The 56692-nt window shown below is 73.0% G+C and carries 50 protein-coding genes and 1 tRNA gene (1 of these 51 cut by a window edge); 24 read left to right on the plus strand and 27 right to left on the minus strand.

Features of this window, described 5'->3' with window-relative positions:
* Positions 1 to 56: 56 nt before the first annotated feature.
* The gene (locus OTB16_RS22205; RefSeq protein WP_267722491.1) at positions 57 to 1460 is read left to right on the plus strand and encodes a pyridoxal phosphate-dependent decarboxylase family protein; all 1404 of its coding nucleotides are present in this window, start codon (positions 57 to 59) and stop codon (positions 1458 to 1460) included.
* Positions 1457 to 2866 (plus strand): lysine N(6)-hydroxylase/L-ornithine N(5)-oxygenase family protein, encoded by a 1410-nt coding sequence (locus OTB16_RS22210; RefSeq protein ID WP_267722241.1) that lies wholly within the window; start codon positions 1457 to 1459, stop codon positions 2864 to 2866. The genes OTB16_RS22205 and OTB16_RS22210 overlap by 4 nt, the downstream gene beginning before the upstream one ends.
* A gap of 114 nt (positions 2867 to 2980) precedes the next feature.
* Here OTB16_RS22210 and OTB16_RS22215 read toward each other — a convergent pair whose 3' ends face one another.
* Positions 2981 to 4771, minus strand: coding sequence for a bifunctional metallophosphatase/5'-nucleotidase (locus OTB16_RS22215; RefSeq protein WP_267722243.1), 1791 nt, complete (start codon positions 4769 to 4771; stop codon positions 2981 to 2983).
* A 128-nt stretch (positions 4772 to 4899) separates the two neighbouring features.
* Here OTB16_RS22215 and OTB16_RS22220 point away from each other — a divergent pair, with 128 nt between their 5' ends.
* The gene (locus OTB16_RS22220) at positions 4900 to 5604 is read left to right on the plus strand and encodes an SIMPL domain-containing protein (RefSeq protein WP_267722244.1); all 705 of its coding nucleotides are present in this window, start codon (positions 4900 to 4902) and stop codon (positions 5602 to 5604) included.
* Between the two features lie 146 nt (positions 5605 to 5750).
* Positions 5751 to 7178, plus strand: a complete 1428-nt coding sequence (gene pyk, locus OTB16_RS22225) for a pyruvate kinase (RefSeq protein WP_267722246.1) — start codon at positions 5751 to 5753, stop codon at positions 7176 to 7178.
* A 96-nt stretch (positions 7179 to 7274) separates the two neighbouring features.
* Here the strand turns inward: pyk and OTB16_RS22230 are convergent, their stop codons facing one another.
* The 4 genes from OTB16_RS22230 to OTB16_RS22245 form a co-directional block, all read right to left on the minus strand.
* The gene (locus tag OTB16_RS22230) at positions 7275 to 7526 is read right to left on the minus strand and encodes an EF-hand domain-containing protein (protein ID WP_267722249.1); all 252 of its coding nucleotides are present in this window, start codon (positions 7524 to 7526) and stop codon (positions 7275 to 7277) included.
* A gap of 172 nt (positions 7527 to 7698) precedes the next feature.
* Positions 7699 to 8202 carry an FBP domain-containing protein gene (locus tag OTB16_RS22235; protein WP_267722251.1) on the minus strand — a complete coding sequence of 168 codons (504 nt, stop codon included), beginning with the start codon at positions 8200 to 8202 and terminating at the stop codon, positions 7699 to 7701.
* A gap of 52 nt (positions 8203 to 8254) precedes the next feature.
* Positions 8255 to 9019: a helix-turn-helix domain-containing protein gene (locus tag OTB16_RS22240; protein WP_267722252.1), complete on the minus strand. Its 765-nt coding sequence runs from the start codon at positions 9017 to 9019 to the stop codon at positions 8255 to 8257.
* 111 nt (positions 9020 to 9130) lie between these two features.
* Positions 9131 to 9203, minus strand: a tRNA-Leu gene (locus OTB16_RS22245).
* Between the two features lie 100 nt (positions 9204 to 9303).
* Between OTB16_RS22245 and OTB16_RS22250 the strand changes: the two genes are divergently transcribed.
* Positions 9304 to 9957, plus strand: a complete 654-nt coding sequence (locus tag OTB16_RS22250) for an ANTAR domain-containing response regulator (protein ID WP_267722254.1) — start codon at positions 9304 to 9306, stop codon at positions 9955 to 9957.
* Positions 9958 to 10058: 101 nt separating this feature from the next.
* On the opposite strand, the gene OTB16_RS22255 is transcribed toward OTB16_RS22250, so the two are convergent.
* The 6 genes from OTB16_RS22255 to OTB16_RS22280 all read right to left on the minus strand — a co-directional run bounded on the left by OTB16_RS22255 (position 10059) and on the right by OTB16_RS22280 (position 16449).
* The gene (locus OTB16_RS22255) at positions 10059 to 10775 is read right to left on the minus strand and encodes an ABC transporter ATP-binding protein (protein WP_267722255.1); all 717 of its coding nucleotides are present in this window, start codon (positions 10773 to 10775) and stop codon (positions 10059 to 10061) included.
* Entirely contained in the window at positions 10772 to 11740 is a 969-nt protein-coding gene (locus OTB16_RS22260) for an ABC transporter ATP-binding protein (protein ID WP_267722256.1), read from the minus strand. Before OTB16_RS22260 ends, OTB16_RS22255 begins: the two co-directional genes overlap by 4 nt.
* Before the next feature lie 3 nt (positions 11741 to 11743).
* Positions 11744 to 13564 (minus strand): branched-chain amino acid ABC transporter permease, encoded by a 1821-nt coding sequence (locus tag OTB16_RS22265; protein ID WP_383909887.1) that lies wholly within the window; start codon positions 13562 to 13564, stop codon positions 11744 to 11746.
* A 5-nt stretch (positions 13565 to 13569) separates the two neighbouring features.
* On the minus strand, positions 13570 to 14499 hold the full coding sequence (locus OTB16_RS22270; RefSeq protein WP_267722258.1) for a branched-chain amino acid ABC transporter permease: 930 nt from the start codon (positions 14497 to 14499) through the stop codon (positions 13570 to 13572).
* Between the two features lie 116 nt (positions 14500 to 14615).
* Positions 14616 to 15848, minus strand: a complete 1233-nt coding sequence (locus OTB16_RS22275; protein WP_267722260.1) for a branched-chain amino acid ABC transporter substrate-binding protein — start codon at positions 15846 to 15848, stop codon at positions 14616 to 14618.
* 301 nt (positions 15849 to 16149) lie between these two features.
* Positions 16150 to 16449, minus strand: coding sequence for a hypothetical protein (locus OTB16_RS22280; protein ID WP_267722261.1), 300 nt, complete (start codon positions 16447 to 16449; stop codon positions 16150 to 16152).
* Positions 16450 to 16480: 31 nt separating this feature from the next.
* Between OTB16_RS22280 and OTB16_RS22285 the strand changes: the two genes are divergently transcribed.
* Positions 16481 to 16609 carry a hypothetical protein gene (locus OTB16_RS22285; RefSeq protein WP_267722263.1) on the plus strand — a complete coding sequence of 43 codons (129 nt, stop codon included), beginning with the start codon at positions 16481 to 16483 and terminating at the stop codon, positions 16607 to 16609.
* Positions 16610 to 16804: 195 nt separating this feature from the next.
* Here OTB16_RS22285 and OTB16_RS22290 read toward each other — a convergent pair whose 3' ends face one another.
* Genes OTB16_RS22290 through OTB16_RS22300 form a run of 3 tightly spaced genes read right to left on the minus strand, consistent with a single transcriptional unit; the run spans position 16805 to position 20086 of the window.
* The gene (locus OTB16_RS22290) at positions 16805 to 17245 is read right to left on the minus strand and encodes a hypothetical protein (RefSeq protein WP_267722265.1); all 441 of its coding nucleotides are present in this window, start codon (positions 17243 to 17245) and stop codon (positions 16805 to 16807) included.
* 39 nt (positions 17246 to 17284) lie between these two features.
* Positions 17285 to 17761: a PaaI family thioesterase gene (locus OTB16_RS22295; protein ID WP_267722266.1), complete on the minus strand. Its 477-nt coding sequence runs from the start codon at positions 17759 to 17761 to the stop codon at positions 17285 to 17287.
* A gap of 54 nt (positions 17762 to 17815) precedes the next feature.
* Entirely contained in the window at positions 17816 to 20086 is a 2271-nt protein-coding gene (locus tag OTB16_RS22300) for an FdhF/YdeP family oxidoreductase (protein ID WP_267722267.1), read from the minus strand.
* Positions 20087 to 20191: 105 nt separating this feature from the next.
* Here OTB16_RS22300 and polA point away from each other — a divergent pair, with 105 nt between their 5' ends.
* On the plus strand, positions 20192 to 22912 hold the full coding sequence (gene polA, locus OTB16_RS22305) for a DNA polymerase I (RefSeq protein WP_267722268.1): 2721 nt from the start codon (positions 20192 to 20194) through the stop codon (positions 22910 to 22912).
* A 97-nt stretch (positions 22913 to 23009) separates the two neighbouring features.
* On the opposite strand, the gene OTB16_RS22310 is transcribed toward polA, so the two are convergent.
* Positions 23010 to 23873: a DUF4184 family protein gene (locus OTB16_RS22310; RefSeq protein WP_267722269.1), complete on the minus strand. Its 864-nt coding sequence runs from the start codon at positions 23871 to 23873 to the stop codon at positions 23010 to 23012.
* A 336-nt stretch (positions 23874 to 24209) separates the two neighbouring features.
* On the opposite strand from OTB16_RS22310, the gene OTB16_RS22315 reads away from it, so the two are divergent.
* From OTB16_RS22315 to pgfA, 3 genes are all read left to right on the plus strand, one after another.
* Positions 24210 to 25601, plus strand: a complete 1392-nt coding sequence (locus tag OTB16_RS22315) for a lytic transglycosylase domain-containing protein (protein ID WP_267722270.1) — start codon at positions 24210 to 24212, stop codon at positions 25599 to 25601.
* Between the two features lie 336 nt (positions 25602 to 25937).
* Complete coding sequence (locus tag OTB16_RS22320; protein ID WP_267722271.1) at positions 25938 to 26078, plus strand: SPW_0924 family protein; 141 nt, start codon at positions 25938 to 25940, stop codon at positions 26076 to 26078.
* 14 nt (positions 26079 to 26092) lie between these two features.
* Positions 26093 to 27112: a cell envelope lipid trafficking protein PgfA gene (gene pgfA, locus OTB16_RS22325; RefSeq protein WP_267722273.1), complete on the plus strand. Its 1020-nt coding sequence runs from the start codon at positions 26093 to 26095 to the stop codon at positions 27110 to 27112.
* Here the strand turns inward: pgfA and OTB16_RS22330 are convergent.
* Positions 27102 to 29816 (minus strand): ATP-dependent RNA helicase, encoded by a 2715-nt coding sequence (locus tag OTB16_RS22330; protein ID WP_267722274.1) that lies wholly within the window; start codon positions 29814 to 29816, stop codon positions 27102 to 27104. The genes pgfA and OTB16_RS22330 overlap by 11 nt on opposite strands.
* A 2-nt stretch (positions 29817 to 29818) precedes the next feature.
* The gene (locus OTB16_RS22335) at positions 29819 to 30679 is read right to left on the minus strand and encodes a class I SAM-dependent methyltransferase (protein ID WP_267722275.1); all 861 of its coding nucleotides are present in this window, start codon (positions 30677 to 30679) and stop codon (positions 29819 to 29821) included.
* 351 nt (positions 30680 to 31030) lie between these two features.
* On the opposite strand from OTB16_RS22335, the gene rpsA reads away from it, so the two are divergent.
* The 4 genes from rpsA (at position 31031) to OTB16_RS22355 (ending at position 34926) form a co-directional block, all read left to right on the plus strand.
* On the plus strand, positions 31031 to 32542 hold the full coding sequence (gene rpsA / locus OTB16_RS22340; RefSeq protein WP_267722276.1) for a 30S ribosomal protein S1: 1512 nt from the start codon (positions 31031 to 31033) through the stop codon (positions 32540 to 32542).
* A gap of 242 nt (positions 32543 to 32784) precedes the next feature.
* Positions 32785 to 33723, plus strand: coding sequence for a PAC2 family protein (locus OTB16_RS22345; protein WP_267722278.1), 939 nt, complete (start codon positions 32785 to 32787; stop codon positions 33721 to 33723).
* Positions 33724 to 33828: 105 nt separating this feature from the next.
* The gene (gene coaE / locus OTB16_RS22350) at positions 33829 to 34446 is read left to right on the plus strand and encodes a dephospho-CoA kinase (protein ID WP_267722279.1); all 618 of its coding nucleotides are present in this window, start codon (positions 33829 to 33831) and stop codon (positions 34444 to 34446) included.
* 69 nt (positions 34447 to 34515) lie between these two features.
* On the plus strand, positions 34516 to 34926 hold the full coding sequence (locus OTB16_RS22355) for a tetratricopeptide repeat protein (protein WP_267722281.1): 411 nt from the start codon (positions 34516 to 34518) through the stop codon (positions 34924 to 34926).
* 62 nt (positions 34927 to 34988) lie between these two features.
* Here OTB16_RS22355 and OTB16_RS22360 read toward each other — a convergent pair whose 3' ends face one another.
* Entirely contained in the window at positions 34989 to 35258 is a 270-nt protein-coding gene (locus OTB16_RS22360; RefSeq protein ID WP_267722282.1) for a DUF6343 family protein, read from the minus strand.
* Between the two features lie 80 nt (positions 35259 to 35338).
* The gene (locus OTB16_RS22365) at positions 35339 to 35959 is read right to left on the minus strand and encodes a hypothetical protein (protein ID WP_267722284.1); all 621 of its coding nucleotides are present in this window, start codon (positions 35957 to 35959) and stop codon (positions 35339 to 35341) included.
* Positions 35960 to 36155: 196 nt separating this feature from the next.
* Between OTB16_RS22365 and OTB16_RS22370 the strand changes: the two genes are divergently transcribed.
* The 3 genes from OTB16_RS22370 to OTB16_RS22380 all read left to right on the plus strand — a co-directional run bounded on the left by OTB16_RS22370 (position 36156) and on the right by OTB16_RS22380 (position 42095).
* Positions 36156 to 37685 carry a helix-turn-helix domain-containing protein gene (locus OTB16_RS22370; RefSeq protein ID WP_267722285.1) on the plus strand — a complete coding sequence of 510 codons (1530 nt, stop codon included), beginning with the start codon at positions 36156 to 36158 and terminating at the stop codon, positions 37683 to 37685.
* A gap of 406 nt (positions 37686 to 38091) precedes the next feature.
* Positions 38092 to 40893, plus strand: coding sequence for a DEAD/DEAH box helicase (locus tag OTB16_RS22375; protein ID WP_267722493.1), 2802 nt, complete (start codon positions 38092 to 38094; stop codon positions 40891 to 40893).
* Positions 40890 to 42095 (plus strand): SWIM zinc finger family protein, encoded by a 1206-nt coding sequence (locus tag OTB16_RS22380; protein WP_267722286.1) that lies wholly within the window; start codon positions 40890 to 40892, stop codon positions 42093 to 42095. The genes OTB16_RS22375 and OTB16_RS22380 overlap by 4 nt, the downstream gene beginning before the upstream one ends.
* Here the strand turns inward: OTB16_RS22380 and OTB16_RS22385 are convergent.
* Positions 42076 to 42624 carry an HAD domain-containing protein gene (locus OTB16_RS22385; RefSeq protein ID WP_267722287.1) on the minus strand — a complete coding sequence of 183 codons (549 nt, stop codon included), beginning with the start codon at positions 42622 to 42624 and terminating at the stop codon, positions 42076 to 42078. The genes OTB16_RS22380 and OTB16_RS22385 overlap by 20 nt on opposite strands.
* A gap of 126 nt (positions 42625 to 42750) precedes the next feature.
* Between OTB16_RS22385 and OTB16_RS22390 the strand changes: the two genes are divergently transcribed.
* On the plus strand, positions 42751 to 43470 hold the full coding sequence (locus tag OTB16_RS22390; protein WP_267722288.1) for a chaplin: 720 nt from the start codon (positions 42751 to 42753) through the stop codon (positions 43468 to 43470).
* Here the strand turns inward: OTB16_RS22390 and OTB16_RS22395 are convergent.
* Positions 43463 to 44122 (minus strand): DUF2293 domain-containing protein, encoded by a 660-nt coding sequence (locus OTB16_RS22395; protein ID WP_267722289.1) that lies wholly within the window; start codon positions 44120 to 44122, stop codon positions 43463 to 43465. The two genes, OTB16_RS22390 and OTB16_RS22395, sit on opposite strands and share 8 nt — an antisense overlap.
* 140 nt (positions 44123 to 44262) lie before the next feature.
* Here OTB16_RS22395 and OTB16_RS22400 point away from each other — a divergent pair, with 140 nt between their 5' ends.
* Positions 44263 to 44637 (plus strand): cupin domain-containing protein, encoded by a 375-nt coding sequence (locus OTB16_RS22400; protein ID WP_324290265.1) that lies wholly within the window; start codon positions 44263 to 44265, stop codon positions 44635 to 44637.
* A 196-nt stretch (positions 44638 to 44833) separates the two neighbouring features.
* Here OTB16_RS22400 and OTB16_RS22405 read toward each other — a convergent pair whose 3' ends face one another.
* A complete protein-coding gene (locus tag OTB16_RS22405; RefSeq protein WP_267722290.1) occupies positions 44834 to 46279 on the minus strand; it encodes a WGR domain-containing protein in 1446 nt (481 codons plus the stop codon).
* Positions 46280 to 46369: 90 nt separating this feature from the next.
* Here OTB16_RS22405 and OTB16_RS22410 point away from each other — a divergent pair, with 90 nt between their 5' ends.
* On the plus strand, positions 46370 to 47041 hold the full coding sequence (locus OTB16_RS22410; RefSeq protein ID WP_267722291.1) for a nucleoside/nucleotide kinase family protein: 672 nt from the start codon (positions 46370 to 46372) through the stop codon (positions 47039 to 47041).
* 24 nt (positions 47042 to 47065) lie between these two features.
* Here the strand turns inward: OTB16_RS22410 and OTB16_RS22415 are convergent, their stop codons facing one another.
* Positions 47066 to 48040 carry a carbohydrate kinase family protein gene (locus OTB16_RS22415; protein WP_267722292.1) on the minus strand — a complete coding sequence of 325 codons (975 nt, stop codon included), beginning with the start codon at positions 48038 to 48040 and terminating at the stop codon, positions 47066 to 47068.
* Positions 48037 to 48969, minus strand: a complete 933-nt coding sequence (locus OTB16_RS22420) for a pseudouridine-5'-phosphate glycosidase (protein WP_267722293.1) — start codon at positions 48967 to 48969, stop codon at positions 48037 to 48039. The genes OTB16_RS22415 and OTB16_RS22420 overlap by 4 nt, the downstream gene beginning before the upstream one ends.
* 179 nt (positions 48970 to 49148) lie before the next feature.
* Here OTB16_RS22420 and OTB16_RS22425 point away from each other — a divergent pair, with 179 nt between their 5' ends.
* Positions 49149 to 49571, plus strand: a complete 423-nt coding sequence (locus OTB16_RS22425) for a cupin domain-containing protein (RefSeq protein WP_267722295.1) — start codon at positions 49149 to 49151, stop codon at positions 49569 to 49571.
* Here OTB16_RS22425 and OTB16_RS22430 read toward each other — a convergent pair.
* The 3 genes from OTB16_RS22430 to OTB16_RS22440 form a co-directional block, all read right to left on the minus strand.
* Positions 49561 to 50916: an MFS transporter gene (locus OTB16_RS22430; protein WP_267722494.1), complete on the minus strand. Its 1356-nt coding sequence runs from the start codon at positions 50914 to 50916 to the stop codon at positions 49561 to 49563. The two genes, OTB16_RS22425 and OTB16_RS22430, sit on opposite strands and share 11 nt — an antisense overlap.
* A gap of 106 nt (positions 50917 to 51022) precedes the next feature.
* Positions 51023 to 51586 carry a methylated-DNA--[protein]-cysteine S-methyltransferase gene (locus tag OTB16_RS22435; protein WP_267722496.1) on the minus strand — a complete coding sequence of 188 codons (564 nt, stop codon included), beginning with the start codon at positions 51584 to 51586 and terminating at the stop codon, positions 51023 to 51025.
* Between the two features lie 110 nt (positions 51587 to 51696).
* Entirely contained in the window at positions 51697 to 52620 is a 924-nt protein-coding gene (locus OTB16_RS22440; protein WP_267722296.1) for a glycerophosphodiester phosphodiesterase, read from the minus strand.
* Positions 52621 to 52955: 335 nt separating this feature from the next.
* On the opposite strand from OTB16_RS22440, the gene uvrB reads away from it, so the two are divergent.
* From uvrB to OTB16_RS22455, 3 genes are all read left to right on the plus strand, one after another.
* Entirely contained in the window at positions 52956 to 55118 is a 2163-nt protein-coding gene (gene uvrB / locus OTB16_RS22445; RefSeq protein WP_267722298.1) for an excinuclease ABC subunit UvrB, read from the plus strand.
* A gap of 88 nt (positions 55119 to 55206) precedes the next feature.
* Positions 55207 to 55785, plus strand: coding sequence for a TerD family protein (locus OTB16_RS22450; RefSeq protein ID WP_267722299.1), 579 nt, complete (start codon positions 55207 to 55209; stop codon positions 55783 to 55785).
* Positions 55786 to 55828: 43 nt separating this feature from the next.
* Positions 55829 to 56692: the start of a TerD family protein gene (locus tag OTB16_RS22455; protein ID WP_267722300.1), read on the plus strand. 1107 nt of this gene lie beyond the right edge of the window; 864 of the gene's 1971 nt are visible here — the first part of the coding sequence; it begins with the start codon at positions 55829 to 55831; its stop codon lies beyond the right edge, outside the window.

Raw genomic sequence — 56692 nt, forward strand, 5'->3', positions numbered from 1 at the left:
CGCCCCGCCCCGGCGGCCGCGGCCCCCACCCCGCCCAGCCCCCGGAGGGACACCGCATGACGGCGCTGCCCGGCACCCGCACCCCGCCGCCCCCGCCCCCGCTCGCCGGCGGCCACCGCGGCCCGGACGCGCTGCGGCCCCTGCTCGACACCGTCCTCGACGCCCTGCGCACCGGCGCCGCCGAACGCCGGGGACCCCTCCCCGCCGGCGGGCCCGACATCACCACCGCCCGCGTCCGGGCCGCCCTGGGCGACGTGCTCCCCGCGCACGGAACCGGCGACCACGAAGCGCTGCGGACCCTCGTACACGCCGTCGCCGCAGGCGCCGCCGACCCCGCCGACCCCCTCTGCGCGGCCCACCTCCACTGCCCGCCGCTCGCCGTCGCGGCCGCCGCCGACCTCGCCGCCTGCGCGCTCAACCCCTCCCTCGACTCCTGGGACCAGGCCCCCGCCGCCTCCGCAGTCGAAGCCCTCCTCACCCGCGCCCTCGCCGCCGAGTTCCATCCCCGCGCCCCCCACCCCGACGCCCTCGTCACCACCGGCGGCACCGAGTCCAACCAGCTGGCCCTCCTCCTCGCCCGCGAACGCCACGGCCCGGCCGTCACCGTCCTGCACGGCGCCAACGCCCACCACTCCGTGCCCCGCGCCGCCTGGCTGCTCGGCCTCCCGCCCGCCGTGTCCGTACCGACCCCCACCGGCACCCTCCACCCCGCCGACCTCGCCGAGGCCCTCGCCGCCACCACCGGCCCCGTCCTCGTCACCGCCACCGCCGGAACCACCGACGCCGGCCTCATCGACCCCCTCACCGAGATCGCCGACCTCTGCGACCGCCGCGGCGCCGAACTCCACATCGACGCCGCCTACGGCGGACTCCTCGCCCTCAGCCCCCGCCACCGCCCCAAACTCGCCGGCCTCGACCGCGCCCGGTCCCTCACCGTCGACCTCCACAAACTCGGCTGGCAGCCCGTCGCCGCCGGACTCCTCACCGTCCCCGACGCCGCCCTCCTCGCCCCCCTCGCCCACCAGGCCGACTACCTCAACGCCACCGACGACACCGAGGCCGGCCTCCCCGACCTCCTCGGCCGCTCCCTGCGCACCACCCGCCGCCCCGACGCCCTGAAGATCGCGGCCACCCTCCGCTCCCTCGGCCGCGACGGCCTCGTCCACCTCATCGACCGCACCTGCGCACTCGCCGAGGACCTCGCGCGACTCCTCGACGCCCACCCCGGCTTCGAACTCCACGCCCCGCCCACCATCAGCACCGTCCTCTTCCGCCCCGCCCGCGCCGACGACGAGCAGCTCGCCGACCTGCGCCGCACCCTCCTCCACGAAGGCCGCGCCGTCCTCGGCCGCGCCCGCGCCGACGGCCGCCTCTGGCTCAAGGCCACCCTGCTCAACCCCCACACCACGGCGCGGGACCTGGACACCCTCGTCGCCCTCCTGGAAGGCAGCACCCGATGACCGCCCACCTCGATGCGCCCCACGACCTCGTCGGAATCGGCATCGGCCCGTTCAACCTGTCCCTCGCGGCCCTGGCCCACGGCCTGCCACAGCAGGGAGCCGGCGAACTCGCCACCGCCTTCTACGACCAGCGCCGCGACTTCCGCTGGCACCCCGGCCTCCTCATCGACGGCGCCACCCTCCAGGTCCCCTTCCTCGCCGACCTGGTCACCCTCGCCGACCCGGCCAGCCCGTGGAGCTTCCTGAACTACCTCAAGCACAAGGAACGACTCTTCCCCTTCTACTTCGCCGAGCGGTTCCACATCCAGCGCGCCGAATACGACGCCTACTGCCGCTGGGTCGCCGGCCGCCTCCCCGGACTCCACTTCGGCCACCAGGTCGACGCCGTCCGCTGGAACCCCGAACGCGACCTCTTCGAAGTCGACTTCACCCAGGTCGACGCCGACGGCGAAGCCGAAGCCCTCGGCCGCACCCACACCCGCAACCTCGCCCTCGGCATCGGCACCGCCCCGTTCGTCCCCGAACCCCTGCGCCCCCTCGCCGAAGCCCCCACGGTCCCGGTCATCCACTCCGCCGACTACCTCGACAACCGCGAGCGCATCCTCGCCGCCGGCCACGTCACCGTCATCGGATCCGGCCAGTCCGGCGCCGAAGTCTTCCTCGACCTGCTCCGCGCCCGCCCCACCGGCCGCGAACGCCTCACCTGGCTCGCCCGCACCCCCTCCTTCGCGCCCATGGAGTACTCCAAGCTCGGCCTGGAGCACTTCACCCCCGACTACACCCGCTACTTCCACGCCCTGCCCGAACCGGTCCGCGACCGCCTCGTCCCCGCCCAATGGCAGCTCCACAAGGGCATCGACGCCGACACCATCGCCGCCATCCACGAGGAGCTCTACCGCCGCACCCTGCACGGCGGCTGGCCCGACGCCGTCCTCACCCCCGGAGTCAGCGTCCGCACCGCCGGCCGCGTCGCCACCACCAAGGTCGAACTCCACCTCGAACACCTCGAACAGGGCACCCGCTCCCGCCTCACCACCGACGCCGTCGTCCTCGCCACCGGCTACCGCGAACGCCCCCTCGGCAGCCTCCTCGCCGGCCTCGACCCGTACCTGCGCAAGGACGCCTCCGGCCGCCCCCGCATCGACGACCGCCACCGCATGGTCCTGGACCCCAGCGTCACCGGCAGCGTCTTCGTCCAGAACGGCGACCGCCACACCCACGGAGTCGGAGCCCCCGACCTCGGGCTCGCCGCCTGGCGCAGCGCCGCCATCCTCAACACCCTCACCGGCAAGGAGCCCTACCCCCAACCGGTGCGCACCGCCTTCACCACCTTCGGCCTCGACCAGCGCGAACACACCCGCCCCCGGCCCGCCGGAGAACTGCTCCCGCTCGTCGAACACCCGTAAACGGCCCGCCCCACCGCCCGGCGGCCACCGAGCACGCCCCGCGACCGGACCACCCCGGACACGCCGAAGGGCCGGGTCCCCGCCGAAGCGGGCCCGGCCCCCCGAGACATACGGTCAGGCCTGGAAGACGGGCACCCCCGCCCGCGTCAGCCGCCAGTCCACGGAGGCGAACGCCGACGGATCCACCGTCCCCTTCGCCTTCACCCACTGGATGATCGTGTTGCGGATCTCGTCCGAGTCCGCCCACACCTGCTTCGCCCGCGGCACGTGCGGGAAGTTCCCGCCCCCCGACGCCCGGTAGTTGTTCACCGCCAACACGAACCGTGCCGCCGGATCCACCGGCACACCCCCGAACGACAGCCCCGTGATCCGCGAACCGGCCGGCTGCGCGATGTCGATGTCGTACGTGAACCCGTACACCGCGTCGTAGTTGTAGTCCGGAATCCCGTCGGCGTTCGTCAGCTTCGCCGGGTCCACCACGTCACCCGGCGCGGTCCGCACGAAGTACCGCGCCGAATACTCCAGGTAGTCCTTCAGCTGCGCACCGGTCAGCAGCCGCGCCTCCAGCGTGTTCTCGAACGGGTACAGGCCCGCCGCGTCCCTCAGCGTCACCTGCCCGGCCGGGATCGCCGCCGTCCGGGAGAAGCACGAGGCCTGTGACAGCACCGGCAGCGCCGCCCACTCCGTACCCGCCAGCGCGGCCTTGACCGTCTCCGCCTGGACGTGGTTGATCAGGTCGATGATCGCCACGTCCTTGACCGGCCCCTCCGCCGAGGCCATCGCCTGCGTGGACGTGCCGATCACCTGGTTCACGTACGCGACGACCTTGCGGTGCTCGTCCGACAGCAGCCCGGTGATCTTCCGGTCCTCGGCGGCCTCGTTGGAGTTCAGCACCCTCGCCGCGACCTTCGCCACCGACCAGCGGCCCTTCTCCCACGTCAGCTCGAAGTCGAACAGCGTCAGCCGCTGACCCCACTTCAGCGGCTCCGACAGCACCACGTCCTTGCCGGTCGCCCGGTTCTTCACCCGGTACTCCGGGATCTCCGTGTGCGCGTGCCCCACCAGGATCGCGTCGATCCCCGGCACCTGCTCCGCCACCAGCCCCGCGGCGTTCTCCACGTACGGCAGCTGGTCCCCGTACGAGGACGTCCCGCTCGACCCGGAGTGCGCCGAGACGATCACCACGTCGGCGCCCATCGAGCGCAGCTTCGGCACGTACTTCGCCGCCTGCTCCTCCAGCCCCGGGAAGGTCATCTTCCCCTGCACGTTGGCCTTGTCCCATATCGCGATCCCCGGGTTCGTCAGCCCCAGCACCGCCACCTTCACGTCCCGGCCGTGCGGCGTCCGCAACCGGTGCATGCTGTACGGCGGGAACGCCGGCCGCAGGGTCTTCGCGTCCAGCGCGTTCGCCCCGAGCAGCGGGAAGTCACACTGCTCCTCGAACTTCCGCAGCACCGGAATGCCGTAGTTGAACTCGTGGTTGCCCAGCGCGGCGGCGTCATAGCCGATCGCGTTCATCGCCTGGGCCATCGGGTGCACCGGGCCCCGCCGCGCCGTGATCGGGTCGACCTTCGCGTAGTAGTACGACAGCTGGGTGCCCTGGATCGTGTCACCCGCGTCGATCAGCAGCGTGTTGCACCGGCCCTTCTCCTCCCGGACCCGGTTCACCAGGGTGGAGATCTTCGCCAGGCCGACGTCGTTGTGCGCCTTGTCGTCGAACTCCTTGTCCGTGAAGTAGTCCCAGTTGAAGACGTTCCCGTGCAGATCGGTCGTGCCCATCACGGTGAACGCGTAGGTCCGCGGCCCGGAACGCGCGGCGGCCGGGGTGCTCGTGGCCCCCGTCAACGCCACGGCCGCACCGGTCGCGGCCGTGGTTCCCAGAAAAGTCCTGCGGTCGAACGCCATGCCATCTCCCCTTTTGAGGCGTGAACAACGCGCGTAGATTCTGACCCAGCGGTAACAAGCCGCAACACCCCTGCCAGGTTTCGATCCGGTGACCACGCCCGTACGCACGACAGTGCGACAGTGAAGGCATGACTCAGGACGCAGCGCACCAGCCCTACGGAACCCCGGACGTACCCCGCGTCGCCGTCTGCGGCGAGGCCCGCATCGAGGTCGACCCCGAGATCGCCCGCATCGGCATCACCGTGAGCGCCCGCGGCACCGACCGCCGCACCGCCCTCGACGACCTCACCCGGCGCAACAACGCCGTCCTCGACCTGGTCAAGAGCTACGGCGACCCCGTGGAGAAGCTCGAGACCGGAGCCTTCTCCATCAGCCCCGAACTCACCCGCCACGGCCGCGGCGACCGGATCCGCGCCTACCACGGCCGCGTGCACATCACCGCGGAGCTCAACGACTTCACCACCCTGGGTGAACTCACCACCCGCCTCGCCGACCTCGAACTCACCCAGGTCGACGGCCCCTGGTGGGCCCTGCGGCCCACCTCGCCCGCCCACGGCGAAGCCCGACGGCAAGCCGTCCTCGAAGCCGTCCAGCGGGCCCGCGAGTACGCCGAGGCCCTCGGCTCCCGCCTCTCCGCCCTCGTCGAACTCGCCGACCTCGGCGCGGAGAACGCCGTCCCCTTCCAGGCGGCCGGCCCCGGCGGAGGCATGCGCACCATGGCCTTCAGCGCCACCGAGGACGCGGGCGCCCCGCCGCTCGACCTCGAACCCCAGCGGCAGACCGTCTACGCCCAGGTGAACGCCCGCTTCACGATGACCCCTCCGCAGCTCTGAGGAACCGTACAGAACGCGCCATGGGGGTGCTCATCAGAGCACCCCCATGCACATTCAACAGTTGTCAACAACCTTTTTCCCAAAGGTTGTTGAGCGGACACCTGGAAGCGATTACCTACCCGTTGGTAGGGGAATACGCTCGCCTCATGCGCCGAGCGAAAATCGTATGTACCCTGGGCCCCGCCACCGACTCATACGACCAGATCAAAGCCCTGGTCGAAGCCGGAATGGACATCGCCCGCTTCAACCTCAGTCACGGCACCTACGCCGAACACGAGGAGCGCTACCAGCGCGTACGCAAGGCCTCCGACGAGACCGGCCGCAGCGTCGGCGTCCTCGCCGACCTTCAAGGCCCGAAGATCCGCCTCGGCCGCTTCCGCGAAGGCCCCGTACTCCTTGAACGCGGCGACGAGTTCACCATCACCGTCGAAGACCTCGAAGGCGACCGCCACACCTGCGGCACCACCTACAAGGGACTCGCCGCGGACGTCACCACCGGGGAGCGCATCCTCGTCGACGACGGCCGCGTCACCCTCGAAGTCACCGCCGTCGACGGCCCCCGCGTCCGCACCACCGTCATCGAAGGCGGCATGGTCTCCGACCACAAGGGACTGAACCTCCCCGGCGTCGCCGTATCCGTCCCCGCCCTCTCCGAGAAGGACATCGACGACCTCCGCTGGGCCCTGCGCATCGGCGCCGACGTCATCGCCCTCTCCTTCGTCCGCAGCGGCCGCGACATCGACGACGTCCACCGCATCATGGACGAGGAAGGCCACCGCCTCCCCGTCATCGCCAAGGTCGAGAAGCCCCAGGCCGTCGAGAACATCGACGACATCGTCGCCGCCTTCGACGGCATCATGGTCGCCCGCGGCGACCTCGGCGTCGAAATGCCCCTGGAACAGGTCCCGATCGTCCAGAAGCGCGCCGTCAAACTCGCCAAGCGCAACGCCAAACCCGTCATCGTCGCGACCCAGATGCTCGACTCGATGATCGACAACTCCCGGCCCACCCGCGCCGAGGCCTCCGACGTCGCCAACGCCGTCATCGACGGCACCGACGCCGTGATGCTCTCCGGCGAGACCAGCGTCGGCAAGTACCCCGTCGAAACGGTCCGCACGATGTCCCGCATCGTCGAAGCCGCCGAAGAGGACATCCTCGCCAAGGGCCTCCCGCCCCTCACCGACCGCAACAAGCCCCGCACCCAGGGCGGAGCCGTCGCCCGCGCCGCCGCCGAGATGGGCGACTTCCTCGACGCGAAGTTCCTCGTCGCCTTCACCCAGAGCGGCGACACCGTCCGGCGCCTCTCCCGCTACCGCTCGCCGATCCCGCTCCTCGCCTTCACCCCCGACCCGGCCACCCGCTCCCAGCTCAACCTCACCTGGGGCGTCGAGACCTTCCTCGGCCCCCACGTCGACTCCACCGACGCGATGGTCGCCCAGGTCGAGGAAGAACTCCTGCGCATCGGCCGCTGCGTCCCCGGCGACGTCGTCGTGATCACCGCCGGCTCGCCCCCCGGCGTCACCGGATCGACCAACCTGGTCCGCATCCACCACATCGGCGACGCCGTCCGCTGACCACGCCCCGGCCGCGTGGGGCCGTACCCACACCGGCCGCCGCCGCGTCGAGCGCCCGCCCGACGCGGCGCCCGGCTCCGTGCCGGCCCGCCGGACCTACCAGCCGAACCGCCGGTTGACCACGGCCGCGAACTCCTCGAACGACAACACCGCGTCCCCGTTCTGATCCGCCGAGTCGAACAGCGCCGACGACGCGTCCACGTCCCCCACACCCCAGAACGGCATGTCCCCCCGCGCCGCCAGCGTCGGCCCCTTCGAGCGCAGCGCCGTGATCACCTCGACACGGGTCAACTCCCCGTTCGCGTCCAGATCCAGCGCCTCGAACAGCTTCCGGGCCTTCTCACTCATCACACAGTCCCCTCATCGCCAATGCCTTGACCTCAACCTACGCCGAGGTCATACGTTCACGGCATGACGATCAAGGAATACCCCCAGCAGTAGCAGCTCGCCGCCCAGCCCCTCGGCCACCGGACCCGCGAGGCCGCCAAGCGGGGCGGCGACGGCGACCTCCCGTAACCCCTCAGCCCGCCGAGACCTTGGCCGCGAACGCGTCCAGGTTGCCGGTCATCCGCGCCACCCGCTCGTCCACGGTCAGGGACTCCTCGTACCGCGCCGTACGCAGCTTCGGCTGCCGCTTCCCGCGCACGTACAGGGAGCAGGCGAGGTCGGCGCAGAAGTACGTGCCCACCGTGTTCCCCTCGCGACCCCGGGCCCCCGCCAGCGGGGCGGCGAGCAGGGTGACCCCGGACGAGGCGTGCCCCGTCAGGCAGATCTGGCACAGGCTGGACTTCAGCGCACTCGTCCGCCCCACGGAGGGCACCCGCAGGGAGATCCCCAGCGGCCCGCCCTCCCGGGGCAGCACCAGGTGCGCCCGCAGTGGCGCCCCCGGATCCACCCACCCCAGGAAGTCCAGCTCCTGCCAGGGCAGTTCGGCGAAGTCGAGCGGCAGTCTCAGCCGCGACGCCTCGCCCTTGGTGCAGTTCACGAAGGACGAGCGGATCTGTTTCTCGGAGAGCGGTTCCACGGGCGTCGACTCTACGGCCACCATCGATGGCCCGCACATCAATATCCCCGGGTCAGTGCTTCGGCCCGATGTGCAGGTCCATGAGGGCGACGGATTCCTTCCGCGCGATCGATACGTTGCAGGCGTTCGCCCGCTTCCACTCGACGCCGAGCCGGTCCAGGGTGGCGGTCAGCAGGCCGGTGATGTCGTCGGACTTGTTGGTGAAGAAGTACCGGGGGTACTCGTACCGCTTCCGCACACCGCCGACGAGGCGGGTGGTCCAGTTAGTGGTCCGGCACCCGTCGGAGTGGATGAGCCCCCGCACGAACTCCCAGGGGTGAGCGTCGACGATCTCCTGCTGCCAGCCTTCGAGGGCGATGAGCCGGTCATGCTTCCTGCCGGGGCCGTGCTGCGGAAAGAGGCACGTCCAGTGCCATGTGTACGACTTGACCTCTACGCAGCCCTGCCGCTGACGCCGTCCCACCCTTGGCAGAGGCATGACGAGGTGCATGGCCTCCTCGGCGGCGTCGATGAGTCCGGGCCATGCCGCGTCGCAGAAAACGGACAGGTGGTGCTGCTTGTACCGCGAGACGATGTGGCCGTCGCCGAGGTAGAGGCCCAGAAGGTAGCTGTAGGCGCGATGATCGAATGCCCGCCCCGTGCACCTCGGACAGTCGGTCGGCGGTTTGCACGTCTCGCCACGATGCTTCCGGTCCTGATGCCGCCACCAGCCGACCGTGCCGCGGGGTATGCCGAAATGGTCTGCGACGGTCCGGTTCGTCACGCCACGGCGCAACAGCAGGACTGCCTCTTCGCGTATCGAAGGATTGTGCTCCACAGTCCGGGAGCTTGGCCGCGCCTCGTCCGGCTGTCCGCGAATCGAAGATTCGTTCACCGTGACGAGTGAAGATCGCAAAAGCGCTTTGCGGCCTTGGAAATGAAGGAGAAGTGCCCCGAGTCGGATTCGAACCGACGCTGAATGGGTTTTGAATCCATCGCCTCTGCCGCTGGGCTACCGGGGCTCCTTCGAAACAAAGGATACCGAAGACCCTCCGTGTCACAAACATACAGGAGCTAGGTAGGCTCGGGGGAGCTGAATCGCCTTGCAACAAGGAGCCCCCCGTGACCGCCGAGCACGAGTCGACGCCCACGCCCGACGCCGACCAGTCGCACGTTCCGCCGCTGACGACCCGCGTCGTCATCGCCGAGGACGAGGCGCTCATCCGTCTCGACCTCAAGGAGATGCTCGAGGAGGAGGGGTACTCCGTCGTCGGCGAGGCCGGCGACGGGCAGACGGCCGTCGAGCTCGCCCGCGAGCACCGGCCCGACCTCGTCATCCTCGACGTGAAGATGCCCGTCCTGGACGGGATCTCCGCCGCCGAGAAGATCGGTGAGGAGTCCATCGCCCCCGTGCTCATGCTCACCGCGTTCTCGCAGCGAGACCTCGTCGAGCGGGCCCGCGACGCCGGGGCCATGGCGTACCTCGTGAAGCCGTTCAGCAAGAGCGACGTCGTGCCGGCCATCGAGATGGCCGTCTCCCGCTTCGCCGAGCTGAAGGCGCTGGAGAAGGAGGTCGCCGACCTCTCCCTCCGACTGGAGACCCGCAAGCTCGTCGACCGGGCCAAGAGCATCCTGCAGACCCAGTACGGCCTCACCGAGCCGAACGCCTTCCGCTGGATCCAGAAGACCTCCATGGACCGCCGCATGTCCATGCAGCAGGTCGCCGAGGCGGTCATCGAGGACGCCGAGGAGAAGAAGAACGCCGCCAAGGGCTGAGCCCGCGCACCGGGCGGCCCGCCGCGCGCCCGCCGTGCCCCGGGCATGCGTGAGGCCCGCCTCCCCCCGGGGGGAGGCGGGCCTCACGCGTTTCCCGGCTCTCAGTCCTCGCCGAGGTACGCCTTGCGGACGTCCTCGTTGACCAGGAGCTCGCGGCCCGGGCCCGAGAGGACCACGTTGCCGATCTCCATCACGTGGCCCTGGTCGGCCAGGGAGAGCGCCGCCTGGGCGTTCTGCTCGACCAGCAGGATGGTGGTGCCCTGCGCCTTGAGCTCGGCGATGGTCGCCATGATCTTCTGCATCATGATCGGCGAGAGGCCCATCGACGGCTCGTCCAGCATCAGCAGCTTCGGCCGGGACATGAGCGCACGGCCCATGGCCAGCATCTGCTGCTCGCCGCCGGAGAGGGTGCCGGCCGCCTGCTTGCGACGCTCTCCCAGGATGGGGAAGAGGTCGTAGGCGCGCTGGACGTCCTGCTGGATGCCTTCCTTGTCCTTGCGGAGGAAGGCGCCCAGGAGGAGGTTGTCCTCGATCGTCATGCGCGGGAAGATGTGCCGCCCCTCGGGGGAGTGGGCGAGTCCGAGCGCGACGATGTCGTGCGCGGGCACCTTCTTCAGTGACTTCCCGTTGAACTTGATCTGGCCGCCGCGCGGTTTGATCAGGCCCGACAGGGTGCGCAGCGTGGTCGTCTTGCCGGCGCCGTTGGTGCCGATGAGGGTGACGATCTGGCCGGCGTCGACGCTGAACGAGATGCCCTTGACGGCTTCGATCTTGCCGTAGGCGACGCGGAGGTCCTCGACCTCGAGGAGTGCGGTCACTTGGCCTCTCCGTCCGTGCTGGTGGTGCTGTGCGCTTCGGCCTCTGCCTCGGCCTCGGCCTCGGCCTCTGCCTCGGCTTCGGCCTCTGCGGCGTCGGCCTGCGCGGCTACGGCTTCGGCGGCTCCGGCCTCCGCGGCCTCGACCGCGGCGGCTTCCTCGGCGCCGGGGGCGCCCTCGAAGGGCTCCCCGAGGTACGCGGCGACGACGCGCTCGTCGCCCTGGACCTCGCTCGCGGTGCCCTCGACGAGCTTCTCGCCCTGGACGAGGCAGGCGACCCGGTCGCAGAGGTTGAAGATGAAGCGCATGTCGTGCTCGATGACGAGGACGGCGATGCCCTTGTCCCGGATGGCGAAGATGAGTTCTTCGGTGGTCCGGGTCTCCTGCGGGTTCATGCCGGCGGTGGGCTCGTCCAGGAGGATGAGGCCGGGGTCGCTGGCGAGCGCGCGGGCGATCTCCAGCTTGCGCTGGTCGCCGTAGGGGAGGTTGCGGGCGAGGTGTTCGGCCTTGCTGTCGAGGCCGATGAACTCCAGGAGTTCCATGGCCTTCTCGCGGCTGGCCTTCTCCTCCCGGTGGAAGCCGGGGAGGCGCAGCAGGGCGGACCAGAGGCCCTCCTTGGTGCGGGTGTGGCGGCCGACGAGCACGTTTTCCAGGACCGTCATGTTGTTGAAGAGACGGATGTTCTGGAAGGTGCGGGCGACGCCTGCGGCGGTGACCTTGTAGGACTTGGGCGGCAGGACCGTGCCCTTGTACCGGACTTCGCCCTCGGTGGGGATGTAGAGGCCGGTGAGGCAGTTGAAGAAGGTGGTCTTGCCGGCGCCGTTGGGGCCGATGAGTCCGACGATCTCGCCGCTGCGGACGGTCAGGTCGACGTTGCGGACGGCGGTGAGGCCGCCGAAGCGCATCGTGACGCCGCGTGCGTCGAGGACGGTCTCCGCCGTGCTGGGGGCGGTGGTGGTGGTCGTCATGGGTCAGACCCCTGCCTTGCCGAGGACCGTCGGAGCCGCAGCCTCGGGGTGGAGTTCGAGCTGGTTGCGCCGGTTGGGGATGAGGCCTTCGGGGCGCAGTCGCATGAGGATGATGAGTGCGAATCCGAAGACGAGGAGCTGGTACTCGCCGAGGAACTGGAGCTTGTTGGGGATCAGGAAGAGGAGCGATCCGCCGACGAGCGGTCCGGCGATGGTGCCCATGCCGCCGAGGACGACCGCCGCGAGGAGGAAGGCGGAGTTCGGCGGTACGGCGTTGGCGAACTGGTACTGGTCGGGGGTGACCGTGTACTGGACGTGTGCCTGGACGACGCCGGCGAGGCCGGCGAGGGTGGCGCCGAGGGCGAAGGCGATGAGCTTGACGCGGAAGCCGTTGATGCCCATGGCTTCTGCGGCGGTCTCGTCCTCGCGGATGGCGACCCAGGCCCGGCCGATGCGGGATTCCGCGCTGCGGCGGAACACGAGGACCACGATGAGCGTGATCAGCAGCATCAGCAGGAAGTAGTTCGCGAACCGGCCGATGGTGAAGCCGGCGATGGTGTGTGCCGCCCCGAAGTCGAACCCGAAGAGGTTGATGTTGGGGATGTTGGCGACGCCGTTCGGCCCGTTGGTGATGTCGGGGCCGGAGACGCCGTCGAGGTTGTTCATGGAGATGCGGAAGATCTCTCCGAAGCCGAGCGTCACGATGGCGAGGTAGTCGCCGCGCAGACGCAGGGTCGGGGCGCCGATGAGGACACCGAAGATCATTGAGGCGGCGGCGCCGGCGAGGAGTGCGGCCCAGAAGGGGAGCTGCACGCCGAACGGGGAGTTCGGGGAGCCGGAGACCAGGGCCGCGGTGTAGGCGCCGACTCCGAGGAAGGCGACGTAACCGAGGTCGAGGAGGCCGGTGAGGCCGACGACGATGTTCAGGCCGAGGGCGACGGTGGCGAAGATCAGGATGTTGACCCCGAGGTTCGCGTACTGGTCGTCGGTCTGGGTGAGGGGGAAGGCTGCCGCGGCGGCGAAGGCGCCGACGAGGGCGACGTTGCGGTGGCGGGCGGTGAGGGTGGTGACGCGGCCCATGAGTCCGGCCTTGTTGAGCGCGGCGGCACCGAAGCCCGTGGTGATCAGGAAGCCGATGAAGAGTTCCTGGTACGGGGTGGTGATGCCGTAGGTGAAGACGGTGAGGCCGAGTCCGAGGACGGCGGCGATCAGCAGGATCTCGGCCCAGGAGGGCAGGACGCGGGCGGGGGTGGCGGGACCGGAGGCGAAGGAGGCCTTGACGGTCGTCCACTTGTTGCCGGCTTCGTGCTTGAACTTGTCCCAGCCGGTGTCATCGGGGTCCGGTCCTTCGAGCGAGGGGCGCTCGAAGGGCAGGGCGAAGGCTCCGATGACGGCGAGGAGGCTGACCAGGGCGGCGATGCCGGCGCCGGGTTCGAGGTCGACGATCGCACCGAGCTTCACCACGATGGCGATGACGGTGTACCAGATGACGGCGAACGCGGCGAGGGCGGAGAGCTTGATCGCCGCGTCGGCTCCGGAGGGTGCGAGCCAGCGGAAGCCCTTGACGCCGTAGGAGGCGAGGCCGAAGGCGGTGGTGAGGGCGCCGCCGATGAGGGCGAGCCACTGGAGTCCGCCGGGGTAGCCGTAGACGGTGAGGTCGCCGGGGAAGGCGGAGGTCCAGGTCCAGGCGAGGAAGGCGGAGAGGACGGTGAGTGCGCCGCCGACGGTGGCCAGGGCGCGGGCCGTCTTCTCGGGGAGGGGGATGAAGCCCTTGTCCGGTGCGGGGGTGGTCTTCGCGGTGTCCGCGGTGATGGTCGTCGTCATGGATCTCACACCCTGTCCGCCACGCGCTGGCCCAGCAGGCCCTGCGGCCGGAAGAGGAGCACGAGGATGAGAAGTACGAACGCCCAGGTGTTGCCCCAGGACTGTCCACCGAGCTGTTCGAGGCCGGGGATTTCGGCGACGTAGACGGTGGTCAGGGTCTCGGCGAGGCCGAGGACGAGGCCGCCGACCATGGCGCCGTAGATGTTGCCGATTCCTCCGAGGACGGCGGCGGTGAACGCCTTGAGGCCGAGGAGGAAGCCCATCTTGAAGTTGACCTCGCCGTACTTGAGGCCGTAGGCGACGGCTCCGACGGCGGCGAAGACGGCGCCGAGGGCGAACGCGGTGGTGATGATGCGGTCGGTGTTGACGCCCATCAGCTTCGCGGTGTCGGGGTCCTGCGCGGTGGCCTGCATGCCGCGGCCGGTGCGGGTCTTCTTGACGAAGAAGCCGAGGAAGGCCATCGAGATGGGGGCCGCGATCAGGAGGAAGATGTCACCGGTCTGGATGGTGATGCTTCCGAGGTGGAACGGTCCGCCGGGGATCTCGGGGAAGACGAGCGAGCTCGTCGCGCCCGGGTACCAGGCCCATACCGCCTGCTGGAGGGCGATGGAGAGCCCGATGGCGGTGATGAGCGGTGCGAGGCGCGGAGCGTTGCGCAGCGGGCGGTAGGCGAAGCGTTCCGCGGCGACTGCGATGGTGGTGGCCACGAAGACCGCGCCTATGAGCATCAGGGGCAGCGCGACCCACATGGTCGAGCCCGAGGGGAGCATCATCCAGACCGTGAGGGCACCGAAGCCACCGGTCATGAAGATCTCGCCGTGGGCGAAGTTGATGAGCTGGACAATGCCATAGACCATCGTGTAGCCGATGGCGACGAGCCCGTACATGGATCCCAGTAGCAGGCCGTTGACCAGCTGTTGCGGCAGTTCGTGCACCGCAGGTCCTCCGAGTCTTTCGACGGATGTGACACCGCGCGGGGCGCTGTGGTGTGCGCGCCCCGCGCGGCAGGTGTGGTGGGCGCTGGCGGACGTCGTCCGTCAGCAGGTGGAGGTCAGCCGCCGAAGGTGCCGGACTCGACGGACTTCCAGTCGCCGCCCTCGACCTTGTAGACGGTGAGCTGCTTGTTGGTGGCGTCACCGAACTCGTCGAAGGAGACCTTGCCGGTCACACCCTCGAAGGAGACGCTCTGGACGGCGCCGAGGACCTTGGCGCGGGCGTCGGTGGGCAGCTTGCCGCCGTTGCCGTCGACGACGGCCTTGATGCCCTCGATGATGGCCCAGGCGGAGTCGTACGAGTAGCCGCCGTAGGCAGCGAACGGCTCCTTGAAGCCGGCCTTCTCGTAGTTGGCGACGAACTCCTTGGCGGAGGGCAGGCTCTCGACCGGCGCGCCGACGGAGGTGGAGAGGTCGCCGACGGCGCCCTCACCCGCGAGCTCGACGAACTTCTTGTCGTAGATGCCGTCGCCGCCGACGAGCGGGATGGTGGTGCCCGATGCCTTGATCTGCTTGCTGAGCGGGCCGGCCGCCGGGTACTCGCCGCCGTAGTAGACGACGTCGGCGCCCGAGCTCTTGACCTGGGTCACGATCGCGGAGAAGTCCTTGCTCTCCGGGTCGATGTGGCCCTCGCCCGCGACGGCGCCGCCGAGCTTGGTGAACTCGGCCTTGAAGGTTCCGGCGAGGCCGGCACCGTAGGTCTTCTTGTCATCAATGATGAAGACCTTCTTCTTGCCCGCCTTGTTGAAGAGGTACTGCGCCGCGAACGGGCCCTGGATGGCGTCCGTGGTGGCGGTGCGGAAGTAGCTCTTGTAGGTGCGGACCTTCTCGCCGGTCGCCCACTTCGGACCCTGGGACAGGGACGGGCTGGTGTTGGCCGGGGAGATCTGGACGAGCTTGGCGTCGTCGAAGACCTTCTGCATCGACTCGGAGACCGAGGAGTTCAGCGGGCCGACGACACCGAGGACGTCCTTGTTGGCCGTGAGCTTCGTGGCGTTCTGCTGGCCGGACGAGGCCTGGGCCTGGTCGTCGAGGGCCTCGATCTTGAAGGTGACGCCCTTGACGTACTTCTTCTCGTTGGCCTGGCGGACGGCCAGGTCGACGGAGTTGCGGATGCCGAGGCCGAGGGCCGACAGGTCGCCGGTGAGCGGGGCGTCGACGCCGATGACGACCGTGGTGTCGCCGCCGCCGGCGTCGTTACCACCCTTGTCGTCGCGCGAACCACAGGCGGTGAGAGTGAGGGCACCCGCGGCAAGCGCAGCCGTCACGGCAATGAGCGAACGATGACGCACGATCAGTCCTTTCCAGGCACAGCGTCCCCCGTGGGACGCGCCGAGTCGTATCGCGGGAAACCGAACTGAAGGAAATCCGGTGGTCGCGGTGACTGGCCGTGACTCTAGGCGGCTGATAGGCCGATATGGAGGGCTCAGGCCAATGATGTGACTCTCTTGTTATGCCACGGCGTAATACATAGCGGATCTCTGGGGGTGGAACGGGGGAATTCCGGTCGGTTCGTCTTGTCCGCATGCTGAGATGCGGCAGGACTGTCAGGGGGTGTGAGTCCTGACAGCGCAGGAGCGTTGGGGGTTTTGCTCATGACGCACCGGAGGGCCCCGCATCTCGATCTTCGGGACAAGCCCTGGTCAGAGCGTCGGAGAGATCGCGCGCATAGCGGTCACCCAGGATGTAACCGTGCTCTTCTTTCTGGCGTCGATTGCTCAGAGTTACCTCAAGAAATGGAAGCCCCGAATTCCGTGCTACATGCACGCAATCGACGGCCCGAATCTCCACCACCAGGTCGCGGGCCTCGCCCGCGGCGACGACGAGCGGCGGCCGTGGCCGGGAAGCGACGGCCAGCGCCCGCGACGGCTGGCCGATCCGCTCGACGGTCACCGGCGGCCCGGACGAGGCGGCGACACGGACGGTGAAGGCGAAGGCGCTGCCCGGCTCCGAGGGCTCCACGGGGTGCCCGTACGCGAACGAGACCACCTGGGACGGCGCGGGCGGCTCCGGCGCCGCCACGGGCGCGGGCGGCGAGGGGCGGGAGGCGTAGAGGTACCCGCCCCCGCCGGCCAGCGCGGCCACCACGGCCGCGGCGGCCAGCGCGCGGCGGTGGCGCGGAGCCCGGGCCGCCCACGCCGGGAGCGGCCGGGGCCGGGCCGGCGCACGTTCCGGGCCCGTGGTGCCCTCGCCGGGCTCCACGGGGCCGACGCCGCTCACCGCAGGCCGCCCGCGGCGGTCGGGCGGCTCACTGCCAGGGGCCGTCGGTCGGGGCGCCCGAGCGGTGGCGCTCGGCGCAGCGGGCCCCCGCCTCCCGGGCGGCGAGCGCGCGCCCGGCGGCGGGGCCGCCGGTCCGCTCCTCGGCGCGGGCGGCGGCGGTGACCGCGCGGAGGATCTCGTACTGGGCGCCGGACAGGCCCATGGCCTGGTAGTCGAGCCCGACGGCGTCCCGGCCCTGGCCGGCGTCGAGCAGGACGCCGCTCCAGTGGGTGACCAGGGCGGTGCACAGCTCGGCGGGCGAGGTGGTGTGCGGGGCGGGTGTCCCGGGCGCGGGGGCGGGCGCGCCGGCCGGGGCGTCGGCCGGGCCGCCGGACGGGCCGCCGACCGCGGAGCAGCCCAGGGCGAGCGCGGCGATCAGTGTCGCCGCGCCCGTCGCCCGGGCGCTGCCCGGCATCGGTCCCGTACCCATGCGAGGCACGCTAGACCGGTGGGCCGGGGGTGACAACGGTCAGGCGTTGCCGGGGTGTTGCGGGTTCGCGTCGCGCAGCAGGCAGGTCAGCCGGGCGGTGCAGACGCGGCGGTCCTGGTCGTCGCTGATGACGATCTCGTAGGTGGTGGTGGAACGGCCCCGGTGGACCGGGGTGGCGACGCCGGTGACCAGGCCGGACCGGGCGCCGCGGTGGTGGGTGCAGTTCAGGTCCACGCCCACGGCGATCTTGTTGATGCCGCCGTGCATCATCGCGCCGACGGAGCCGAGGGTCTCGGCCAGCACGGCCGAGGCCCCGCCGTGCAGGAGCCCGTACGGCTGGGTGTTGCCCTCCACCGGCATCGTGGCCACGACGCGTTCGGCCGAGGCCTCCAGGATGCGGATGTCCATCCGCTCGCCGAGGTGGCCCGCCGAGAACAGCGTGGGCAGGTCGATGCCCAGGGCCGCGTACTCGTCGAGGACCTCCTGCGGGAACTTCACGGTGTGCTGCTCGCCCATGGGCCGGCTCCGTCTCTCAACGCTCGTTAACCTGCTTGTCCTGAGGTCGTTCTATCAGGCCGGTTCGAAGCGGATGACGACGGACTTGCTCGCAGGGGTGTTGCTGGTGTCAGCGGTGGAATCGAGGGGGACCAGCACGTTGGTCTCGGGGTAGTAGGCGGCCGCGCAGCCCCGGGCGGTCGGGTAGTGCACGACGCGGAAGCCGGGCGCGCGCCGCTCCACCCCGTCCCTCCACTCGCTGACCAGGTCGGTGTACGCGCCGTCGGCGAGCCCGAGCTCCGCCGCGTCCTCGGGGTTGACCATGACGACGCGGCGGCCGCCGGTGATGCCGCGGTAGCGGTCGTCGAGGCCGTAGATCGTGGTGTTGTACTGGTCGTGGCTGCGCAGGGTCTGCAGGAGCAGCCGTCCGGCCGGGACCCTCGGGTACTCGACGGGAGCGGCGGTGAAGTTCGCCTTGCCCGTCAGGGTCGGGAAGCGGCGCTCGTCGCGCGGGGCGTGCGGCAGCCGGAAGCCGCCGGGGCGGGCGACGCGGGCGTTGAAGTCCTCGAAGCCGGGGACGACGCGGGCGATCCGGTCGCGGATGGCGGAGTAGTCCCGCTCGAACTCCTCCCACGGGGTCTTCGACGCCTCGCCGAGGACCGCGCGGGCCAGGCGCGCCACGATCGCCGGCTCGGAGAGCAGACGGGGGCCCGCGGGGGCGAGGTTGCCGCGCGAGGAGTGGACCATGCCCATGGAGTCCTCGACGGTCACGAACTGCTTGCCCGAGGCCTGGGTGTCCTTGTCGGTGCGGCCGAGGGTGGGCAGGATCAGGGCGCGGCGGCCCGTCACCGCGTGGGAGCGGTTGAGCTTGGTGGAGACGTGCACGGTCAGCGAGGCGCGGCGGACGGCCGCCTCGGTGACCTCGGTGTCGGGGGTCGCGCCGACGAAGTTGCCGCCCATGGCGAAGAAGACCTTGGCCTCACCGTCCCGCAGGGCCTGGATGGAGCGGACCACGTCGAAGCCGTGCGTGCGCGGCGAGGTGATCGCGAACTCGCGGTCGAGGGCGTCGAGGAAGGCGGGCGCGGGGCGCTCGAAGATGCCCATGGTGCGGTCGCCCTGCACGTTGGAGTGGCCGCGGACCGGGCAGACCCCGGCTCCGGGCCGGCCGATGTTCCCGCGCAGCAGCAGCAGGTTGACGACCTCGCGGATCGTGGCGACGGAGTGCTTGTGCTGGGTGAGGCCCATGGCCCAGCAGACGATGGTCCGCTCGGAGGCCAGGACCATGGCCAGGGCGCGCTCGATCTCGGGCCGGGTCAGGCCGGTCGCGGCGAGGGTCGCGTCCCAGTCGGTCTCGCCGGCGGCGGCGGCGAACTCCTGGTATCCGTGGGTGTGTTCGCGGATGAAGGCCTCGTCGGTGGCTCCGCCCGCCTCGATGACCAGCTTGTTGAGGAGCCGGAAGAGGGCCTGGTCGCCGCCGATGCGGATCTGGAGGAACAGGTCGTTCAGCGCTGTGCCCTTGAGCATGCCGAGCGGGGTCTGCGGGTTCTTGAACCGCTCCATCCCGGCCTCGGGCAGCGGGTTCACCGAGATGATCTTCGCGCCGGACGACTTGGCCCGCTCCAGGGCGGACAGCATGCGGGGGTGGTTGGTGCCCGGGTTCTGCCCGGCCACGATGATCAGGTCGGCCTGGTGCAGGTCCTCCAGGGAGACGCTGCCCTTGCCGATGCCGATCGTCTCGTTCAGCGCGGAGCCCGAGGACTCGTGGCACATGTTGGAGCAGTCGGGCAGGTTGTTCGTGCCGTACTCGCGGACGAACAGCTGGAAGAGGAACGCGGCCTCGTTACTGGTGCGGCCCGAGGTGTAGAAGACGGCCTCGTCGGGGGAGGCGAGCCCGCGCAGCTCCTCGGCGATGATCGCGAAGGCGCGCTCCCAGGACACCGCCTCGTACCGGTCGCCGCCCGGCGGCAGGTACACCGGCTCGGTGATCCGCCCCTGCTGCCCCAGCCAGTAGCCCGAGCGCGCGGCCAGGTCGGCGAGGGGGTGCGCGGCGAAGAACTCCGGGGTGACCCGGCGCAGGGTGGCCTCCTCCGCGACGGCCTTGGCGCCGTTCTCGCAGAACTCGGCGGTGTGCCGCTCGTCTCCCTCGGGCCAGGCACAGCCCGGGCAGTCGAAGCCGTTCTTCTGGTTGACCTTGAGGAGGGTGCGCGCGGTACGGACGATGCCCATCTGCCGCTGCGCGACCCTCAGGGTGTGCCCGATCGCGGGCAGCCCCGCGGCGGCGTGCTGGGGAGGCGCGACCTGCGGCGCGTCCTGTACCGGATCACCTGCGGGCGGCTTGGCGGCCATGTCGCTCCCCTTCGAGCAGTTACGCGCGTACACATCCGATCCTGTCACGGTCCGCTGACATCGCCGACGCCGGAATTGTCAGCGGGGGCGCCTAGGATCGGGGGCGTGGCAAAGACAGCAGCGAAGAAGACGGACCAGACGACCGCGGCGGACCGCCCCCGCCTGATGCTCATGGACGGGCACTCCCTGGCGTACCGGGCGTTCTTCGCGCTGCCCGCGGAGAACTTCACGACCGCGACCGGACAGCCGACGAACGCGATCTACGGCTTCGCGTCGATGCTGGCGAACACGCTGCGCGACGAGGCGCCCACGCACTTCGCGGTGGCGTTCGACGTGTCCCGCAAGACGTGGCGCTCGACGGAGTTCCCCGAGTACAAGGCGAACCGCTCCAAGACCCCCGACGAGTTCAAGGGGCAGGTCGAGCTGATCGGCGAGCTCCTCGACACGATGAACGTGCCGCGGTTCGCCGTCGACGGCTTCGAGGCCGACGACGTGATCGCGACGCTGGCCACGCAGGCGGAGGCGCTCGGCTTCGACGTGCTGATCGTCACCGGCGACCGCGACTCCTTCCAGCTGGTGTCCGAGCACACCACCGTGCTCTACCCGACCAAGGGCGTCTCCGAGCTCACCCGGTTCACCCCGGAGAAGGTCGAGGAGAAGTACGGGCTCACCCCCCAGCAGTACCCGGACTTCGCGGCGCTGCGCGGCGACCCGTCCGACAACCTCCCCGGCATCCCCGGCGTGGGTGAGAAGACCGCCGCCAAGTGGATCACCCAGTTCGGGTCGTTCAAGGAACTCGTCGAGCGCGCCGAGGAGGTCAAGGGCAAGGCCGGGCAGAACTTCCGGGACCACCTGGACGCCGTCAAGCTCAACCGCGTCCTGACCGAGATGGTCAAGGACGTGGAGCTGCCCAAGACCCCCGCCGACCTCACCCGCCTCCCGTACGACCGCGCCGGGATGCTCGGCGTGCTCGACGTGCTGGAGATCCGCAACGCCTCGCTGCGCGAGCGGCTGCTCGCCGTGGACCCCGCCGCCGCCGATGAGGAGGCCCCGGCCCCGGCGCCCGCCGTGGAGCTGGACGGCTCCGTCCTGGGCGCGGGCGAGCTCGCCCCCTGGCTGGAGGCCCACGCCGGCGGACCCCTGGGCGTGGCCACCGTCGACAGCTGGAACCTCGGCGCGGGCAAGGTCACCGAGGTCGCGCTCGCCGCGGCAGGCGGAGCGGCCGCCTGGTTCGAGCCGCACACGGTGGACGAGACCGACGAGCGGGCCTTCGCGGCCTGGGCCGCGGACGCGGCGAAGCCGAAGGTCGTGCACAACGCCAAGGCCCTCATGCGGGTCTTCCCCGAACACGGCTGGACCCTCGCCGGGGTCACCATGGACACGGCGCTCGCCGCCTACCTGGTCAAGCCCGGCCGCCGCTCGTTCGCCCTGGACGTCCTGTCCAACGAGTACCTGCACCGCGAACTGGCCCCCGCCGCCGCGGACGGCCAGCTCGCCTTCGGCGCCGACGACACCGCCGAGGCGGACGCGCTCATGGCGCAGGCCCGCGCGGTCCTCGACCTGGGCGACGCCTTCACCGGCAAGCTCGACGAGGTGGGCGCGACCGAGCTGCTCCACGACATGGAACTCCCCACGTCCGAACTGCTCGCCCGGATGGAGCGGGCCGGCATCGCCGCCGACCGCGACCACCTGGACGCCATGGAGCAGCAGTTCGCCGGCGCCGTCCAGCAGGCGGTGAAGGAGGCGCACGGCGCGGTCGGCCACGAGTTCAACCTCGGCTCGCCCAAGCAGCTCCAGGAGGTCTTCTTCGGCGAGCTGGACCTGCCGAAGACCAAGAAGACCAAGACCGGCTACACCACGGACGCCGACGCGCTGGCCTGGCTGGCCACCCAGACCGACCACGAGCTGCCGGTCATCATGCTCCGCCACCGCGAGCAGGCCAAGCTCCGTGTCACCGTCGAGGGCCTGGTCAAGGCCGTCGCCCCCGACGGCCGGGTGCACACCAGCTTCAGCCAGACCGTCGCCGCGACCGGACGCCTGTCCTCCACCGACCCGAACCTGCAGAACGTGCCGGTGCGCACCGACGAGGGCCGCGCCATCCGCCGCGGGTTCGTCGTCGGCGAGGGCTTCGAGTCCCTCATGACCGCCGACTACAGCCAGATCGAGCTGCGCGTCATGGCCCACCTCTCCGAGGACGCGGGCCTGATCGAGGCCTTCGCCACCGGCGAGGACCTCCACACCACCGTCGCCTCCCAGGTCTTCGGAGTGGAGCGGTCCCAGGTCGACGCGGAGATGCGCCGCAAGATCAAGGCGATGTCGTACGGCCTGGCGTACGGGCTGTCCGCCTTCGGCCTGGCCCAGCAGCTGAACATCGAGCCCGCCGAGGCGCGGGGCCTGATGGACACCTTCTTCGAGCGGTTCGGCGGGGTCCGCGAGTACCTCCAGCGGGTCGTCGACGAGGCCCGCGCCACCGGGTACACGGCGACCGTCTTCGGCCGCCGCCGGTACCTGCCCGACCTCAACAGCGACAACCGCCAGCGCCGCGAGGCCGCCGAGCGGATGGCGCTCAACGCCCCGATCCAGGGCACCGCGGCCGACATCGTCAAGGTCGCCATGCTGCGCGTGGACAAGGCGATCACCGAGGCCGGCCTGACGTCGCGGATGCTGCTCCAGGTCCACGACGAAATCGTGCTGGAGATCGCCCCCGGCGAGCGGGAGCGGGTGGAGGAGCTGGTGCGCCGCGAGATGGGCGCCGCCGTCGACCTGCGGGCCGAACTGGACGTGTCGGTGGGCGTCGGGCCCGACTGGGAGTCCGCCGCGCACTGACCGTCTGCGCGCGGACGTACGCGCACGGACGTACGCGCACGGACGTCTACGTGCTGTCGTCCGCGCGCCGGTCATGACGGAGCGCCCGTCCCCGCTACTACGCGGTGGGGACGGGCGTTCGCGCGTCGGTGTCCGGGTTCGCGCCCTGCGCCGTACGGCCGGGGCGGTGCCGCAGCCGGACGAGGACCCCGTACAGCAGCAGGGCCACGGCGAGACCGCCGCCCGCGCCGAAGCAGACCGTCGGGATGATGTCGAGCGGGTGGCCGATCCGGTCGAAGAACGCGAAGAACCGGATCACGCGCACCGTGACCCCGGCCGCCACGCACACCACGACCAGCACGAGCGCGCCGACGGTCTCGGCGCGCGTCAGCACCGGTACGGACGCGGGCGCCGCGGACGCCGGGATCCGGCGCAGCGCGGTCCCCGCGAACCAGAGCAGGGCGCAGGCGGCGAGCGCCGAACTGCCGTACTGGAGGTACGAGTAGAGAGGCAGGCCGAAGGCGACCGGCTCGCCGAGCGCGGGCAGCGCGTTGGTGCCCCAGCGGTCCAGGTGGGTGAAGCTGTCCCACACGACGTGCGTGAGGGAGCCGGCGACCGCCGAGAGGTAGAACCACAGCGCCAGCGCGGGCCGTCGGCGGCCGCGCCACCGCTCGCCCCGCAGGAACGCGTACACCCGGCCACGCTGGCGGCGCGGCACGAGCGCGGCCAGCGGCTCGCGCAGCAGCAGCCAGCACGCCGCGAGGACGGCGGTGAGAAGGGCGTCCGCGGTGAGGACGCCCGTCAGGGTGTGGGTGAAGGTGCCGTACGACATGACGCCGCCGACGACCGCGTCCGCGAAGTAGAAGGTGTCCGGCGCGAACGACCCGAGGACCAGGGCCGAGGCCACCAGCGGGCCGCGCGCCCGGCCGGTCCGGCGGACGGCCGGCAGGACGGCGGCCGCGTGGCTGAGGGTGAACGGCATGGGGCCTCTTCTCGCTGTGCGGGTGCGCCGTGAGCGGCGCGTGGTGCGGGTGGCACGCGGTGCGTGGCGTGCGGTGGGTCGTGCGGCGTGCGCGTTGTGGCGTGCGCGTTGCGGGCGTGCGGCGTGCGGTGTCGAGTGGCGTGCGGTGTCGAGTGGCGCCGGGTACCGCCGGTGCACGCGCCCCTTACTTCGGACCAATGCGTCCGAAGGGTCCGGACAGTATGCGTGCGCCGCGCGGGGACGTGTTGATGTGGTGAAGTTCCGGACCGTGGTGCGTGCCCTGTGCAGCGATCTGACATAAGGTCACGCGGACGTCGAGGGGGAGGGGTCCGGCTCATGTCGGCTCGCATATTCGGACGCAGGCTGCGCAGGGGCGGCGCCGCCGCCCTGGTCTCCGCTCTGGTGATCGCCGCGGTGACTGCCTCCCAGGGGCCCGGCGGAGGCGGCGCGGACCGGATCGCGGTGGCCGGGGAGGACAGCACGCGGCCCGTACCGGAGACGCGCTCCGGCGGAGACTCCTCCTACTTCACCGAACTGCCCCCGCTGGTCAGCCCCGAGCCGCTGCCCGTCGCGGCGCCGGCGGACGCCGCACCGACGGCCGCGCCGGCCCCGGCCGGGCAGCCCGCCGCCGCGACCGGGCCGGACGCGGAGCCGGTGGCCACGGGCGCGGGGGAGGGCACGCAGGGGATACCGGCGAGCGTGCTCGCCGCGTACCGGAACGCGGAGCGCGCGGTGGGGCAGAACAACCCCGGGTGCGGGCTGCGCTGGCAGCTCCTCGCGGCGATCGGCAAGGTCGAGTCGGGGCAGGCGCGCGGAGGCCGGGTGGACGCGGCCGGAACCACGCTGCGGCCGATCCTGGGGCCGGTGCTCGACGGCAACGGCTTCGCGAACATCTCCGACACGGACGGCGGAGCGTACGACGGCGACGCCCGGTACGACCGGGCGGTCGGCCCGATGCAGTTCATCCCCTCCACGTGGGCGGCCTGGGGCCAGGACGCCAACGGCGACGGCCGGCGCAACCCGAACAACGTGCACGACGCGGCCCTCGCGGCCGGCCGCTACCTGTGCGAGGGCACGCGGGACCTGCGGGTGGCGGCGGACCTGGACCGGGCCGTGCTCTCGTACAACCGGTCCACGGAGTACCTCCGGACGGTGCGGTCCTGGTTCGCGTACTACCTGAAGGGCACGCACGAGGTACCGGACGGCGAAGGCGCCGGTACGGGTACGGGCGCCGGTACGGGTACGGGCGCCGCGGTGGCGCCGACCGCACGGCCGAAGCCGGGCCCGGACCCCACCCCGTCCCCCCGGCCCACCCCGAAGCCGACGCCGACTCCGAGCCAGCCCCCCGAGCCGACGCCGTCTCCCACGCCCACCCCGGTGCCGACGCCGACGCCGGTGCCGACCCCGGTCCCGACCCCCACCCCGGTCCCGACGCCGAGCCCGGTGCCGACGCCGAGCCCGGTGCCGACGCCGAGCCCGGTGCCGACGCCGAGCCCGGTGCCGACGCCGAGCCCGGTCCCGACGCCGAGCCCGGTGCCGACGCCGACTCCCACCCCCGAGCCGACGCCCTCCCCGACGGCCACCCCGTCCCCGAAGCCGGCCGCGCCGCCGTCGCCGTCCCCGACGCAGAAGCCCACCGCGTCCCTGAAGCCCGGCCCGGCCGCCTCCCCGTCGGCGTCCCCGTCCGCCACGCGCCCGGCCGCGCCGACCCCGACCCCGACCCCGTAGCCGTAGCCGTAGCCGGGGCACGTCACGTCACCTCGCCCGGCCCGCCGCCGCCCGGTGCCCTGACGGCACCGGGCGGCGCCGTCTGCCCGGTGGCCGGCCCCTTCGCCGGAGGCGGCGCGGCACCCCGGCGCGGCACCCGGCGCCGCACCCGGCGGCCCGGCGTCCGGCCAGCGCGCTCCGGCGGGGCCGTCCGGGACCCCCGCCCTCCCCGCCCCCGGGTTCGGCCGCGCAGGTCAGGGACGTTTCCGGGATCCGCGGCGCAGACGGTTCTCATCTCGGCCCCGCATTGCTACGGTGCCTCCGCCCTGACGCCCTATCAGATTCCGGAGGCCCGGCATGCGTCCGTTCGTCGCCGCCGCCAGCGGGCTCGTCCTCGCGGTGCTCCTCGTCCTCGCCATCACGGCGTTCGGGGCGCCCGAAGGCACGACCTCCCCCAAGCCCCTGCTCACCACCGCGCCCCCCGCGCCCGGAAAGTAGAGGAGGGCCCGGCGATGCGACGCAGAGCGAGCCTTGTCCTGCTGGCCCTAGCCGTCTTCTGCGCGGCCCTCGCGCCGCTGCTGCGCTGGTACGCGTACCCGCGGCTCGCCAAGATCCCGCCGAACCAGTACCAGGAGGTGGTCCTGGAGGCGAAGGACGCGACCCTCATCGACTACCTCGACGGCATGAAGCCCAAGAAGGTCGACAAGGTCACCATCGTCCAGACCCTCAAGGGCGACGTGGAGGCCTCGAAGGAGATCGAGGCGAGCGCGGGCCGGGACGTCGTCGTGTGGGACACCCTTTCCCACGTCATCGGCCCGGACGGCAAGATGGTCTCCCAGATACCCGAGCGCTACATCTTCGACGCCCACACCCAGGACCCGGTGCACGCCACCGGCGAGATGGTCGACGGGGACGCCGTCAAGCGTGAGGGCATCGAGTTCAAGTGGCCCTTCTTCACAGAGCCGCGCGACTACCTGTACTTCGACGCGCAGACCCGCACCTCGTCACCGATCCACTACGTCGGACCGCGCACCTTCAAGGGCATGGACGTCTACTACTTCGAGCAGACCGTCCCCTGGACCAAGGTCCCCATGCCGAAGAAGATGCCGATCGAGGGCATCGACCCGACGACGCTCGAACAGACCACCGGCACCACCCTCTGGTACACCACCAAGGCGATGTTCTGGGTCGACCCGGTGACCGGCGCGCCCGTCAACGCCGAGCAGCAGATCCAGCAGGAGATGCGCGGCGGGTTCGCGGCGGCGGCCCCCGACGGCAAGATCACCGCATTCGCCGGGCACGTGAAGATGCGCGAGGACTACAGCGACCACACCGTCGAGCTCGTCAGGTCGAACCGTACGAAGGTCCTCGCGCTCCACACGTACGCCCCCGCCGGCCTGGCCGCCGGCGGGCTGGTCTTCCTCGGGCTGGCGCTGTGGCTGGAGGCCCGGAGCAGGCGGCCGCCGGACGCCGGGGACCGCGGGGACCGAGGGGACGGCAGGGGCCGCGGGGACGGCGCGCTCAGCGCTTGAGCCGGGCGCTGGTGTACCGGGTGGCCTCGGCGGTCGCCGGGTCCTCCGGCCACGGGTGCTTCGGGTACCGGCCGCGCAGCTCGGCGCGGACGGCGCGGTAGCCGCCCCGCCAGAAGGAGGCGAGGTCGGCGGTGACGGCCGCGGGCCGCCCGGCGGGGGACAGCAGGTGGACGAGTACGGGCACCCCCGCCACCCGGGGCGTCTCGGCCAGCCCGAACAGCTCCTGGAGCTTCACGGCGAGCACCGGCTGCTCCCCGGAGTAGTCCACCCTGACGCGGGAGCCGCTGGGCACTTCGATCCGCTCCGGGGCCAGCTCGTCGAGCCGGGACGCCTCCCCGGTGGCCCACGGCAGCAGCCGGTTCAGCGCCTGCGCGGCGCTGACGCGGCCCAGGTCCGAACGGCGCCGGGCCCGGGACAGTTCGGGCTCCAGCCAGTCGTCGGACCGGTCCAGCAGGGCGGCGTCGTCCGCTACGTCCGGCCAGCCGCCGCCGAGGGTGCGGTGCAGGAACCCCAGCCGGGCCCGGAGCGCCTGCGCGTCGGCGGACCAGCGCAGCAGGCCGAGGCCCTCGGCGCGGAGCCCGTCGAGCAGGGCCGCGCGCACCAGCGCGGGATCGGGGTCCCGCAGGGGCCGTACGGCCAGCTCGACCGCCCCGAGGCGTTCGGCCCGGCGGGCGACGAGGTCACCGTCCTCCCAGCGGACCTCCTCGGCGTCCGAGTGGAGGTGCCCGGCGGCCAGCCGGGCGGTGTCCTCGTCGATGACGGCGGCCAGCCGGATCCGGGCCGAGGCCGAGTGCGGAGCCCGGTCGGCGACCGCCACCGCCAGCCAGGGAGCGCTGCGCAGCCCGGACCCGTCGCCCAGCTCGGCGCCGGTTCCGGAGGCCATGAGGAAGGCCCCCTCTCCCCGCGCCCGCGCCACCCGCTCCGGGAACGCGAGCGCGGCGACGAGCCCCGCGGCGGCGTCGTCGGGAAGCGCCGCCCCGGCCGAGCGCCCGGCGGCGCCCCGGGCGGCGCGCCCCGCGGCACCCCCGGCGGTGCTGCCGGACCCTGCCGTGTCGCGGGACCCTGCCATGCCGCCGGACCCCGCGGGGTCGCGGGCGGAGCGCCCCGCCGTGCTGCCGGACCCCGCGGAGTCGCCGGGCGCGGGTCCCGCCGTGTCGCCGGGTCCCGAGGAGTCACGGGGCGCGGGTCCCGCAGTGTCGCCCGCGGCGCGCTCCAGGCGCCCGGTCTCCGCCCGCCAGCGCGCCGCGTAGGCGTCGCCGCCCCGTCGGGCCGCCCGCCACGCGCCCGCCAGATCGTCCCCGTACTCCCGCGGCGGTTCCTCGCTCAGCAGCGCCACCACCTCGGCCGCCCGCCGGGACCCGAGGGCCGGGGCGCCGTCGAGCAGGGCCCGGGCGAGCCGCGGGTGGAGCCCCAGCCGGGCCATCCGCGCGCCGCGCGGCGTCGGCCGTCCGGCGGGGTCCACCGCGCCCACCGCGAGCAGCACCTCGCGCGCCGCGGCCATCGCCCCGGCAGGGGGCGGGTCCAGCAGCGCCAGCCCCGCCGCGTCCGGGTCGCCCCAGCACGCGGCCTGGAGGGCGAACTGCGCCAGGTCGGCGATGCGGATCTCGGGCGCCGGGTAAGAGGGGAGGCGGGCGTCCTCCGCCTCGGTCCAGCAGCGGTACACCGCGCCCGGCGCCTCGCGTCCGGCCCGCCCCGCCCGCTGGCGCCCGGCCGCGCGGGACGCCCGTACGGTCGCCAGCGCCCCCAGCCCCCGCGCGTGGTCCACCCGGGGCTCGCGCGCCAGCCCGGAGTCCACCACCACCCGTACCCCCGGCACGGTCAGGCTCGACTCCGCGACCGCCGTCGCGAGGATCACCCGGCGGTGCTCCGAAGCCGTCAGCGCCGCGTCCTGTACGGCCGCCGGGGCCCGGCCGTGCACCTGGAGCACCTCCGCGTCCACCCCGCCCAGCTGCCCGGCGACCCGGGCGATCTCCCCGACGCCGGGCAGGAAGCACAGCACGTCGCCGGAACGTTCCGCCAGCGCCCGCCGCACCACCGACGCCACGTGCGTCAGCTGCGCCGGGTCCACCCGCATCCCGTGCGGCGGCCGCACCGGCCGGGCGGGCGGCGCCCAGACCGTCTCCACCGGGTACGCGGTCCCCGCCGCCTCCACCACCGGCGCGCCGCCCAGCACCCGGGACCAGCCCGCCGCGTCGGTCGTCGCGGAGGCCGCCACGAGGCGCAGCTCCGGCCGCAGGGTCTCCCGTACGTCCAGCAGGAAGGCGGCGACGGTGTCGGCGTCGAGGTGCCGTTCGTGGCACTCGTCCAGGACCACCACGTCCACGCCCGTCAGCTCCTGGTCCCGCTGGAGCCGCTGGAGCAGGACGCCCGTGGTGACCACCTCGACGACGGTCGACGGGCCCGCGACCCGCTCGCCGCGCACGGTGAAGCCCACCGAGGCACCAACCCGCTCGCCCAGCAGCCAGGCCATCCGCCGCGCCGCCGCCCGGGCGGCGATCCGCCGGGGTTCGGCGACCACCACCCGGTGACGCGGCCCGCCGCCCACCAGGCCGGCGAGGACCAGGGGCACCAGGGTGGTCTTGCCGGTGCCGGGCGGCGCGCACAGCACGGCGGTGCCGTGGCCGTCGAGCGCGGCCGTGAGCGCCGGCAGGGCCTCCCGTACGGGAAGGGCGTCGAGGTCGCGGGTGCGGGGGGTCGGGGACACGGTCAGTCGCGCTCGCAGACGAAGATCGCGGTGCCGGGGATCAGGTTGCCGCGCAGCGGGGACCAGCCGCCCCACTCCTGGCTGTTCCAGGCGGGCCACTCCGGCTCGACCAGGTCGACCAGGCGGAAGCCGCCGGCGACGACGTCGCGCACGCGGTCGCCGACCGTGCGGTGGTGCTCCACGTAGACGGCGCGGCCCTCCTCGTCCTGCTCGACGTACGGGGTCCGGTCGAAGTAGGACGCGGAGACGGACAGCCCCTCCGGACCCGGCTCGTCGGGGAAGGCCCAGCGCAGGGGGTGGGTGACGGAGAAGACCCAGCGGCCGCCGGGCCGCAGGACGCGGCGGACCTCGCGCATCACGTTCACCGGATCGGCGACGAAGGGGACGGCGCCGTACGCGGAGCAGGCCAGGTCGAAGGAGGCGTCCCGGAAGGGCAGCCGGCCGGCGTCGGCCTCGACGAGCCGGACCGCCGGCACGTCGGAGCCGCCGATGCGCAGCGCGTGCTGGAGCTGGCGGTGGGAGAGGTCGAGGGCGACCGGACGGGCGCCCCGGGCGGCCAGCCAGCGCGAGCACTGCGCGGCGCCGGCGCCGATCTCCAGGACGTCCTTGCCCTTGAGGGACTCGGCGGGACCGAGGAGGGCGGCCTCGGCCTCGTCGAGCCCCTCGGGACCCCAGACGAACCGGTCGTCACCGAGGAACGAGCCGTGCTCGTTCTGGTAGTCGTCCGCGTTGCGGTCCCACCAGCCTCGGGCCGCTCGGCTGCTCTCCGCTTCCCCGGCGTCACGCCGCGTGGCCTCGGCGTCGTCCTCGGGGCCCTGATCGGCTCCGCGGGCGTCTTCGTGGGCGTAGTCCTCTTGGTTCATGGGGCCCGTCGTCGTAGTCTGCGAATGTCTGCGGAATCCGGCAGGGACGTCCCATTGGGGCGTCCCCGCCTACGAATTGTGCCGGTAATGCGGCGATCCGCCCGTGGTGTGCGCCTTCGCGCATTGACCCTGTCCGGCTGCCCCCGTATGCTACAAGTTGCGCTGCGAGCCTGTGCTCCTCAGACCTAGCAGGCTGCGCTTGTATTTGTTGAGGTCACCTCGGTTTTCGAGGCCCCTCCGCATCTGCGGAACGGGGGTCTCCTTGGCTGTCCGGCTTCGACAGATGCCGATAAGGGCTCCCGGCGTAGCAGTACCTACGACTTTCTGTCCGTAACCGGAGCCCTTTCCCACATGACGAGCAGCACCGAGACCACCGCCACCACTCCGCAGGTTGCGGTCAACGACATCGGCGACGCGGACGCGTTCCTCGCGGCGATCGACGCGACGATCAAGTACTTCAACGATGGCGACATCGTCGATGGCGTCATCGTCAAGGTTGACCGGGACGAGGTTCTCCTCGACATCGGTTACAAGACCGAAGGTGTCATCCCGAGCCGCGAGCTGTCGATCAAGCACGACGTCGACCCGAACGACGTCGTCAAGGTCGGCGACGAGATTGAGGCCCTGGTTCTCCAGAAGGAGGACAAGGAAGGCCGCCTGATCCTCTCGAAGAAGCGCGCTCAGTACGAGCGTGCCTGGGGCACCATCGAGAAGATCAAGGAAGAAGACGGCATCGTCACCGGTACCGTCATCGAGGTCGTCAAGGGTGGTCTCATCCTCGACATCGGCCTCCGCGGCTTCCTGCCGGCCTCTCTCGTCGAGATGCGTCGCGTCCGCGACCTCCAGCCCTACGTGGGCAAGGAGCTCGAGGCGAAGATCATCGAGCTGGACAAGAACCGCAACAACGTGGTCCTGTCCCGCCGCGCCTGGCTCGAGCAGACCCAGTCCGAGGTTCGCCAGACGTTCCTCACCACCCTGCAGAAGGGTCAGGTCCGCTCCGGCGTCGTTTCCTCGATCGTCAACTTCGGTGCCTTCGTGGACCTGGGCGGCGTCGACGGTCTCGTGCACGTCTCCGAGCTGTCCTGGAAGCACATCGACCACCCGTCCGAGGTTGTCGAGGTCGGCCAGGAAGTCACCGTCGAGGTCCTCGACGTCGACATGGACCGCGAGCGTGTCTCCCTGTCGCTGAAGGCGACGCAGGAAGACCCGTGGCAGCAGTTCGCCCGGACGCACCAGATCGGTCAGGTCGTCCCGGGTAAGGTCACCAAGCTGGTTCCGTTCGGTGCGTTCGTCCGCGTGGACGAGGGCATCGAGGGTCTGGTCCACATCTCCGAGCTGGCCGAGCGCCACGTGGAGATCCCGGAGCAGGTCGTCCAGGTCAACGACGAGATCTTCGTCAAGGTCATCGACATCGACCTTGAGCGTCGCCGGATCTCGCTGTCGCTGAAGCAGGCCAACGAGTCCTTCGGTGCCGACGCGGCGTCGGTCGAGTTCGACCCGACCCTGTACGGCATGGCCGCGTCGTACGACGACCAGGGGAACTACATCTACCCCGAGGGCTTCGACCCCGAGACCAACGACTGGCTCGAGGGCTTCGACAAGCAGCGCGAGACCTGGGAGACCCAGTACGCCGAGGCGCAGCAGCGCTTCGAGCAGCACCAGGCTCAGGTCATCAAGAGCCGCGAGGCCGACGAGGCCGCCGCTGCCGAGGGCGCTGCCGCTCCGGCCGCGAGTGGCGGCAACGTCTCCGCGGGCATCTCGGGCGGTTCGTACTCCTCGGAGTCGGACGAGACCTCTGGCGCCCTGGCGTCGGACGAGGCCCTCGCCGCGCTCCGCGAGAAGCTGGCCGGCGGCCAGAGCTGATCGCAGCACGCTTCGCACCCCGGTGTGAGCATGTCGAGCAGAGCTGAACAGAGTTGAAAGGCAAGGCCCGTCCCCTCAGGGGGGCGGGCCTTACCGCTGTCCCGGCCGCGGTGGCCGATCGCCGAGTCGGGGCGGCCGGCGGCCGGATGATCCGTCGCGTTCTCGTGAAGGGCGTCAACTGGGGAATGGCGGCGCGCGTTTGGACGTTCTTCCAGAGAACGAGGCGAGGAGGAGTGGTGACGGTGCTTGATCCACAAGGTCTGTACGAATGGGATGCCAAGGGCCTGGCGGTGGCCGACCTGGCTCTCACCCAGGACTCGGCCGGGCTGGTCATGCTGTACCACTTCGAGGGGTACATCGACGCGGGTGAGGCCGGGGAGCAGATCGTCGAGCGTCTCCTCGACACGCTGCCCCACCAGGTCGTGGCCCGCTTCGACGCCGACCGGCTGGTGGACTACCGGGCCCGGCGCCCGCTGCTGACGTTCCAGCGCGACCACTGGACCGAGTTCGAGGAGCCCCAGCTGGAGGTCCGGCTCGTCCAGGACGCCACGGGAGCGCCCTTCCTGCTGTTCTCCGGCCCCGAGCCGGACGTGGAATGGGAGCGCTTCGCGCTCGCCGTCCGGCAGATCGTCGAGCGCCTCGGCGTCCGCCTCTCGGTCAACTTCCACGGCATCCCCATGGGCGTCCCGCACACGCGCCCGGTGGGCATCACCCCGCACGGCAACCGGACCGACCTCATGCCGGGGCACCGCAGCCCCTTCGACGAGGCCCAGGTGCCCGGGAGCGCCGAGTCGCTGGTCGAGTTCCGGCTGGGGCAGGCCGGGCACGACGTGCTGGGCGTCGCCGCGCACGTACCGCACTACGTGGCGCGTTCCGCGTACCCGGACGCCGCGCTGACGGTGCTGGAGGCGATCACCGCGGCCACCGGGCTGGTGCTGCCGGCGGTGGCGCACGCGCTGCGGACCGAGGCGCACCGTACGCAGACCGAGATCGACCGGCAGATCCGGGAGGGCGACGAGGAGCTGGTCGCCCTGGTCCAGGGGTTGGAGCACCAGTTCGACGCGGCCGCCGGGGCCGAGACCCGGGGCAACATGATCGCCGAGCCCGCAGAGATCCCGTCGGCCGACGAGATCGGGCGGGAGTTCGAGAAGTTCCTGGCGGAACGCGAGGGTGAGAACTGACGCCGGAACCGACCCCGGCTGGGGAGCCGCTGGGGAGCCGGCGGGGTGACCGCGGAGGTGCAGGGGGCTGTGGTGGCCACGGGGGCACCCCCTAGGCTGCTGGGCATGCTGAAAGTAGGACTGACGGGCGGAATCGGCGCCGGCAAGAGCGAGGTCTCGCGGCTGCTGGCGGGGTACGGGGCGGTCGTCGTGGACGCCGACCGCATCGCGCGGGAGGTGGTCGAGCCCGGAACACCCGGGCTCGCCGCCGTCGTGGCGGCGTTCGGCGAGGCGGTGCTGACCGCGGAGGGGACGCTCGACCGGCCGCGGCTCGGATCGATCGTCTTCGCCGACCCGGAGAAGCTGCGGACGCTGAACGCGATCGTGCACCCGCTGGTCGGGGCCCGGTCCGCCGAGCTGGAAGCCGCCGCGGGGGCCGACGCGATCGTCGTGCACGACGTACCGCTGCTCACGGAGAACGGCCTGGCCCCGCTCTACGACCTGGTGGTCGTGGTGGACGCCTCCCCGCAGACCCAGCTCACCCGGCTCGTCGCGCTGCGCGCGATGGCGGAGGAGGAGGCGCGGGCCCGGATGGCCGCGCAGGCCACGCGGGAACAGCGGTTGGCGGTGGCGACGCTCGTCATCGACAACGACGGGCCGCTGGAGGCCCTCGAACCGCAGGTGCGCAAGGTCTGGGAAGAACTCACGGCGCGGGCGGCGGAGCGGTCCGTCTCCGGAACCTGAGGCACCTGGGGAAGAGCGCGATCCAAGGGCGGAAGCGTCGAAGGCGCCCGCAGAGGGAAGGAACAGATCGTGTCCGACACCACGCCGCCGTCGTCCTCGTCCTCGTCGTCCTCGTCGTCCGGCGCGGCCAGCCCGGAGACGCACGTCATCGACTACCGGGCCGCCGAGCAGCTGCTCGCCGCACGTGACCCGCGCGGCGCGGTCAAGCTGCTCGACTCCGTCATAGCCGCCCACCCGGAGAACACCGCGGCTCGGCTGCTGCGCGCCCGGGCCTTCTTCGCGTCCGCCCAACTGCGCCCGGCGGAGCTCGAGTTCGAACTGGTCCTGGAGCGGGAACCGGACAACGCCTTCGCCCACTTCGCGCTGGCCCGTACGTACGAGCGCTCCGGCCGCCCCCAGCAGGCCCGCAAGCACTTCCGGCTCGCGGCGGCCCTCGACCCCCGGCCGGACTACCTGGCGGCGGCCCGCTTCGAGGACTGAGCCGCGGTCCGGGCGGGCCGCGGTGCTCGGTGCCTGGTGCCCGGTGCTCGTGCGTACGGGCCTCACGGGCCGGGTGGCGGCTCGTACGGCGGGACGTCCCGTCCGGGCTGGTAGTGCGGCCCCTGGCGGATGTGGCGGACCACCACGGCGAGGTCCACGGCCGCCAGCAGCGCGATCACCCCGCAGGCCGCCGCCCACCCGGGGCGGCCTGCCAGCGCGAACAGGGCCGTCCCGGCGGCGGCCCAGGCCAGTCCCCACAGGCTCAGCCAGAACCTCAGCCGCAGCGGACTGCGGGCGGTCACCGGCTCGTTTCCCGTACGACGCATGCTCATCGCCTCGGTTCCATGGTCCCACCGGGGCGGCCGCGGCGGGGGGCTCCGGGACCCGGGATCAGGACCCGGGCACCCGGGGATCAGGGGTTGAGCTTGTTCACGGCCTTGGTGGTGGTCTTCTTGAAGGCCGGAACCGGGGCGTCGGTCAGGTATCCCATCTGGCTCCACTTGACGACCGTCACGGTGGAGCCGTCCCGCCCGATGCCGAAGAGGGCCACGCCCGGCTCGGACTCGGGGATCGAGGTGTGCACGCCGTAGACGTGGGCGCCCTCCTCGACGGAGAGCTTCCCGTAGTCCTGCCAGGAGGCGGTGCCGCCCGGCATGGTGCGCAGCCAGTCGGAGGCGCAGGCCGCGACCTTGCGCTTCAGGGCGGCGGCGAGCTTGACCGCCGCGGCGTCCGAGGCGGCCCGTACGGAGACCTGCACGGCGCCGGCGTCGACATCGGTGCCGAACGAGCGGTGCCAGCTGCCGACCGCCGGGAGAGCACCCTCGAGGCAGAACGGTGCGGTCTCGGGCAGCCCCTTGGTGACCTTGCCGGCGTACCAGGGCGAGCTGGCGTGCGGCGGCAGGTCGGTGCCGCTGATGAACCCGGGGGCGGTGACCGCCGCCGTGGCCGTGGACGAGGCGGTGAGGACGAGCGCGGCGGCCGCCGCGAAGAGCGCGGTGGAGAGGGTGGCGGAGGCGCCTGAACGACGGAACATGGGTGGATCTCCCCGTTGGTGTCGGTGCGTTGCGGTACGGGGACAACCCTGCCCCGGTGCGGGGTGTCGGGCGACGGATCGCGGGGGATTCGGGACACTGGAACGGCCGTACGTGCTGTCACCTGGGGGAACACCCGCTGCATGGAACGGCGTCGTGGGACGGGGGAACGCCGTGGGCGTGGGTGGGGACAGGGACATGGGGACGGGAACGGGCATGGGGACGGGTTCGGGTACGGGGTCGGGCGAGTCGGAGCGGTTCGCGCGGCTGATGCGGGAGTTGAAGGAGCGCGCGGGTCTGAGCTACGGGGCGCTGGCGCGCAAGCTCCACACGAGCACCTCGACCCTGCACCGCTACTGCAACGGGGAGGCGGTGCCGACGGAGTTCGCGGTGGTGGACCGCTTCGCGCGGGTCTGCGGGGCCTCGCAGGGGGAGGCGGTGGACCTGCACCGGGCGTGGCTGCTGGCGGACGCGCGTCGACGGGCGGGGGCTCTCGGGGCGGGAGCGGTGCCGGTGCCGGTTCCGGTCGAGGGGGCCGAGGCGGCCGCGGAGCCCGGGGCCGCCTCGGAGGCCGGGGGAGCGGTGGACGGCGGAGCGGTGGCCGTCGTGCCGCCGCCTGCGGGCGATGTCGCGCGGGAGTCTGCCCGGGATGCGGATGCGGATGCGGATCCGGGTGCCCCCGCACCGGCACCCGCCGCTGGTGGGGGCGGGGCCGGTGCGGAGCTTGGCCTGGCCGATGTGGTGGACCTCGTAGCGCCGGAGCCGGTCGTCCGGCTCCCCTGGTACCGGCGCCGGGCGGCCGCGGTCACTGCCGCCGGGGTGACCGCGGGCGTCGTCGCCGTGGCGGTGCTGGCCGCCGCCGGTCCGGAACGGCCCGTGCGGCCGGCCGGGACCGCCGCGGGTCCGTCGGAGTCCGCTGCCCCGGCTCCGGTTTCGGCGCCGCCCGGCGCGACGGCCACGGCGCCGGGTTCCGCGGTGCCCTCGCCGCCGCCCTCGGACTCGGCGGCGGCATCGGGAGCGGCATCGGCCCCGGGAGCGCCGTCCGCGTCGGCGCCGGGGCAGCCGCCGGGTGCCTCGGCGGCCCCGGCCACGGGTCCGGGTCCGGCGCAGGGCCCGGCGGTGCCGGTCAGGGCCGCGGTCCGGTCGCACGTCTGGGCGGCGGGATGCGACCACGCCTACCTGACCGGGCGCGGTCCCGCCGCGGTGCCCCCGCCGCCCGTGGAGGCGGACGCGCCCGCCTGGGCCTCCGCGCAGCGGGCCGTACACGCCGGGCAGCAGATCCTGGAGGTCACCGTGCACGGCGCGGGTGCGGGCGCGGTGGTCCTGGAGGGCCTGGACGTACGGGTCACGGCGCGCCGCACCCCGCCGGCCTGGAACGTCTACCAGATGTCGCCGGGCTGCGGCGGGGCGCTCACCCCCGCCGTCTACGCCGTCAACCTGGACGCGCCGCGCCCCGTGGTCCGGCCCGTCGACGGGGGCGACTCCGAGGGCAGGATCCCGGCGCCCGCGTTCCCGATGCGCGTCTCGGCCGCCGAGCCGGTGGTCCTGCGGGTCAAGGCCGCCACCACGGGCTGCGACTGCGACTGGTACCTCGACCTGCGCTACACCGGACCGTCCGGTTCCGGCAGCCTGCGCATCGACGACAACGGCCGCCCGCTGCGCACCGCCGCCGCGACGGGGCGCCCGGTGTACGGGTACGCGTCGGACCAGGGCCGCTGGGCACGCTGACCCCGCCACTCGCCGGTCCTGGTCCTGGCTACGCCGCCCCGGTCCCGGTCCCGGTCCCGGTCCTGGCCAAGCCACCCCGGTCCCAGCCCCGGCCCCGGCTCCGAGGTACGTGCAGGTCAGCGGCGTTGTCAGTGGGCACGCCTAGACTCGGCGGCACAGGAGACCCGTATCGGGACCTCGTGGGGATCCGTCTCGGATCCGACTCGGATCCGTATCGACGGGGAGGGAGGGGGACGCGGTGAGGGCGACATCGGAGCCGCCGCAAGCGCAGCCGCGACAGCCGTGGCCGCGGTCACCACAGCAGCCGCGGTCACCACAGCGGCCGCGGTCACCACAGCGGCCGCAGCCGCACGGGCAGCCGTCGCGCGCGTCGGAGCAGCCGCAGCCCGCCGACGCCGCGCTTGCGCTGCTGCGCCATGCCGCCGTCTTCCTGCCCGCCGCCGTACCCCGTGAGGGCCGTGTGGCCTTCTGGGCGCCCGACGGGGACGACCTGCCCGAGGTGGGCCGGCCGGCCCCGCTCACCGTCGTGCGCCCGTCCGGCTCGGGGGCGCGCAGCCGGACCGTGCCCTCCGTGAGCCTCTCCGTCACCGTCGCCCTGCCCCTGCTTGTACGGGCGCCCCGCAGCCCCGCCGCGCATCCCGCCACCCGCGCCTGGGGCACCGCCGCCGTCCAGGCGCTCACGCTGGCCGCCCGCGGCCGCCTGCTCCCCGGCCTGACCCCCGAGGGGATCGACGCGTGGCGTGCCGGTCCGCTCGAAGCGGCCGACGTCGACCACCTCCGGGCGGTCGCCGCCGCGCTGCCGCACGAGGGGTACGCGACCCCGCTGGCCGGCCGCCGCCCGCTCCAGCTGCCCGAGCCGGAGGCGCTGGTCCGCGCGTTCCTCGACGCCGTGGCCGACGGCCTGCCCCGGACGCCCGCCGCGGGCGTGGCCGCCGGGCGGCCGTTCGCCGCCCGGGAGCCGCAGCGGGTGCCCGGGATACAGGACTGGGCCGCCCAGGTCGCCGCCGGTTCCGACACGGGCGTCGGGATCTCGCTGCGGCTCGACCTGTCCTCCTTCCGCCTCTTCGACGAGGCCGAGGAAGAGGACACCCGGCGGGCGGGCGCCGCCGTGGTCCAGGTGCACAGCCTCGCCGACCCCACCCTGGTCACCGACGCCGCGGCGCTGTGGGCGGGCGCCGCCGCGGCCGGGTTCGGCCCCCGGGCCCGGATCGACGCCGTGCTCGCGCTGCGCCGGGCCGCGCGGGTGTGGCCGCCGCTGCTGCGGCTGCTGGACCAGCCCGCGCCCGACGCGCTCGCCCTCTCGGACCCGGAGCTGGAGGACCTGCTGGGCGCCGCCGCGACCCGGCTGGCGGCCGCCGGCGTCCTGGTCCACTGGCCGCGCGAGCTGGCCCGTACGCTGTCGGCGACCGCCGTCGTACGGTCCACGGCGCCCGGCTCCGCCACCGACGGCACCGCCTTCTTCGACGCCGAGCACCTCTTCGCCTTCTCCTGGGAGCTGGCGCTGGGCGGCGACCGGCTGACCCCGGGCGAGATGGACGCCCTCTCCACGGCCCACCGGCCCGTGGTGCGGCTGCGGGACCAGTGGGTGCGGGTCGACCCCGAGCTGGTGCGCAAGGCCCGCAAGCGGGAACTGGGCCTGCTGGACCCGGTGGACGCCCTGGCCGCCGCGCTCTCCGGCACGGCCGAGATCGCCGGAGAGCCGGTCGAGGTGGTTCCCGTCGGGGCGCTGGCCGCCCTGCGGGAGCGGCTGACGGCCGAGCTGGCCCCGCTCCCGCAGCCGGCCGCGCTCAAGGCCACCCTGCGCGACTACCAGGCGCGCGGCCTGGCCTGGCTGGACCTGATGACCTCCCTCGGCCTCGGCGGGTGCCTCGCCGACGACATGGGGCTCGGCAAGACCGTCACGCTGATCGCCCTGCACCTGCACCGGGACCGCCCCGAGCCGACGCTCGTGGTCTGCCCCGCGTCCCTGCTGGGCAACTGGCAGCGGGAGATCGAGAGGTTCGCGCCCGGCACGCCCGTGCGCCGCTTCCACGGCGGCAGCCGCAGCCTCGACGGCCCGGAGTCCGGCGCCGGCGGGTTCGTCCTCACCACGTACGGGACGATGCGGGCCAGTGCCCCCCTCCTCGCCGAGCAGCGCTGGGGCATGGTCGTCGCCGACGAGGCCCAGCACGTCAAGAACCCCCACTCGGCGACCGCCAAGGCCCTGCGGACGATCCCGGCGCCCGCCCGGGTGGCACTCACCGGCACTCCGGTGGAGAACAACCTCTCCGAGCTGTGGGCCCTGCTCGACTGGACCACACCCGGGCTGCTGGGACCGCTCACCACCTTCCGGGCCCGCCACGCCCGCCCCGTCGAGCACCAGCAGGAAGAAGACGGCGGGAACGAGGCGGCGGTCGCCCGGCTCGCCGCGCTCGTCCGGCCGTTCCTGCTGCGCCGCAAGAAGTCCGACCCCGGGATCGCGCCCGAGCTGCCGCCGAAGACGGAGACCGACCACCCGGTCTCGCTCACCCGCGAGCAGGCCTCGCTCTACCAGGCGGCGGTGGACGAGGCGATGGCCGTCATCGGATCCAGCGAGGGCATCGAGCGACGCGGCATGATCATGAAGCTGCTGGCCTCGCTCAAGCAGATCTGCAACCACCCCGCGCAGTACCTGAAGGAGGACCGGCCCCGGATCCCGCACCGCTCGGGCAAGCTCGCCCTGCTCGACGAGCTGCTGGACACGATCCTCGCCGAGGGCGGCTCGGTGCTGGTCTTCACCCAGTACGTGACCATGGCCCGCCTCATCGAGCGCCACCTGTCGGACCGCGGGATCTCCCACCAGCTGCTGCACGGCGGGACGCCGGTGCCGCGCCGTGAGGAGCTCGTCGACCGCTTCCAGGACGGCGAGGTCCCGGTCTTCCTGCTGTCCCTCAAGGCGGCGGGCACCGGCCTGAACCTGACCCGCGCCGGACACGTCATCCACTACGACCGCTGGTGGAACCCGGCCGTCGAGGAACAGGCCACCGACCGCGCCTACCGGATCGGCCAGACCCAGCCCGTACAAGTCCACCGGATCATCGCCGAGGGCACCGTCGAGGACCGGATCGCCGAGATGCTGGAAGCGAAGCGGGCCCTGGCCGACGCCGTCCTCGGCTCCGGCGAGGCGGCGCTGACCGAGCTGACCGACCGCGAGCTGGCGGACCTCGTCTCCCTGCGCAGGCCCGCGTGATCACCGCGCGGGACGACCGCCGCCGCACCTTCGAGACCCTGCCCGCGGGGACGGAGGCGGCCAGCTGGTGGGGCCGGGCCTGGGTGACCTCGCTGGAGGAGACCTCCCGCGACGCGGCCCGCCTGGCCCGGGGCCGTACGTACGCCGCCGAGGGCCACGTCGACGCGGTCACCGTCACCCCCGGCCGGATCGTGGCGTACGTACGGGGGAGCCGGGCCCGCCCGTACCGCACCGAACTGGCCCTGCCCGCCTTCGCGGACGCGGAGTGGAGCGAGCTCCTGGAGGCGGTCGCCGCCGACCCCGCCGCGCTCGCCGCCCTGCTGGAGCGGGAGGTCCCGCAGAGCCTCGCCGGGACGGTCCTGCCCGGTGCGGGCGAACTCTCCCCGCGCTGCTCCTGCCCGGACGTCGCGCGCCCGCCGTGCAAGCACGCGGCGGCCCTCTGCTACCGGGCGGCCCGGCTCCTCGACGAGGACCCCTTCGTCCTGCTGCTCCTGCGCGGCCGCGGCGAACGGGAGCTCCTGGACGAGCTGACCCGCCGCAACGCCGCCCACGCCGCCCGTGAACAGCCCGGCACCGCCCCGGACTTCCCCGGCGTGCCCGCCCGTGACGCGCTGGCCCGCCGCGGCCTGCCGCCGCTGCCGGCGCCCTCGGCCGTGCCCGCCGTGACGGGAATCCCGCCCGCCTACCCCGCCGACCCGGCGGCCCCCGACCCGCTGGCCCTGGACCAGCTCGCCTCCGACGCGGCCGCCCGTGCCCTGGCCCTCCTCACCACCGGCGAGGACCCCATCGCCGGCCTCGGCCTGTGGGAGGACGCCGTCCGGCTGGCCTCCGCGCACCCCACCGCCGGGCTGACCGGCGCGGCCCGCACCCTGTACCGCGACCTGGCCCGCGCCACCGGCCGCACCACCACCGACCTCGCCCGGGCGGCGGCGGCCTGGCGACAGGGCGGCCGGGCCGCGCTCGCCGCCCTGGAGGAGCCCTGGGATCCCCCGGCCGGCCCCTTCGACCGGGCCCGGCCGGCGCTCCTCGCCGCGGCCCCGGGCTCCTTCCGCCCCGACCGCAACCGCCTCACGTCCGGCACGCGCCAGCTCCGCCTGGGCCGCGACGGCGTCTGGTACGCCTACGAGTCCCGCCCGGACACGGAGGACTGGTGGCCCACGGGCCGCCCCTCACCGGACCCGGTCACCTCCCTGCTGGGCTGAGGTCCGCCGCCCAGCGGGTCAGGGCCGAGAAGTCGCGGTCGCGCAGGCCGTGGCGCGGGTGGACGCGCAGGAGGAGGGCCGGGGCCGGGTGGTGGGCGGCGACCCAGGCACGGTCGAGGGGGGTGATCATGTCGTCGACCCATGCGAAGGGCCGGCCGGCCGCCCAGTCGACGAGGGCGCGGGTCTTCCAGGAGAGACCGTCGGGGTCCGGAGTGAACAGCTCCGGCCACTCGATCACGGGAAGGTCGCCGGGAAGCCCGATGTGCGGCGCGATCATCGTGTTGGCCTGGTGCATCCAGGTGGTGGCCCAGGCGAGTTCGTACGGCAGGGCTGTCAGCCGCGCGCCGTGGGCGGGGTGGAGACGCACCTTGAGACCCCGGCGGGCACTGCGGGAGGCCGGGTTCCGGCGGGACATCCAGATGGTCGGGCGCATCCGGTGGCCCGCGTAGCCGCGCAGACCCGCGAGACGCGACCGGAACGGGTTGAGGGGGCCGTCGACGTCGAGGAGGAGCAGCGGGCGATCAGTCATGAAGTAGGCACTACCCAGTACACGATGGGGTGAAATGCCTACCGGCTCTATAACCCGAATGGGTTCAGGGCGTTGTTCCGGTACGGGCGCGATGCCCGTGAACTCCTCCGGAAGGCAGGGAAACTGATGCGTCACAGTCGACGAAATGGCTTGATCGCGGCGGTTGTCGCGGGAGGTGGGCTGGCGGTCGCGGGTGTGGGTGGCCTGGCCCACGCTGATGCGGACGCGGCGGGTAAGGCCGAGCGCTCCCCGGGGCTGCTCTCCGGGAACCTGGTGCAACTTCCCGTGAACGCACCGGTGAACCTGTGCGGCAATACCGTCAGCGTGGTCGGCGTGCTCAACTCGGCCACGGGGAACCGATGTGCCAACGAGGTGCCAGGAGGGGGACGGGACCATCCGGGGCCGCGGTCCGGGCACGCCTCGAACTCCGGACCGGGCACCGCGGGTCACGGTGGCGGGGCGGTCGCCGATGGGCGCGGAAAGGATTCGCCCGGGGTGCTGTCCGGCAACGGGCTCCAGCTGCCGATCGAGTTGCCGCTCAACGTCAGCGGCAACTCCGTCAACGTCGTCGGCATCGGGAACACCTCGAACGGCAACACCTCCGTCAACGGCGAGACGCCCAGCGGTCCCAAGCCCGTCCAGCCGCCCGTCCAGCCGCCCGTCGTGAAGCCGCCGGTGACGCCGCCGGCGCCGCAGACCCAGAGCCTGCCGCCCCAGCCCGCGGAGCCGCGGCCCGGCGAGGCGCTCGCGCACACCGGGGCGGACGGCGTCGGCTACCTGCTGCCCGGCGGGGGCGCGCTGCTGCTGGGCGGGGTGCTGCTCTACCGCCGGTTCCGCCTCAACTGACCTCGGCCGTACGCCAGCCGTCGAGGACCGCGTCGATCCGCGCGGCCAGCCGGGCGCGGGCCGCGAACCGGGGGACCCCCGCCATCAGCAGGGCGTCGTACTCGGTGTCGACGTGCCGCACCGCCGCGCGGACCGCGGCCGAGACGGCCGGTTCGTCGAGCGCCCGGCCCGCCGCGCTGCGCCCCACCCGGCCGCTGCCCCGCACCGAGGCGTGGGCGGCGATGGCGTGCGTCCGGTCGGCCGGGCAGCCGGGGAACAGCCGCCGTATCTCCGCGGCGAAGGCGGCCGTGAACCGGACGTCCTCGGCCGCGCGGCGCAGCCGGTCGCGCTCCCGGCGGCGGGCCCGTGCCTCGGCGTCCGCGAGGCAGGCGCGTTCCGCACGGGCCAAGGCCGCGTCCTCGACGAGGAGGCCACGGCGCTCGTAGCGCCGCCGGCGCCTGTCGAAGCGGACGACGACGGCGGAGAGTGAACTCGCCTCCCGGGAACGCCGGGTGAGCGCCGCGTCCCCCCGCGGGAGGAAGACCAGGTGCCCCAGGTCGGCGCAGTCCAGGCAGCGCGGCACGCCGCACTCGCGGACGAGGTGCCGGAGCGGGCCCTGCCGGCACTCGGCGCAGTTGATCTGTTTCAGGGACTCGAACACCACCGGGCTCATACAGGTGTGATACCGCCGTGCGGGCCCTGTATCACCCCGTGTGGCAGGGAGGTTGATGTTTCATCGATTCCTTGGGGATGTGGTGAGGTCCTCCTACGGTGGAGGCGAGTGGGCCGGGACCGGTCCACCGGGGAGGACACATGGGCGGGCGGCAGACGACGGTACGGTCCGCGGGGGCGCGCGTCGCCCCGGAGCCGGCCGGGCGGGAGGTGGTCATCGCGCCGGGCGGCTGCACGGGCTGGCACTACCACCGGGTCCCGTTGAACGCCGTCGTACGGGCGGGGACGCTGACCCGGGTCCTGCACGACCGCTCGGTCGTGGTGCACCGGGCCGGATCCGCCTTCGTGGAACCGGCGGGAGCCGACCACGTCCACCTCGGCCACAACCTGGGCGGCGAGCCGGTCGTGCTCTACGTGACCCCCGGGCTCCGTACGGCTGCGGGAACCCCCTTCGCCATAGCCACGCCCGCCCCGCCCGGTGCCACGCGGGCGGTGTGCCGCGAACACGCGCCGTGAGCGGGCGCGATGATCCGGCGCCGTGAACGGGCGCGGCCAGTAAGCGCCGTGGTCCGGCCGCCGCGGGTACGCGCCGGGGTCCGGCCGCGCTGGTACGCGCCGTTGGCTGGTCGGGGCGCGGCGACCACGCGCGGTCGGGGCGCGGCGACCACGCGCGGTGCCCCGCGCCGTGGTCCGCCGCCGGGTGCCCGGGTCCTCACACCAGGCGGCGAATCTCCCCGCGCACCCGGTAGAAGCCCCCCGAGGCCGGGTGCAGCCCGTCCACCACGTACCGGGCGCCCGCCTCCCGTATCCCGCGCGGGAACTGCACGTTCCACGAGGGCTCGAAGCCGCCCGACACCACCTGCACCCGTGTCCGGCCGCCCTGCTGGATGCACTCCACCACCACACCGCCCGCCGGAGCCGCGGCCACCGAGACCGTCGCCACCGCCGAGGCCGACGCGGCCGGGGTGTACACGGGCAGCGCCGCCGCCGACTTCACGTCCATCGCCGCCGGAACGGATCCCTGCTGGGCGGCCGCGATCGCCTGCTCGCTCGCGTCGACGCAGACCAGCGAACCGTCCGTGGTGACCAGGTACAGCCGGCCGTCCAGGTACTGCATGGACAGTGCGGACCCGCACCCGGTGCCCAGCTTCCACAGCCGCCGCCCGTCCGCGTCGAAGCAGTACACCGACGAGGAGTAGTCGCCGGCGAAGACGTGCCTGCCGTCCGGTGAGGTCGCGCACGAGTACACGGCCGCGTCGCACAGGTACGTGGCCTCCACCGCGCCGGTGGCCTTCGACAGCCGCTTCACCGCGTGCCGCCCGGTGCCCGCGTACACCGCGTGCTCCTCCTGCCAGCCGAACAGTACGGAGCCGCCCGTGTCGGTGTGCCACAACTCCCGCCCGCCGTCGGCGGCGTAGGCCGTGACGCCCCGGCTGTGCCCGTGGTAGACGCCCCGCTCGTCGGCCCTGACCATCCAGGCGTTGGAGCCGCCCGAGCGCCGCGACCACTGGAACTCGTCCTCGTGGTCGATGACCGTCAGACCGCCACTGCGGTCCGACACGTTCAGCACGCCCTCGCGGATGTCGAGCCAGAAGATGTCCACGTCCGCCGCGATGTCGTACGCCCCGAACGGCACCTTCGAGGACAGGTCGTACACCGTGCCGTCGTCACAGCCCGCGTAGATCCAGAACTCGTCCGCCACCAGGCACTTCACCCCGTCCGGCAGCGAGTACCGGGCCAGCACCTCGCCGCTGTGGCTCAGCGTGTAGACGTCCCCCGCCTGGTTGCCCACCCAGCAGCGGTCCTCGTCCACATGGATGCCGAACGCCGAGGAGCCGGTGCGGAAGCGCCACAGGACCGGGGCCACCGACCGCGCCGTGGACGGCGCCGAGGTGACCTGGCGGCGGGTCACCGACCGGGCGGTGCGCTGCCCGCGCACGGCCGTGGCGTACCCCTTGCGGACCTTCTCCCCGACCTTCTTCGCGGCGGCAGCCCGGGCCTTCTCGGCGGTCGGGAACGAGGAGCTCTGCACCTGTCCGTCCGCACCGATGCGTCCGTACCGCACGGTGACGTCCGCGCCGTCGACCGTCACCTCGTAGAACTTGTGCGCGGCGCCGTCCTCCTGCGACAGCTCCAGGTACGTCGTCTCCCGAGCCATGACAGACCCCTCCCCAAGGTCGGGCCGCCGACTCCTGTCCGCCGGTGATCCCTCGTGAAAAAGCTAAGGGCCGCCACTGACAATGGGCCGGTGCAGCTGGAACCGATCACCTGGCAGCGGATGGCCGAGCGTCTCGCCGGTCACCTCGACGACCTCGCGGCCGCCCCGGAAGGGGGTGGCCGGCAGCGGACGGGCATTGACGGGGCGCCCGCCGCCGGGACCGGCGTGCTCGCCGAGGCGCTCGCCGACTCCCTGCGCCGGCGCGGCCGTTCGGTGCTGGTGGTCCCGGTCGCGGGATTCCTGCGGCCGGCCTCCCTGCGCTACGAGTTCGGCCGCGAGGACGTGGACTCCTACCTCGGCGGCTGGTACGACACGGCCGCGCTGTGGCGGGAGGTGTTCGGGCCGACGGACCCCGGGGGCACCGGCCGGGTGCTGCCCGATCTCTGGGACCCCGTCACCGACCGGGCCACCCGCAGCCCGTACGCGCACCTTCCGCCCGACGCGGTGGTGATCGTGCACGGGCCGCTGCTGCTCGGCCACTGGTTCCCCTTCGACCTGAGCGTTCACATCCGCCTCTCCCCCGGGGCGCTGGCCCGCCGCACCGAGGAGCCGGACCGCTGGACCCTGCCCGCCTTCGCCCGCTACGAGGCCGACACCGACCCGGCTTCGGCCGCGGACGCCGTGGTCCGCGCCGACGACCCCCGCCACCCCGCCTGGACCGGCATCCGCGGCGCCGACACCGCTACCGGCGCCGGTGCCTGACCGGCACGGTCCGAAAGAGACGCCCTACCCCGGCCGGCCCCCCAGCCGGGTGACCGCCGCCGACGCCGCCCGGCAGCCGGCGCGGGCGGCCTCCGCCGGGCCGGCGCCCCCGAGCCGCGCCGCGAGGAAGCCGCCCGTGAACGCGTCGCCCGCGCCCGTGGAGTCCACCGCCTCGGCCGGCGCCGCCTCGACCTCCGCGGTGATCCGCCCCCGTTCGGCCACCAGGGCACCGGCCGCGCCCCGGGTCACCACCACCAGCGGCACCCGCAGGCTCAGCGCCGCCGCCGCCCGGCCCACCCCGGCCGGTTCCGGCAGCCCGGCCAGCAGCCGCGCCTCGTCCTCGTTCGGCAGCAGTACGGCGGCCCCCGCCACGGCGTCGAGGAAGCGGCCCGGGCCCAGCGCCGCCAGGAACCCCGCCGAGGCCGGGTCCACGCTCACCGGCACCCCCCGCGCCACGGCCGCCCGCAGCGCCACCAGGGCCAGTTCCCGGCTGCTCCCGGCGAAGAACAGGTAGCCCGACAGGTGCAGGTGGGCCACCCCGTCCAGCAGTTCCGGCGCCCAGTCGGCGGGGGAGAGCCGCAGCGAGGCGCCGCTGTCGGTCAGGAACGTCCGCTCCGCGTCCTTGCCGACCAGCGCGACCACCGTCCCCGTCGGCTCGGCCGGATCGACCACCAGCCGCGGCCGCACCCCGGAGTCCCGCAGCGCCCGCTCGTGCCACGGGGCCGACTCGGCGCCGACCCGCGCGAGGAGGCGTACCTCCGCGGTCCCCGTACGGGCCGCCCAGCAGGCCGCGTTGGCCCCCGCGCCGCCCGGGAGGGTGCGGATGCGGGCGGCCGTGTCCGTGCCCGGGGCCAGCGGCTCCGGGTGGACCGCCACCACGTCGGTCACCACGTCCCCGACGACGAGCAGCGCCCCGCGGCCCGCTCCCGTCCCGCCCGCGCCGCGACCGGCCCCCGGCCCTGTCGTGCCCCCGCCGCCGTCCGCCGGCCGTCCCGTCATGCCCGCGCCGCCCAGGCCCCCGCGATCCGGGCCCCGAGCCGCACGTTGCCCCGTACCGCCGCCAGGTTCGCCTCCAGCGAGGCCCCGCCCGTCGCCTTCACCAGGAAACCGAGGAGGTACGGCGTCACCGCCTGCCCCGTGATCCCCCGCTCGCGGCACTCGGCGAGCGCCTCCGCCAGCACCCGGTGGTGCAGCTCCGGGTCGAGCTGCTCCGCCCGCGCCACCGGATGGGCCACCAGCAGCGCGGACTCCGGGCCGCCGAGGGCGTCCTGCGCGGCCATCACCGCGGCGACTTCCTCCGGCCGGTGCACGGTCCAGTCCACCGGCTCGCCGGAATCGGCCAGGTAGAACCCCGGGAAGCGGTCCGTCCCGTAGCCGAGCACCGACACCCCCAGGGTTTCCAGCCGCTGGAGCGTGCCCGGTACGTCCAGGATCGACTTCACCCCCGCGCACACCACCGTGATCCGCGTCCGGGCCAGCAGCGCGAGGTCCGCCGACTCGTCCTGGGTCCGCGCCCACTCCCGGTGTACGCCGCCCAGCCCGCCGGTGGCGAAGACCCGCAGCCCCGCCCGCGCGGCCAGGAACGCCGTCGCGGACACCGTCGTCGCGCCGGTCGCGCCCGTCGCGAGCGCGGGCGCCAGGTCACGGTGGCCGAGCTTGCGCACGCCCTCGCCCCCCGCGATCCGCTCCAGCTGCGCCTTGTCGAGGCCCGCGTACGCCACCCCGTCCACGACCGCGACCGTCGCCGGAACGGCGCCCTCCGCGCGGACCAGCGCCTCCAGCTCGGCGCCCACCGCCAGGTTGCGGGGACGGGGCAGGCCGTGCGCGATGATCGTCGACTCCAGTGCCACGACGGGCCGCCCCCGGTCGAGGGCCTCGCGCACCTCTGCCGACAGGACCGGGACCTCAGATGCTGTGTGCTGTGACATGTCCCCATCCATGGCACGGGACCCACGCCCCCAAACGCCCTCCCGCCCCTCCCGTCCCCAAGCTGTCCGAGTAGCGCCCCTGCCGCGGCCGGGCTGGACAGGATGACTCGTCAGCCGGGCCGTTCCTGGACGCTGTGGCCACCGCGCGGCGCGGGCGGGCCGGATTAGGCTGGCGCGCCATGAGCACCAGTGACCACCACGCCTCCGCGCCCGCCGCCGACCCCGCTTCCGCCGGTCCCTCCGCCCCCGGGCCCGCCTCCTTCGCCGTCAGCCTGCCGGACGTTCCCGACGCCGAGCTGGAGACCGAGGACCTCGACCCCGGCCAGATCGTCTCGGGCGAGCCGGTGGTCACCGGCAAGGTGCTGTGGGAGTCGCCGGACGGCAAGCAGGTGCGCGGGATCTGGCAGATCACCCCGGGCGTGGTCACCGACACCGAGGCCAATGAGCTGTTCGTGGTGGTCAGCGGCCGCGCCACCATCGAGGTCGAGGGCGGCGGGACCCTGGAGGTCGGGCCGGGCTCCGCGTGCGTGCTCCGGGAGGGCGACCGGACGACCTGGACCGTGCACGAGACGCTGCGCAAGGCCTACCACATCAGCTACTGACGTCCTTCGGGGCCGGGGCCGGGGCGGGGGCCGGGGGCGCCGGTGCGGATCCCGGGGCCGGCTCCTGCTCCGGCGCGGGGTGGCGGCGCGCGGTGAACAGCGCGAGCGCCGCCATCGGCAGCAGCAGCGCGGCACCTACGGCGTTCAGCCAGCCGTAGCCCGCCTGCGCCATGACCAGCCCGGCGGCCGCGCCGCCCAGGCCCGCGGCGGCGTTCATCGTGAGGTCGCCCAGACCCTGCGCGGCGGCCCGCGCCGGCTGCGGCACCGAGTCCGTCAGCAGCGCGGACCCGGCCACCATCCCCGCGGACCAGCCGAGGCCGAGCAGGAACAGGCCGAGGGCGCTCTGGCCGTGATTCGCCCCGGCCGTTCCGGCGAGCAGCGCGGCGACCGACAGCAGTCCGGCCGCCAGCCCGATCACCGCCAGCCGTCCGAGGCGGTCCGCGAGCCACCCCATCACGGGGGAGAAGGCGAACATGCCCGCGATGTGACCGCTGATCACGAGCCCGACGAGCTCCAGCCCGGCGCCGTGATGACCCAGGTCCATCGGGGTCATGATCATGATCGAGACCATGGTGGTGTGGGACACCGTGACGGTGAGGAGGGCGAGCCGCGCCCGCGGCGAGTCCCTGACGGCGGCGAACCCGGCGCGCAGCGAGCGGCCCTCCCGGGTCTGTTCCGCGGGCCCGGCCAGTGCCCGGGCCGTCAGCAGCGGGTCCGGACGCAGGAGTACGCCGATCAGCGTGCCGGTCAGCAGGAAGACGACGGCGGCCCACACGAAGGGCCCCGCCGTCTCGGGTATGGAGGTACCGGCGAAGCTGCGGCTGGCCGGGGCGGACAGGTTCGGCCCGAGCACCGCGCCGACGGTGGACGCCCACACGACGACCGAGATCGCCCGGGCCCGGCGGTCCGGGGCCGCGAGGTCGGCGGCGGCGAACCGGGCCTGGAGGTTGGCCGAGGAGGCGGCGCCGAAGGCGGCCATGCCGAGCAGCAGCAGGGGGAAGTTCCGGACGGTGGCGGCGAGGACGACGAGGGCCGCGCCGGCCGCGCCGATCGCGTACGCGAGGACCAGGCCGGGCCGGCGGCCGCGCGCGGTCATCAGCGCGGCGAGGGGGAGCGAGAGGCAGGCGGTGCCCACCACCGAGGCGGTGGAGGCGAGTCCGGACAGGGCCTCGGTCCCGCTGACCTCGGTGGCGAGGACGGGTGCCAGGGCGATGCTGATCGGCACGCCGAGCCCGCCGAGCACCTGGCCGGCGATCAGCACCCCGGAGGTGCGGCGCCGCAGCCGGACGAGGTCCGCAGGCGCGACGGGCGGAGCCGTCCGGTCGGTACGGGGCGAGGAGGTCACGCAGCGCACCCCGGGCAGGGCTGCGGGGCGGCGGCGCGGGCGGCGGCGGCGGCGGTAGAGGTCACCGCGGCAGTCTCGCACCCCGCTCCCCGCCGCGGAACAGAAGTCAGAACAGGGGCTGCGGCAGGACGCCCTCCAGGGCGAGCAGCAGGCGCTTGGTCTCCACCCCGCCGCCGAAGCCCCCGATGCCCCCGTCGTTCTCCACGACCCGGTGGCAGGCCACCACCAGCGGCAGTGGGTTCGAGCCCATGGCGTTGCCCACCGCCTGGGCGGCGCCGGGCTGGCCGGCCCGGGCAGCCAGTTCCCCGTACCCGACGACCGCCCCGTACGGCACGGAACGGTCCAGCTCCTGGAGCACCTGCCGGTTGAAACCGGAGCTGAGCCGCCAGTCCAGCGGCAGAGCGAACCGCCGCAGGGCGCCGGAGAAGTACGCCCGGAGCTGGCGCACCGGCTCCGCCAGCAGCACTTCCGCGCCCGGCGCCGGACGCCGCGCGTCGCCGCCGAGCCGGGAGACGAGCGGGCCGATCATCGCGTCGACCCGGTCCGGCCCGGCGTGGAACTCGACCCGGACCAGCCCCTCCGGGGTCGCGGCCAGGAGCAGGGGGCCGATGTCGCTGGGGACGACGGTCCATTCGAGGCGCGGCCCGCGGGGCCGCTCGGTGCTGTCCACGGTGCTGTCCACGCGTTCACCGTACGTCGCGCCACCGACAACCCCGGCGACGGCCTCGGGGCCCACCCTGCCCCTGCCACGCCACGCCACGCCCCGGACGGGCCAGCAGGTCAGAAGAGGTCGACCGCGTCCTGGACCACGTCCGGCGCGTTGGTGATGATCCCGTCCACCCCCATGTCCCGGACCTTGCGGGCCGTCGCGGCGTCGTCCACGATCCAGGTGTCCACCTCCATGGTCCGGCCGTGGGCGCCGAGCAGGCCGTGCACCGCCGCGACCCAGTCCGCCGAGATCGTGGTGTGCCACGGGTTGATCCGGTCGGTGAACTTCGCGTACAGCGGCAGGTCCGTCACCGAAGGCGTGCCGAGGAAGGCCGTCACGAGGTCCGGCCGCAGCTCGTGCACCATGCGGACGCTGTCGGCGCTGAAGCTCTGCACCACCAGGCGCTGCGAGACGTGGCCCTCGTCGAGCCAGCCGGCCGCGCCCAGCACCTTCAGGGTGTCCGCCTCGATCCCGGGGTAGAGCTCCGGCTTCTTGATCTCCAGCAGGAGCCGCTGCTGGTTGCGCTGCACCCGGTCGAGGTACTGCCGCAGGGTGGGAACCCGGGCGCCCGCGAACTCGTCGCCGAACCAGCTGCCGGCGTCCAGCCGGGAGATCTCCGCCGCCGTGAAGTCCCTGACCCGCCACGGCCTGCGGTCGGGGAACACCTCCTCGACGTCGGTCGTGCGGGCCAGGGTGTCGTCGTGGATCACCACCAGCTCGCCGTCGCCGGTGCGCTGCACGTCGTTCTCGACCCAGTCGAAGCCCAGGTGCATGGCCAGGTCGACGGCGTCGAGGGTGTTCTCCGGCGCGTACGCCGAGGCCCCCCGGTGGGCGTACACCACGGGGGTCGCGAACACGTCGGCGGCGGCTCGGGGAGCCGCCGGGCGGGACGGGAGGGAGGGGGAGGCTGCGGTGGAGGATGTCCCGCCGAGCACGGTGAGGGTGAAGCCCAGGAAGGCGGCGGCTGCCGCGGCGGCGGGTCGGACGACGTACATGTGCGTTCTCCTCGGGTCGTGAACCCTGCTCCTGGCTCAAACGGGCGCGGAGCGGAAGACGTTGCGGCGGTGCACTTCAGGGAGATCTCTTTCACGGCGATCATGGCGTCGAAGATCACCGGGCCGCCACCGAACTACGACAAACGGACCAGACCCGCGCGCATCAGCGCGGACCCGCACGCGTCAGCGCGGACCGGCTCGCATACCCGCAGACCCGCCGGTATCCGCGCAGACCGGCACACGCCCGCGTGGACCTTCCGGACCCGCCGGACCCGCCGGAGCGCGCGGACCCGCGCCTTTGCGTGAGTGTCAGTGGTGGGTCGTACGGTTGACCCATGCGGCCCGTATCGAAGATCGAACGCACGGTGGCGCCTTTCGAGGTCGTCAGCTCCTACCAGCCCAGCGGTGACCAGCCGGCGGCCATCGCCGAGCTGGAGAAGCGCGTCCGGGCAGGTGAGAAGGACGTCGTCCTGCTGGGCGCGACCGGCACCGGCAAGTCGGCGACCACCGCGTGGATGATCGAGAAGCTCCAGCGCCCCACCCTGGTCATGGCGCCGAACAAGACCCTCGCCGCCCAGCTGGCGAACGAGTTCCGCGAGCTCCTGCCGAACAACGCCGTCGAGTACTTCGTGTCGTACTACGACTACTACCAGCCCGAGGCCTACGTACCGCAGTCGGACACCTACATCGAGAAGGACTCCTCGATCAACGAGGAGGTGGAGCGGCTGCGCCACTCCGCGACCAACTCGCTCCTCACCCGGCGCGACGTCATCGTCGTCGCCTCCGTGTCCTGTATCTACGGCCTTGGCACCCCGCAGGAGTACGTCGACCGGATGGTCTCCCTCAAGGTGGGGGAGGAGTTCGACCGCGACCAGCTGCTGCGCCGCTTCGTCGACATCCAGTACACGCGCAACGACGTGGCCTTCACCCGCGGCACCTTCCGGGTGCGCGGCGACACCATCGAGATCTTCCCGGTCTACGAGGAACTGGCCGTCCGCATCGAGATGTTCGGCGACGAGATCGAGGCCCTGTCCACGCTGCACCCGCTGACGGGCGAGGTCATCAGCGAGGACCGGGAGCTGTACGTCTTCCCCGCCAGCCACTACGTCGCCGGCCCCGAGCGCATGGAGAAGGCGGTCCGCGGCATCGAGGCCGAGCTGACCGAGCGCCTCGCCGAGCTGGAGAAGCAGGGCAAGATGCTGGAGGCCCAGCGGCTGCGCATGCGCACCACCTACGACCTGGAGATGATGCGCCAGATCGGGTCGTGCTCCGGCATCGAGAACTACTCGCTGCACATGGACGACCGCGAGCGCGGCACGGCGCCCAACACCCTCATCGACTACTTCCCCGAGGACTTCCTCCTCGTCATCGACGAGTCGCACGTCACGGTCCCCCAGATCGGCGCGATGTACGAGGGGGACGCCTCGCGCAAGCGGACCCTGGTCGACCACGGGTTCCGGCTGCCCTCCGCGCTCGACAACCGTCCGCTGAAGTGGGAGGAGTTCCAGGAGCGCATCGGCCAGACCGTCTACCTGTCGGCCACCCCCGGCAAGTACGAGCTCTCTCGGGGCGACGGATTCGTCGAGCAGATCATCCGCCCCACCGGCCTCATCGACCCCGAGGTCGTCGTCAAGCCCACGGAGGGCCAGATCGACGACCTGGTGCACGAGATCCGCCTGCGGGTCGAGAAGGACGAGCGCGTCCTGGTGACCACCCTTACCAAGAAGATGGCCGAGGACCTCACCGACTACTTCCTGGAGCTCGGCATCCAGGTCCGCTACCTGCACAGCGACGTGGACACCCTGCGCCGCATCGAGCTGCTGCGCGAGCTGCGGGCCGGCGAGTACGACGTACTGGTCGGCATCAACCTGCTCCGCGAGGGCCTGGACCTGCCCGAGGTCTCCCTCGTGGCGATCCTCGACGCCGACAAGCAGGGCTTCCTGCGCTCGGGCACCTCGCTGATCCAGACCATCGGCCGCGCGGCGCGCAACGTGTCCGGCCAGGTCCACATGTACGCGGACAGCATCACCCCGGCGATGGCGCAGGCGATCGACGAGACCAACCGGCGCCGCGAGAAGCAGGTCGCCTACAACACGGCCCACGGCATCGACCCGCAGCCGCTGCGCAAGAAGATCAACGACATCGTCGCCACCATCGCCCGCGAGGAACTGGACACCGAGGAGCTCCTCGGCACCGGATACCGGCAGGCGAAGGACGCCAAGGGGGCCAAGGCGCCGGTTCCGGCGCTCGGCGGGAAGGCCGGCCGGGCCGCGGCGGGCAAGGGGACGAAGGGTGCGAAGGGGGCCGGGGGAGCCCGGTCCGGCGAGGTGCTCACCGACCGCCCGGCCGCCGAACTGGCCGCGCTCATCGAGCAGATGACCGAGCGGATGCGCGGTGCGGCGGCCGAGCTGCAATTCGAGGTGGCCGCCCGGATCCGCGACGAGGTGGGCGAGCTGAAGAAGGAGCTGAGGCAGATGAAGGAAGCGGGCCTCGCCTGACCCGGACCCTGTCAGTAGGGTTGGTGCACAGCCGCGGGTACACGTTGCGCGCCCGATGTCGGGGCGGGCCATGGAGAGGGGACAGCGAGTGACGGTCAACATGACCAAGGGTCAGGCCATCAATCTGCAGAAGGCGGACGGGGGCACGCTGACCGCGGTCCGCATGGGCCTCGGCTGGCAGGCGGCGAAGCGCCGCGGGCTGTTCGGCTCGCGGACCAGGGAGATCGACCTGGACGCGTCGGCGGTGCTCTTCGCCGACAAGCAGCCGGTGGACGTGGTCTTCTTCCGGCACCTGCAGAGCGACGACGGCTCGGTCCGGCACACCGGTGACAACCTCGTCGGCGGCGTCGGCCAGGGCGGGGACGACGAGTCGATCCTCGTCGACCTGCAGCGCGTGCCGGTGCACATCGACCAGATCGTCTTCACGGTGAACTCCTTCACCGGCCAGACGTTCCAGGAGGTGCAGAACGCGTTCTGCCGCATCGTCGACGAGACCAACGGCCAGGAGATGGCCCGGTACACCCTCGACGGCGGTGGCCAGTACACCGCGCAGATCATGGCGAAGGTGTCCCGCGTGGGCACCGGCTGGCAGATGACGGCCCTCGGGAACCCGGCCAACGGCCGCACCTTCCAGGACCTCATGCCGTCGATCCTGCCGCACCTGTAGCAGTACCGGACAAGAGAAGAAGGCACGGGGGAGGGGCTGCACGATGACGGCCGAACTGGTCCGGGGGCAGAACCACCCCGTGTCCCACAGCCGGGTGGAGATCAGGGTCTCGGCGGGCACACCCGTGCTCGCCCTGGCCTCGCTCGCCGACGACCGGGGCCGGTTCTCCGGCCCGGAGGCACTGACGCACCCGGGAGCCCCGTCGCTCCCCGGTGTCCGCTCACCGGAGGAGCTCGCCGAGCGGCACGCCTTCCCCGTCGACCTCGACGCCGTTCCCGCGGCCGTCCACACGGTCGGCGTGGTGCTGGTGCTGCCGCCCGGCGGCCCGGTGCGCTTCGGCGCGGTCCCGGCCTCCTACGTGGCCGTCGCCGATCCGGAGGGCACCGAGCTCGCCGGTTACACCCTGACCGGGCTGGACGGCGAAACCGCCGTCGTGGCGCTGGAGCTCTACCGGCGCCAGGGTGCCTGGAAGGTCCGCGCGGTCGGTCAGGGGTACGCCGAGGGCCTCGGCGCCCTGCTGGCCGACGGCGGGCTGCCGGCCCCCGAGGCCGCCGCGCTCGCCGCCGCAGCGCTGCGGACGGCCTCGCGCACCGGCGAGAGCGACCCCACCCTCGCCACCATGCCGACCCTGGTCCGCGACCTGGGCTCCCCGCGGGCCCCCGACGAGGCGCCCGCCCCCGCCCCCGAGCCGCCGGACCCGCTTCCCGCCTCGGGGAGCCCGTACGCCGGTACGCCGGGCCCCGCGGCCGGCGGTGACGTCTCCCCGCCGACGCTCGGCCCCGGCACCCTCAGCTACGTTCACCCGCGCCGCCGCCCCAGCAGCACCGAGCCGCCCGAGCCGGCCCCCCGGGCCACCGCGCCGGCCGAGCCCGGCATGCCCCCGCGCCCGGTCGCCGGCGACGCCGAC

This window comes from Streptomyces antarcticus (genome assembly GCF_026627255.1).
GTDB lineage: Bacteria > Actinomycetota > Actinomycetes > Streptomycetales > Streptomycetaceae > Streptomyces > Streptomyces antarcticus.

Bases quoted from the DNA above. Each gene is read 5' to 3' on its own strand.
- OTB16_RS22370 (WP_267722285.1), top strand. From the start codon at position 36,156: ATGGGGACGGGAACGGGCATGGGGACGGGTTCGGGTACGGGGTCGGGC.
- OTB16_RS22400 (WP_324290265.1), top strand. From the start codon at position 44,263: ATGGGCGGGCGGCAGACGACGGTACGGTCCGCGGGGGCGCGCGTCGCC.
- coaE (WP_267722279.1), top strand. From the start codon at position 33,829: ATGCTGAAAGTAGGACTGACGGGCGGAATCGGCGCCGGCAAGAGCGAG.
- OTB16_RS22365 (WP_267722284.1), bottom strand. From the start codon at position 35,959: ATGTTCCGTCGTTCAGGCGCCTCCGCCACCCTCTCCACCGCGCTCTTC.
- pyk (WP_267722246.1), top strand. From the start codon at position 5,751: ATGCGCCGAGCGAAAATCGTATGTACCCTGGGCCCCGCCACCGACTCA.
- OTB16_RS22265 (WP_383909887.1), bottom strand. From the start codon at position 13,564: ATGACGACGACCATCACCGCGGACACCGCGAAGACCACCCCCGCACCG.
- OTB16_RS22210 (WP_267722241.1), top strand. From the start codon at position 1,457: ATGACCGCCCACCTCGATGCGCCCCACGACCTCGTCGGAATCGGCATC.
- OTB16_RS22420 (WP_267722293.1), bottom strand. From the start codon at position 48,969: ATGTCACAGCACACAGCATCTGAGGTCCCGGTCCTGTCGGCAGAGGTG.
- OTB16_RS22295 (WP_267722266.1), bottom strand. From the start codon at position 17,761: ATGGGCGAGCAGCACACCGTGAAGTTCCCGCAGGAGGTCCTCGACGAG.
- pgfA (WP_267722273.1), top strand. From the start codon at position 26,093: ATGCGACGCAGAGCGAGCCTTGTCCTGCTGGCCCTAGCCGTCTTCTGC.
- OTB16_RS22310 (WP_267722269.1), bottom strand. From the start codon at position 23,873: ATGCCGTTCACCCTCAGCCACGCGGCCGCCGTCCTGCCGGCCGTCCGC.
- OTB16_RS22390 (WP_267722288.1), top strand. From the start codon at position 42,751: ATGCGTCACAGTCGACGAAATGGCTTGATCGCGGCGGTTGTCGCGGGA.
- OTB16_RS22290 (WP_267722265.1), bottom strand. From the start codon at position 17,245: ATGGGTACGGGACCGATGCCGGGCAGCGCCCGGGCGACGGGCGCGGCG.
- OTB16_RS22315 (WP_267722270.1), top strand. From the start codon at position 24,210: ATGTCGGCTCGCATATTCGGACGCAGGCTGCGCAGGGGCGGCGCCGCC.
- OTB16_RS22230 (WP_267722249.1), bottom strand. From the start codon at position 7,526: ATGAGTGAGAAGGCCCGGAAGCTGTTCGAGGCGCTGGATCTGGACGCG.
- uvrB (WP_267722298.1), top strand. From the start codon at position 52,956: ATGCGGCCCGTATCGAAGATCGAACGCACGGTGGCGCCTTTCGAGGTC.
- OTB16_RS22205 (WP_267722491.1), top strand. From the start codon at position 57: ATGACGGCGCTGCCCGGCACCCGCACCCCGCCGCCCCCGCCCCCGCTC.
- OTB16_RS22405 (WP_267722290.1), bottom strand. From the start codon at position 46,279: ATGGCTCGGGAGACGACGTACCTGGAGCTGTCGCAGGAGGACGGCGCC.
- OTB16_RS22415 (WP_267722292.1), bottom strand. From the start codon at position 48,040: ATGACGGGACGGCCGGCGGACGGCGGCGGGGGCACGACAGGGCCGGGG.
- OTB16_RS22300 (WP_267722267.1), bottom strand. From the start codon at position 20,086: ATGGCCGCCAAGCCGCCCGCAGGTGATCCGGTACAGGACGCGCCGCAG.
- OTB16_RS22440 (WP_267722296.1), bottom strand. From the start codon at position 52,620: ATGTACGTCGTCCGACCCGCCGCCGCGGCAGCCGCCGCCTTCCTGGGC.
- OTB16_RS22260 (WP_267722256.1), bottom strand. From the start codon at position 11,740: ATGACGACCACCACCACCGCCCCCAGCACGGCGGAGACCGTCCTCGAC.
- OTB16_RS22215 (WP_267722243.1), bottom strand. From the start codon at position 4,771: ATGGCGTTCGACCGCAGGACTTTTCTGGGAACCACGGCCGCGACCGGT.
- OTB16_RS22335 (WP_267722275.1), bottom strand. From the start codon at position 30,679: ATGAACCAAGAGGACTACGCCCACGAAGACGCCCGCGGAGCCGATCAG.
- OTB16_RS22395 (WP_267722289.1), bottom strand. From the start codon at position 44,122: ATGAGCCCGGTGGTGTTCGAGTCCCTGAAACAGATCAACTGCGCCGAG.
- OTB16_RS22425 (WP_267722295.1), top strand. From the start codon at position 49,149: ATGAGCACCAGTGACCACCACGCCTCCGCGCCCGCCGCCGACCCCGCT.
- OTB16_RS22385 (WP_267722287.1), bottom strand. From the start codon at position 42,624: ATGACTGATCGCCCGCTGCTCCTCCTCGACGTCGACGGCCCCCTCAAC.
- OTB16_RS22320 (WP_267722271.1), top strand. From the start codon at position 25,938: ATGCGTCCGTTCGTCGCCGCCGCCAGCGGGCTCGTCCTCGCGGTGCTC.
- OTB16_RS22360 (WP_267722282.1), bottom strand. From the start codon at position 35,258: ATGAGCATGCGTCGTACGGGAAACGAGCCGGTGACCGCCCGCAGTCCG.
- OTB16_RS22220 (WP_267722244.1), top strand. From the start codon at position 4,900: ATGACTCAGGACGCAGCGCACCAGCCCTACGGAACCCCGGACGTACCC.
- rpsA (WP_267722276.1), top strand. From the start codon at position 31,031: ATGACGAGCAGCACCGAGACCACCGCCACCACTCCGCAGGTTGCGGTC.